The 50,617-nt window shown below is 64.3% G+C and carries 15 protein-coding genes, 2 tRNA genes and 1 pseudogene (1 of these 18 running past the window's edge); 6 read left to right on the forward strand and 12 right to left on the reverse strand.

Annotated elements, in window-relative coordinates:
• A pseudogene (locus APH28_RS07655) lies at nt 1-1,185 on the reverse strand (RHS repeat-associated core domain-containing protein); its annotated part reaches 2,651 nt to the left of the window's first position; the annotation flags it as partial.
• 390 nt (nt 1,186-1,575) lie between these two features.
• The gene (locus APH28_RS07660) at nt 1,576-3,207 is read right to left on the reverse strand and encodes a twin-arginine translocation signal domain-containing protein (RefSeq protein ID WP_060508351.1); all 1,632 of its coding nucleotides are present in this window, start codon (nt 3,205-3,207) and stop codon (nt 1,576-1,578) included.
• A 178-nt stretch (nt 3,208-3,385) separates the two neighbouring features.
• On the opposite strand from APH28_RS07660, the gene pvdM reads away from it, so the two are divergent.
• The 5 genes from pvdM (at nt 3,386) to APH28_RS07685 (ending at nt 11,285) form a co-directional block, all read left to right on the forward strand.
• Nucleotides 3,386-4,744: a pyoverdine-tailoring dipeptidase-like protein PvdM gene (gene pvdM / locus APH28_RS07665; protein ID WP_060508375.1), complete on the forward strand. Its 1,359-nt coding sequence runs from the start codon at nt 3,386-3,388 to the stop codon at nt 4,742-4,744.
• The gene (gene pvdN, locus APH28_RS07670; RefSeq protein ID WP_060508352.1) at nt 4,744-6,033 is read left to right on the forward strand and encodes a pyoverdine-tailoring periplasmic protein PvdN; all 1,290 of its coding nucleotides are present in this window, start codon (nt 4,744-4,746) and stop codon (nt 6,031-6,033) included. Before pvdM ends, pvdN begins: the two co-directional genes overlap by 1 nt.
• Nucleotides 6,034-6,058: 25 nt before the next feature.
• Nucleotides 6,059-6,913 (forward strand): formylglycine-generating enzyme family protein, encoded by an 855-nt coding sequence (locus APH28_RS07675; RefSeq protein WP_060508353.1) that lies wholly within the window; start codon nt 6,059-6,061, stop codon nt 6,911-6,913.
• Between the two features lie 160 nt (nt 6,914-7,073).
• Complete coding sequence (locus APH28_RS07680) at nt 7,074-8,732, forward strand: cyclic peptide export ABC transporter (protein ID WP_060508354.1); 1,659 nt, start codon at nt 7,074-7,076, stop codon at nt 8,730-8,732.
• 183 nt (nt 8,733-8,915) lie between these two features.
• Nucleotides 8,916-11,285 carry a TonB-dependent receptor gene (locus tag APH28_RS07685; RefSeq protein WP_256248809.1) on the forward strand — a complete coding sequence of 790 codons (2,370 nt, stop codon included), beginning with the start codon at nt 8,916-8,918 and terminating at the stop codon, nt 11,283-11,285.
• Between the two features lie 1,067 nt (nt 11,286-12,352).
• Here the strand turns inward: APH28_RS07685 and APH28_RS28575 are convergent.
• The 8 genes from APH28_RS28575 to phnN all read right to left on the reverse strand — a co-directional run bounded on the left by APH28_RS28575 (nt 12,353) and on the right by phnN (nt 47,970).
• Entirely contained in the window at nt 12,353-28,681 is a 16,329-nt protein-coding gene (locus APH28_RS28575) for a toxin C-terminal domain-containing protein (protein WP_060508358.1), read from the reverse strand.
• A 30-nt stretch (nt 28,682-28,711) separates the two neighbouring features.
• The gene (locus APH28_RS07705; protein ID WP_060508359.1) at nt 28,712-30,415 is read right to left on the reverse strand and encodes a ShlB/FhaC/HecB family hemolysin secretion/activation protein; all 1,704 of its coding nucleotides are present in this window, start codon (nt 30,413-30,415) and stop codon (nt 28,712-28,714) included.
• A 129-nt stretch (nt 30,416-30,544) separates the two neighbouring features.
• The gene (locus APH28_RS07710; protein WP_060508360.1) at nt 30,545-34,672 is read right to left on the reverse strand and encodes a non-ribosomal peptide synthetase; all 4,128 of its coding nucleotides are present in this window, start codon (nt 34,670-34,672) and stop codon (nt 30,545-30,547) included.
• Complete coding sequence (locus APH28_RS07715) at nt 34,665-42,431, reverse strand: non-ribosomal peptide synthetase (protein WP_060508361.1); 7,767 nt, start codon at nt 42,429-42,431, stop codon at nt 34,665-34,667. Before APH28_RS07715 ends, APH28_RS07710 begins: the two co-directional genes overlap by 8 nt.
• Before the next feature lie 2 nt (nt 42,432-42,433).
• On the reverse strand, nt 42,434-45,829 hold the full coding sequence (locus tag APH28_RS07720; RefSeq protein ID WP_060508362.1) for a non-ribosomal peptide synthetase: 3,396 nt from the start codon (nt 45,827-45,829) through the stop codon (nt 42,434-42,436).
• Nucleotides 45,830-45,997: 168 nt separating this feature from the next.
• The gene (locus APH28_RS07725; protein ID WP_060508363.1) at nt 45,998-46,975 is read right to left on the reverse strand and encodes a TauD/TfdA family dioxygenase; all 978 of its coding nucleotides are present in this window, start codon (nt 46,973-46,975) and stop codon (nt 45,998-46,000) included.
• A 204-nt stretch (nt 46,976-47,179) separates the two neighbouring features.
• A tRNA-Arg gene (locus APH28_RS07730) sits at nt 47,180-47,254 on the reverse strand.
• Between the two features lie 128 nt (nt 47,255-47,382).
• Nucleotides 47,383-47,970, reverse strand: a complete 588-nt coding sequence (gene phnN / locus APH28_RS07735; protein ID WP_060508364.1) for a phosphonate metabolism protein/1,5-bisphosphokinase (PRPP-forming) PhnN — start codon at nt 47,968-47,970, stop codon at nt 47,383-47,385.
• Nucleotides 47,971-48,317: 347 nt separating this feature from the next.
• Between phnN and APH28_RS07740 the strand changes: the two genes are divergently transcribed.
• Entirely contained in the window at nt 48,318-48,644 is a 327-nt protein-coding gene (locus tag APH28_RS07740) for an Arc family DNA-binding protein (protein WP_003254499.1), read from the forward strand.
• 75 nt (nt 48,645-48,719) lie between these two features.
• Here APH28_RS07740 and mgtE read toward each other — a convergent pair whose 3' ends face one another.
• Both mgtE and APH28_RS07750 read right to left on the reverse strand, forming a co-directional pair.
• Nucleotides 48,720-50,162, reverse strand: coding sequence for a magnesium transporter (gene mgtE / locus APH28_RS07745; RefSeq protein WP_060508365.1), 1,443 nt, complete (start codon nt 50,160-50,162; stop codon nt 48,720-48,722).
• Between the two features lie 377 nt (nt 50,163-50,539).
• Nucleotides 50,540-50,616: transfer RNA gene (locus APH28_RS07750), tRNA-Arg, on the reverse strand.
• Nucleotide 50,617 lies beyond the last annotated feature (1 nt).

The raw sequence follows: 50,617 nt of genomic DNA on the forward strand, positions 1-50,617 counted from the left end.
TAGCGGGTTGTCGTAGTGCAGGTGTACCCGGGTACCGCCGGTGGCGCTGATGTCGGTCAGGATGCCATCGGGCGTACGGGTGAAATGCAGGAAGTGGCCGAGGACGTTTTCGATGCGCTGCAGCGGCACCTGGGTGTTGGTGTCGGGTACTTCGCCGAAATAGAAGAATAGGTTGTCGAGGGTCTGCAGCAGGTAGTGACCGCCCTCGGTGCACACCAGGTACACCTGTTCATGCGGGTTGTAGATGCGCTCGCCCGGTTGCAGGGTGACGAAAGGGATTTGACGGCCTTGGTTGTCGCTGAGGTAGATGAAGCTTCCGGCACGGCGCAGGCTCTGCTCCCATGGCAACACCCAGCCGCGGCCGAGCACGCTGTCGACGGTCAGGTCGCTGGCGTAGAAACGCGACCACTCGATCGGCATCAGGCCAGGCAGGCTGAAGTCGATTTCATCGGGGATCACCTTGCGGCCGGTGGTGAGATCCACCGGATTGCCCGCCAAGCCGCCCAACACCCTGCGGGCTACCGGTTCGACCAGATAGCGGGAAAGCACTTCGCCGGCGACGAAGCCGGCCGTGAACCTCATGGCGCAAGGGAGGGCGGCCTTCATGCCCGCCTGGGTACCCATCTTGAGCACATTGGCAACGCCAGCGGCTGCGCCGGCGATCGCCATCAGCACATCCACGGTGGTGCGCAGCCCTTGCGGGATCTCGTCGTCCACCGGCAGGTAACGGTAGGTGCCGCCGCCTATAAAGACATTGTTCGAACCACCGGAGAGGGTCGCGCCGCAAGTCAGCTTGTCGCCCTTGCGCGCAGCGGCCACGCCATTGATGAAGACGTTGGTCGAGCCTTCGGCGATCTTTACCGGCCCTGGGTGCTTGTCACAGGCGCCGATGCTTTTCTCGACCCGGGCAGCCTTGCGGTTATTGATGAAAACGTTGGGTGAGGCAGTAGTTATCGTCCCGGAGGGGGACTGGAACAGACTGCCTAGCGCCTCGCCGGCGGCGGTCAGCAGGCTGCCTCCGACACCGGCAGCGAGGCCGGCCAGCAAGCCCACGCCGAACCCGCAGGTGAAGGTGGCGATCGCCACTGTCGCCACCAGCGCGATGCCTAAGGCCGCGCCCAGCAGGAAGCCGCCCATTGCGCCTGTGTGTGATATTTCGTCGCCGAACCTGGCTGCTTCGAACATGAGGATTACTCCTGTTCGCCAGATACGGGATGGCCTGCGACCGGGTCGCGTCGATCCATTAACATCAGCATCTCCATGAAATGCACGGTGAACAATTCAATCCAATTGCCGTGTAATCATCCGTGAAAGGCGCTGAGTTAATAGGCTTGAGCGTTGTAGTGTCAACCGGGTGCAGGCCTTGTGCGGCGGGGGTTACAGGGGGATAAACATGAGATCAAAAAGCCACACGCCAGGGAAATCATTGCCTCCCGAGCAGGAGATTGACGCGTCAATTCAAAGAGGCTTTTTGTAACTTCAGAAATGTCTGTAGGAAAAATCGCGGCCGATCGGGGAGGCTGAACCTGCCAGGGCGGGCACCTGCAAGCCATTAAACAACCCTACCGCCCAAAATCACGCCCCCTCCGGCAACTTCATATGCCGCGCATACCAAGGCCTGCGCGGCGTACGCCGCAGCAACTCACCAACATCCCGCTCGCCACTGAAGGCAATGCGCAACGCCAGCTTCATTGCCTCCACCTCCATCTCCCCCGCCCCGCCCCCGGCATCGGAAATGCCACCGCAACCATGGGTGGTCGGCCCCAGCCAAGGGTCGCCAACCTGCACCCATCGCCCCGGCGCAAACCACGACACGCCATTGACCTCGCGCCGCTGCACCTCACCCGGGTGAGCGCGCTCATGGGCGCGGTACCAATCCTCGATGCGGTCATCGATCCAGCCATGGAAACGCCAGAACACCGGGTTGACGTGGGACGAGAACGGGTCGCCGAGAAAGTCGTTTTCCTCCCGGAACCAGCGCGCCGCATAGTCCGTCTGGTTGCGATCCCCCATCACCGGCGCACCATTGGAAGGGTCACGGGTGACGGTCGCCCAGCGCATGTGCAGCCAGTCGTGGATGTTCAGTTCCACTTCCGAGCCGAACTGCCCCAAGGTCAGGCGACTGAGGTAGTCCGGGTCCTGGTATTGCGACTCCCAGACCTGAAAGTTGCTGAAGAAGGTTTCCGCCGCCTTGATGTCATGCAACCACTGGCTCAGTTCTTCATCATTGGCCGCGACCCAGGCCGGCGGCACCGAGTTGCCATCATGGTTCTCCTGATAGCGGATAAAGCCCAGCCGGTCGTACTCCAGCTGCGGTGACGGCAGCGGCAATTGAGTCCAGTTCGGCAAGTCGGGCTGCAGGCCACGGGCGTGCCCCAGCATGTGCCGGTGCATGAAGAAAAAGTCCTCGCCAGAACCATTGAGGTGCTTGCGCCGCCCACGTGCGCCGCGTTCGGCATCAGGCGGGCCAGGTTGCCAGCCGGCTCCGCGCAGGGCATCGCGCTTGTTGTCGTCCAGCCGGTGCCACTTGTCCCGGGTGGCATGCCACACCTGGTGGAACAAGCGATGTTCGGGCGAATTCAGCCAGGCCATCAGCGCCGGCGCTAATGGCGTGACTTGGCGCGCTTCGGGGAAAGCGCGCTTGCTGGCGACGAAGTGGTTGTCCGGTTCAGTCATCAACAATGGCCGGTCGATGCGGCGAATGCGCCCGGTCAGGGTGCCGGCGCCAGCGTTGCCCCAGGACGCCCAGACTTCATCAAGGGTCGCCTCCAGTTCATGGCTCGGCGACGATTCCCCGGCCGGCACCAGACGCCAGCGGACCTTGCCGGCATTGGCGGCAACCAGTTCGCCGAGCACCCGGTAGCGTGGCTGATCATTGCCTCGCAGGCGTTCAGCCACGTCGATGAAACCGCGCAGCGAACGCCCGGTCGGGCCGACATCGAGCAGCATCTGCACGCCCTCAAGTGGCAAGCCGTCGAGGCCGGCATCGGTGCCTGTGAAGCGCAGGTCCCAGATGCCACGCAGCTTGTCGGCAGTGCGCACACCCGTACCAGCGGCGGCCTCGACCGTGGCTTCGCCAGGGGTCTCGACCTCATCTTTCCCGAGTTTTTCATCATGATCGCGCGGCTGGCGCGCATACCACGCGGCCGAACCCGCCGCCCCGGCCACCGCCAGCCCCACCATGAACCCACGCCTGGAAAACCTCATCACCACATCCGTATCCGTGTCAGCCACGCCTATCGAGCTAGAACGAGACGCCGCGCGGCAAATTTACTGGCAGCACGCCGCTAAATTTCCCGCTGCCGCTCTCGTCCCTCCGTGACAGGCAAGCCCCGTGATCGCGGCTGCCGCTACCGCATCGACCCTGGCAACCAACGGGATGGCAATGAACACGACCCGCATCCGCAAGGCCCCCTACCTCGTCGCCCTGGCGCTGACCCTCGCGCTCGCGGGCGCCGCAGCCTGGTACTTCTTCATCTACCTGCCCGCCGGCTACCCGCGCGAGGTGATGAAACATGCCGAGGAGCTGCAAGAGCGCATCATCTCCTTCGACAGCCACATCACCGTGCCGCTGAACTTCGGCACCGAAGGCAAGGAGGCCGACAGGGATGGCAGCGGCCAGTTCGACTTGGTCAAGGCCGGTCGCGGTCGCCTCTCCGGCGCTGCGCTGACGATCTTCGGCTGGCCGGAAATCTGGAACGGCGCCAACGCGCCCCATCGCCCGACCGCCGCCTTCGTCGACGAAGCGCGCCAGCAACAGGAAATGCGCTACAAGATCCTCACCGGCATGGTCCGCGACTATCCCAACCAGGTCGCCATCGCCTACACCCCTGCCGACTTCCGACGGCTGCACGGCGAAGGCAAGTTCGCGATCTTTCTCAGCATGCTCAATGCCTACCCGCTGGGCCACGACCTCGATGCCCTGAATACCTGGGCCGCACGCGGCATGCGCATGTTCGGCTTCAGCTACGTCGGCAACAACGCCTGGGCCGACTCCTCGCGCCCGCTGCCATTCCTCAACGACACCCCCGACGCCCTCGGTGGCCTGTCGCCGCTGGGTGAGCAGGCCGTGGGCCGGCTCAACGACCTGGGGGTGATCATCGACGTGTCGCAGATGTCCACCCTGGCCCTGGAAGACGTTGCCCGCCTGAGCCGTGCGCCGATGGTCGCCTCCCACTCCGCACCCCGTGCGCTGGTGGACATCCCGCGCAACCTCAGCGACCACGAACTGCAAGCGATCAAGCACAGCGGTGGCGTGGTGCAGGTGGTGGGCTTCCCGGCCTACCTCAAGCCCCTCAGCCAGGGCACCCTGGACAAGCTCAATGCGCTGCGCAAGCGCTTCGACCTGCAACCGCTGAACGGCCTGGCCAATGCCCTGATGCCAGGCGACGCGATCATCTCCATCTGGCCGGAGAAGAAGTTCGGCGAGTACGCCAGCGCGCTGTACGCCATCCTCGACGAAGAGCCCCGCGCCACGGTCAAGGACATGGTCGACGCCATCGACTACACCGTGCGCAAGATCGGCATCGACCATGTCGGCATCGCCTCCGACTTCAACGATGGCGGCGGCGTGACCGGCTGGATGAACGTCGGCGAGTCGCGCAATGTCACCGCCGAGCTGATCCAGCGCGGGTACTCCGACGCCGACATCGCCAAGCTGTGGGGCGGCAACTTCCTGCGGGTGTGGGAAGAGGTACAGCGCCTGGCCAAGCCAGGTGCCAACACCCAGGCGGAGCGCGGCTGATGAACGACCGTCGCAGCTTTCTCAAGCACGCAGGCCTGCTTGCCGCCGCCCTGCCCTTGACTGGCAGTTTTGCTCAGACCGCACTGGCCGCTACCCCGTTGGTAAAACCCGGCCTGAACAAATGGCAGGCCCTGCGTCAGCAGTTCGACCTGGACCCGGCCTACCTGCACTTCTGCAATTTCCTGCTCGCCTCACACCCCCGCGTGGTCAGCGAGGCCATCGCCCGCTTCCGCGCGCGGCTGGACCAGAACCCGGGCGAAATGGTCGACTGGGACCGCGAGGAACTCTGGGGTTATGAGAATGAAGTGCGCGCCTGGGCCGGTCGCTATTTCGGCGTACAACCGAGCCAGGTAGCCCTGACCGGCAGCACTACCGAAGGCTTGTCGATGATCTACGGCGGCCTGCAGGTGGCGCCGGGCAAGGAGATCCTGGTCAGCGCCCACGAGCACTATTCCACCAACACCCGCCTGGCCTACCGCGAACGGTTGATGGGCACCCAGGTGCGTCGCGTGGCGCTGTTCAAGGACCCGCAACTGGCCTCGGTGGACGAGATGCTCGGCAACATCCGCCAGGCCGTCCGCCCGGAAACCCGCGTGCTCGGCATGACCTGGGTGCAGTCTGGCAGCGGCGTAAAACTGCCGATCCGTGAAGTCGGCGAACTGGTGAAAACGCTCAACCAGCGCCGTGACGAGCAGGACCGGATCATTTACGTGGTCGACGGCGTTCACGGCTTCGGCATCGAGGACGTGAATTTCGCCGATTTCAACTGCGACTACTTCATCGCCGGCACCCACAAATGGCTGTTCGGCCCACGCGGTACCGGCGTGATCATCGCCCGCGAAGCCAAGCCCCAGCCGTACCTGGTGCCCAGCCTGCCGACCTTCACCAAGGGCGAGCACTTCGGCACCTTGATGACCCCCGGCGGCTACCACGCCTTCGACCATCGCCTGGCCCTGGGCAAGGCGTTCGAACTGCACCTGCAGTTGGGCAAGGCCGACGTGCAGGCCCGCGTGCACCAGCTCAACGACTACCTCAAGCAGCGCCTGGCCGAACACCCCAAGGTGCAATTGGTAACGCCACGCAGCAGCCAGCTGTCCGCCGGCTTCACCTTCTTCCGCGTCGAGGGCCGCGATTGCGACGCTGTCGCTCGCCACCTGATGGCCAACAAGGTGATCAGCGATGCGGTCGACCGCGACGTCGGCCCGGTGGTGCGCCTGGCCCCGAGCCTGCTCAACGACGAAGCCGAGATCGACCGGGTGATGGCCATTCTCACCCCTCAACTCGCCTGACCTTTTGCCTTTCAAGAGAACCGCCATGCATATGCTCAAGCCCCTGGCCCTGGTGGCCGCCCTGCTCGCCAGCGCCCCGGCCCTTGCCGCCGACACACACACACCCGGAAAAACCTTCAAGGACTGCAAGGATTGCCCGCAGATGGTCGTGCTGCCTGCCGGCAGCTTCACCATGGGCGTGCCTGACGACGAAGTCGGCCGCCAGCCAGACGAAGGCCCGATGCACACCGTGACCTTCGCCAAACCCTTCGCCATCAGCCAGTTCCAGGTGCAGGCCAAACAGTTGCAGGCCTGGCAGCGCGACGCCAAGGTCACCCTCCCCGACGGCGACGACCGCCCGGGGCGCCGCTGCACCAACGGCAAGCCCAGCTACCCGCAAGGCCCCGAGCAGCCGGCGGTGTGCATCAGCTACGACGAAGTGAAGGCCTACGTCGCCTGGCTGTCGAAAAAGACCGGCAAACACTACCGCATGCTCAGCGAAGCCGAGCGCGAATACGGCGCTCGCGCAGGCTCCAGCGGCCCGTTCCCGTTCCCCTTCGATGAAGGCAAGGAATACAGCATCGCCAAGCACGCCAACACCTACGGCGCCGCCGACGGCTACAACTACACCTCGCCCGCTGGCAGCTTCCCGGCCAACGCCTTCGGCCTCTACGACATGCACGGCAACGTCTACGAGTGGGTCGCCGACTGCCGGCACGACAGCTACGTCGGCGCGCCCGCCGATGGCAGCGCGTGGATGGAAGCGAGCTGCAAATACAACCACATCCGCGGCAACGACTACAGCGAAGCGCCGGTGTTCTCCCGCTCGGGCAACCGCAATTACCGCGAACCCTATGTGCGCGGCGACTGGCTGGGCTTCCGGGTAGCCCGCGAGCTCTGAGCGACACCCCGCTGCGCAGTACCTGCCTTGCCCGGGCGCACGGCCCGGGCAGGCTAAATCACAGCCCCCTCCACACGTCTTTTCACTGGGCAACCCGCCCACACGGCGCGCGCCGCACGCAGCGCCAAAACCGCACCCGCGTACCCACCAGGAATTCACCATGAACCGATCAACCCCTGGCGCACTCCGCGAACTCCTCGGCCTGCTCAAGCCTTACCGACTGATCGTCGCCCTGGCCGTCGTGCTGGGGATCGTCGGCGGCCTGTGCATCACCTTGCTGCTCGCCAACATCAACAATTTGCTGCACGCCCCCGGCGCCATCACCTGGGGCGTGGTACTGGCGTTCGCCGGTATCTGCCTGCTTGCCCTGTGCGCCTCCATCGCCTCGGACATCGGCACCAACTATGTCGGCCAGCATGTGATCGCCAGGCTGCGTCGCGACCTCGGCGAAAAAGTGCTCAGCGCCCCCATCGAGCAGATCGAACGCTACCGCAGCCACCGCCTGATCCCGGTGCTGACCCACGACGTCGACACCATCAGCGACTTCGCCTTCGCCTTCGCACCGCTGGCGATTTCCCTGTCGGTGACCCTGGGTTGCCTCGGCTACCTGGCACAGCTGTCGTGGCCGATGTTTCTGATCACCGCGTGCGCCATCCTGATCGGTACTGCCGTGCAATACATCGCCCGCGTGCGCGGCATCCGCGGCTTCCACGCCGCCCGCGAGGCCGAAGACGAGATGCAGCGGCACTACAGCGGTGTCGCCTCCGGGGCCAAGGAGCTGCGCATCAGCCGGCCGCGTCGCCAGCGCATGTTCGAGGAGCGCATCAGCCGCACCGCCAACTTCATCCGCGACACCCACATCCGCTCGATCAACATTTTCGTGGTCGCCAAGAGCCTGGGCTCGATGCTGTTCTTCGTGGTCATCGGGCTGGTGCTGGCCCTGCAACAGGCCGAACTGATCACCGACCCCAAGGTCACCAGTGGTTTCGTGCTGGTGCTGCTGTTCATGAAAGGGCCGCTGGAGCACCTGGTGTCGACCTTGCCCATCGTCAGCCGCGCGCAAATCGCCTTCCGCCGCATTGCGGAGCTGTCGACCCAGTTCTCGTCCCCCGAGCCGCATCTGTTGCTCAATGCCTCTGAAGTCCCCGACCGGCAGATCAGCAGCCTCGAACTGCGCAACGTGCGCTTTGCCTTCCCGCCAGTGGACGGTGCCGCGCCGTTCGCTCTGGGACCGATCAACCTGCGCGTCGAGCAGGGTGACATCCTGTTCATCGTCGGCGAGAACGGCTGCGGCAAGACCACGCTGATCAAGTTGCTGCTGGGCCTGTACGCCCCCCATGAAGGCGAGATCGTGCTCGACGGCGAACCGGTCACTGCCAGCAACCGCGACGACTACCGCCAGCTGTTCACCACGGTGTTCGCCGACTACTACCTGTTCGATGACCTGCTACAGGACGGCCAGGCCTTGCCCGAGGATGCCGGCAAGTACCTGCAACGCCTGGAGATCGCCCACAAGGTGCAGATCCGCGATGGCGCCTTCACCACCACCGACCTGTCCACCGGCCAGCGCAAGCGCCTGGCGCTGGTCAACGCCTGGCTGGAGAAACGCCCGGTGCTGGTGTTCGACGAATGGGCCGCCGACCAGGACCCGACCTTCCGGCGCATTTTCTACACCGAACTGCTGCCGGAACTGAAGCGCCTGGGCAAGACCATCATCGTCATCAGCCACGACGACCGCTACTTCGACGTGGCCGATCACCTGCTGCGCTTGCGCGACGGCAAGCGGGTGGAAGAACAAATCACAGCATTTTCACATTGATTTTTCCGGTTCTGGGGAGCCGGCACGTTACATAAATGCAAATAAAACTCATAAGTAATCTATCTGCCAACACTGAGTATCCGCATGACCATTACCACGCTTTCGCCGCTCGCCCGGGCGGTTCGCAGGAAAACACTGGCCATACTCCCGCCATCGCTGCTGGCCTGCGCGCTGGCGGCTTCCATGGCAGCGCAAGCCGCGCCGGTCGCGCTGGATATCCCTTCGCAAGGGCTGGTGGGGGCACTCAATACCTTGGCCAAGCAGGCCAACCTGCAGCTGCTGTATAGCCCGGACGCGGTGCACAACACCCCGGCGCCAGCGGTCAAGGGCAACATGGAGCCGGAACAGGCGCTGCGCCTGCTGCTGCGCGACAGCGGCCTGACTTACCAGCTCGATGGCCACACCATCACCCTGAGCGGGCCGGCTGACGCTTCCGCGCTGAACCTGGGGCCGGTGAACATTTCCGGGCGCCAGTTCGATGCCACCACCGAGGACTCGGGGAGCTACACGTCCAACGCGGTGACCATCGGCAAAGGCACCCACCGCCTCAAGGACATCCCGCAGTCGGTCAGTGTGGTCACCCGCAAGGCGATGGACGACCAGCGCCTCGACACCCTCGACCAAGTGCTGGAAAAGACCACCGGCATCACCACCTACCAGAGCCCGTCCGGCGGCAAGTACATCTACTCGCGCGGCTTCGAGGTCGAGACCATCCAGTACGACGGCGTGCCGCTGGATCGCCGCTATTACGGCATCGGCAGCAGCTTCACCTCCGACACCTTGCTGTACGACCGCGTCGAGATCCTGCGCGGTGCCAACGGCTTGCTGCAAGGCAGCGGCAACCCGGGAGCGGCCATCAACCTGGTGCGCAAACGTCCGAAGGCCGAGCCGACCCTCTCCATCACCGCCAGCGCCGGCTCCTGGGATACCTATCGCCAGACCATCGACGCCAGCGGCCCGCTGACCGCCGACGGCCGGCTGCGCGGGCGCCTGGTCGCCGGCCACGAGGACCGCGACTACTTCTACGACACGGCGGAAAGCCGCAAGAACGTGCTGTATGGGATTCTCGAATACGACCTCAACGACTCCACCACGGTCGCTGCAGGCGCCAGTGTCGAAGACCTGCACTCAACGCCCTATTTCGGTGGCCTGCCGCGCAACAAGGACGGCAGTGCGGTGAACGTCAGCCGTTCCACCTTCACCGGTGCCGACTGGAACAAGTGGAACAACAAGCAGACCACCTACTTCGCCGATATCACCCACGACTTCAACGAAGACTGGCGCCTGAAAGCCTCCGGTAGCTACATCCGCGAAACCAACGACATTTTCTACAGCTTCGGCCGTGGCGCCGTCGACCCGGCAACCGGTAACGGCATGCAGTCGCGTGCCTACCTGTACGACTTCGAGAACATCAACCAGGGCGCCGACATCAACCTGACCGGCAAGTGGCGCGCCTTTGGCCTGGAGCACGAGGTGGTGGTGGGTGCCAACGCCAGCGACCTACGCACCGACGACCTGCAAGGCGGCCTGCTCAACCTCGGCCCGATGAACATCTACGACCCGGTCTCGCCTCGCGAACCCACCCTGGATGAAATGCTCAGCACCACCTACGCCGGTGTGTCCAAGGCCAAGATTCGCCAGAATGGCGTGTACGGCGTGATGCGCTACAAGCTGATCGACCCGCTGACCCTGGTGCTCGGCGCACGGGTCAGCAACTACAAGTACGACTATGAACTGACGCGCTTCACCACGACATCGCCAGACCCTGCACACGCCAAGGAAACCGGTGAAGTCACTCCGTACGGCGGCCTGATCTACGCACTGAATGATCAATGGTCGGCCTACGTCAGCTATGCCGACATCTTCAAGCCGCAGACCGAACTGACCGAAGACCTCGCCCCGCTCAAACCGATCGAAGGCTCCAACTATGAGATCGGCCTGAAGGGCGAATTGCTGGATGGCCGGGTCAACACCAGCTTCGCGGTGTTCCGCGTCGACCAGAAAAACCGTGCCCAGTACGATTACTCGTCGGTGTGCGGGCAGGACGGTGAAACCAACTGCTACGTGGCTGGTGGCAAGGTGCGCGCCGAAGGCTTCGATGCAGAAATCAGCGGCGAAGTGCTGGCCGGCCTGCAACTGTTTGCGGGCTATACCTACACCTCGACCAAGTTTCTCAACGACCCGGGTGATGGGAGCACGGCGTCCGGCGCTACCTTCAACAGCTACACCCCACGCCACCTGCTGCGCTTCAGGGGTGACTACAACTTGCCTGGCGAGTTGAACCAGTGGACCGTCGGTGCCGGCGCCAGCATCCAGAGCAAGAACCACAACACCAACCAGGGTGGCACCAACGGCATCGACAAGATCGAGCAGGCTGGGTATGCAATCTGGAACGCCCGCGTGGCGTATCAGATCAATCAGAACTTCAGCGTCGCCCTCAACGGCAACAACCTGTTCGACAAGAAGTACTACTCCTCCATCGGCTGGCTGAACGCGAGCAACGTGTATGGCGAACCACGCAACTACACCGTGACGCTCAAAGCCGACTTCTGACGCTGACGGTATGAAAAAAGCCCCCTGGCGTGATGCGCCAGGGGGATTTTTTCACGCGGTTGTGACATACGAACCACCGCCACTATCATGGATAAACCAGCGAATTGACGTGCAACAAATGGCACTTACCATCTCGCCCCTGACTTAATCCGATCCGAGGTTCGGCAAAGACCAACCGCACCTCGGAATAATCTTCCAGCGTTTTGATCAGCGACCTTGATGCCTCCAATGAATCGAGCAGCGTCTTTTGAACCTATGAATTACCAACATAAACATTGTCATCAGGGAGATTCATAACCCAAGGCTCAGCGAAAGAAGAGCAGAACACATCAATCCGCCGGCCGTCAGAAAGTATAAATGAAGGATCTATCGGCTGATCCTTGATAACCCAAGAAACATCTACAACTGAAAGACCTTCCATCCCTTCTACGCATACATCTTCCAGACTATCCCAGCATGCAAACAATAGCTCTTTATCTTTTGACACCCGCCAAGCGCTAGTAGTGACAAAACTCCAATTGTCGCCCGACAAAACCAATGAATCGCAGCAGCGGCCATAACATCCAGCCACTGTGAGTTCATTATCAACAACTGCCGCTTCTTCTCAGGCTGCATTTCGGCATAGCTGTGCAAGTGTATCACTGCCGCCTCATTGAGCCCGGCTGTAACTGCACCGGTTTTGAAATCGCCTCCAGCCGCCTCCGCGGCCAGCCCGCCCATTACCGGAGCCTAATGATCAAGGCAATGGCGCCCACGTATTTTTAAATAGACACCATCGCCATTGAACTTAAATGAAATAAAGTGAGCCTGCCGGAAAACTTCATAAATCAGTATTACAGCACCCTACTTACGACAAACCATCACCCCTATCATCAATCACCCGACGAATCTATATACAACAAAAGACATTTACCATCCCGTTTAACAACGAGACTAATGGGCTTCGCTGTTTGCCCCTCATCAAAAGACATTTCCACCTTAAGGTGCTGATCGCCAAACGTCTTAAGCTCAGCGATAAGCTCCGCCACTGTCTTGCCTCGACTCTCCCAGTCTACTCTCTTGCTCATTCAATCACCGATACGATTCAAATTCTTGTCAAAAGTCCCGTCACGTGTTGTCCTACTTTCCAAGGCTTTGACTGAACTGGCCATTTTCCATGCACCTCCATTGTGCCCATCCAGGTCTCGGGTGATGTAAGATTTGCCCTTGCGGAATACGGCTTGGCCGCCATGAACTGTTTCGCTTATTTTCTGATAGCCTAACTCCTCTGCCGCTACTTTTGCCTCCTTGGTCGTCCTGTACACCGGTTGTTTAGTGACAACCGAGCGACCGCCCATGGTCGCACTCAGCAACGTCGAGCCTAACACGGAAAGGAACCGACTCCCATCCCCTCCTTTGAGTGCGCTCAGTTCACTTGCGATGATGTTCTGCGCGTCTTGATTACTACTGCTAATCACATAGCCGATAACAACGGATGCGCCATATTCACCTCGAGCAGCTGCTTCTTTAGCTAACGCTCTGAGTTTCGGCTCGTCGGCACTGAGCTTCGCGGAAATATCTTCGCACTGCCCAGGATTTTTACGGCACACGTCAGCCAACTCTTTATTGCGAGTCTCATCCAACTGTGCATATTTCTCTCTCGTATCCTGAACGCACCCATCATCCGGGCAGGCTTTTTCTTCCGCGTCCTTATTTTTAACTTCTTCGTGTGTAAGGTAATTATATTGCGTCGAGTAGCTTGCCACCCAAGCGCCCATCTGCGAACTGTCGCCATCACCGTTGACCGCAGCAGCAGCCAAAACACCCAAAAATTGTGAGTTCATTATCAGCAACTGCTGCTTCTTCTCAGGCTGCATTTCTGCATAATGCTGCGCAAGCGTATCCACTAGCGCCTCATTGAGCCCGGCTGCAACTGCGCCGGTTTTGAAATCGCCTCCAGCCGCCTCCGCGGCCAGTCCGCCCATCACCGCATGCAGTGCAACTTTAGCGGCGCCTCCCGGCTGAAGATCGAAGCGATTACCCAAATCGCCAACCAGGTTGAACCCAGCAGCTGCGAATGTACTGGCGAGGCTGCTACGCAGCGCATCACTCAACGCGCTGTCACCACCGAGGGCACGGTCCAGCACGGTCGAAGTACCGTTCTGAAGCAGCTGGTTGCCTGCAAAGCGACCAATGCCATCCCAGGTGGAAAGCCCTCCCGCTGGCAATACGGCGCCACTATTAGGCAGCGCGCTTGAAGTGCCCGTTTCGGTCGCTGTCCAGTCATCGAACATGCCGGTGGTCAAACCTGCGGTGAGCCCGGTAACCACATAGCCACGAAGCGCATCAGGGGACATGACATCCTTAAGCACCAGGCTCAAGTTGCCACGATTGTTGATCGCGCTGATGGTCGCGCCGCTTGCCGCACTGGCGGCGATCGAGGAAAGCGCCACATTCGCCCATCCTGCCGCAACGGTCGAGCCCGCTGCCGCGCCGCCGGCCACGGCACTGGCCGTCGCCGTACCACTGGCCGCCATGGCGGTCCCGGAACCTGCGGTCGCACCTGCTGCGGACCCCAAGGCAGCACTGGCAGCACCTGCCGTGAGGTAGGTGACGATGATCGCGATGATCAATTGCGCCGCAACACCCAGCCCCGAGCTGCTGTATTTGAAAGAGTCGTGTACTTCCTTCACTTGCCGCCAATCAACATCACCTCGAGCCTCGGCCTCCTTGAGCCAAGCCAGCTGAGGATCTTGCTGGACCATCAGATCAATGGTCTCGCTGACGCTCTTCTGATCGACCTGCGTGATATCGACCTTCAAGCCATCGGCCGCCTTGATCAGCACGTCACCACTGGCCAGCAGCTGGCTCTGGCGCAGTGTCTCATCGGTGTTGCCTCGGCCTTTGGCGCTGTTCCAGGCAAGACTGCTCTTGCTCTTGACGTGGCTCTCCTGATGCAGGTCCTTGACCGCCTCGAAGGCCACTGCGCCGCCACTGTTGATGATCAGGTCTGCGCCACTGTCGAGCTTGGCCGCCTGGTACAACTGGTCGCCCCCGCTGACCAGCATCAGGTCGCCACCTGCGCTGATCGCACTGCCGACGTTGGTAACCTGGGTGACTTCATCGCGCTTGGTGTACTTGCTGCCGAAGCTGCCCTTCTTTTTCTTGTCGTACAGCGAGTAGTCCAAATCCTCCGCCGCCAGCAAGGCAAGTTGGCCGCCTGCCACCAGGTAGGCTTCATCGCCGGCACTGATGCGGCTGGCGCTCAGGGCCAGGTCCTTACCGGCGCTGATGGCGACATCGCCACCGGCTGTCAGCACGGTGGACACCTGGCTGACATGGTCTTGCTGGGTCTTGAGCTTCTTCGAGGTGTACGCCGAATGGCTCTCGTCCGCCGCCGACATCAAGGTCACGTCACCGCTGGCGCTGATATCGATGGCGCGCTGCGCCTCGATCTGGCTGGCCACTGCGCTGAGGTCGCGCCCCGCCACGGCGGTGAAGTCGCGCCCGGCACTGACGCTGGAGCCGCTCTGCGTCACCGTCTGGCTGGTGGTGCGCCCATAGGCGGCGCTGTCGACGGCCTCGGCGGAACCCAGCAGGATGTCGCGACCGGCCTCGATCGAGGTGTCGCGACCGCTCTGCAGTGCCCCGCCGGCGCTGACGAAATCTCGCCCGGCGTTGATGCTCAGGTCGTTGGCGGCCTCGATGCGCGCGGCGCTGTCGACGTAGTCGGTACGCATGTGCAGGCGGGAAGCGTCGGTGACCTGGCTGGTCACCGAACGCTCGTTGATCACATCGCCCTTCAGGGTGGTCATGCTGATGTCGCGACCGGAAATGATGCCGCCGGCCTTGTTGACGATGTCGTTGCCAGCCAGCAGGTCGACCCGGTTGCCCGCCTGGATCAGGCCACTGTTGACGATGTCGTTGCCAGCTGCGGCCGACAGGTTGTTGCTGGCGCGCAGGGTACCGACGTTGAGCAGGTCCTGCCCGGCCACCAGGTTGAGGTCATTACCCGCCACCAGCGCGCCATTGGGCGCGAGACGGTTGTTGGCATTGGCCATGTACAGCACCGGCACCAGCACCTTCTCGCCATTGACCGTGACCTCCTCCAGCCAGACGATATCGTGGGTCAGCGCCGCCACCTGCTCCGAGGTCAGGCCCACGCCCACCGCCAGGTTCAGCTGCTGCTTGCTGGCGATGGCGTTGTCCATCAGGTACTTGAACATCTGCTCGTCGCTGGTCTGGCCAGCCAGGAAGCGCTGCCCGGTGGCGGCCACCACGGCCTGCTGGAGCAGGCGCTGCTCGTAGAAACCGTCGCCGAGGCGCTTGGCGCTTTCGTCGGGGTTGTAGCCCAGGCCGGCCAGCAGGTAGTCCGAGCTCATGAACTGCTTGAGGTCGGTGAGAAGCGGGTTGGTTTCGACCAGGTACTTGTGCGGCTGGGAGACGACGTTGCGGTCCGGCAGGCCGGTGACCCGGTCGATGCTCTGCCCGGCCGCGGCCGTCAGTTGCGCGCTGCCTGGTGAGGTGACGGTCGAGCGGCCGTCGGCACTCGGAATGCCTGGCCGAGCGGCCGCGGAAACTACCGCTTGGCTAGCCGGCGACAAGGGGTCGACAGTGATCACCGGTGCAGGTTGCACAGCGGCCACACCCGTCAGCCCGTCGCGGGCCTGCGGCGCCAGGTCGGTGCGGCCAGCGGATTGGCCGGCCACGGTGGTGTCGCGGCTGCCGGAAGCCAGCCCCGGCACGTTCGCCGGGCCTGTCGAACTTCCCGGTGTGCTAACGCCGACCAGGGTGTCGCGGTTCGTCTCGATGCCGGCGAGGTCGACAGCCTGCCCGGTAGCGCTGAGCGAGCCGGCGGCACCGCCGGATGGCGCCTGGCTGCCGATGCCTTCGTTGCGGGTGACTTCTCCGGCCTGGCTGCGACCCGATTGCCAGGCGCTATTGTTGACGCTGCCAACCGCAGACACATCGACTGCACTCGCGGTGGCGCCCAACGTGCCGGCTTCGCGCGCAGCGACCGAGAGTTGCTGCGTGCTGGCCCAGAGCTGGGCGTTGTCGTCGACCTGCAAGGTGCGCCCGGTCGTGCCGGGCAGCGCCTGCTCGCGTTGTGCCAGGTCAATGCTGGCAGCACCCAGAGTCCAGCTGCCGGCGCCGCTGCCTGCCTGACTCGCCTGGCCTGCGCTGGCCGCCTGGTCACTCAGGCGGAACAGGCCGTTGGGGTTGGTCGGCAGGCTGAAGCCCGGCAGGCTCAACGGGTTGATCTGTTGCTGGGCAAGGTTGGCCGGCAACTGCCGATTCAAGACGATCACCGGCGCCATGCCGGTGCCCGTGGCACCGGTATTCAGGCCCCTTGCAGCCCCAGTGACCGCTTGGCTGTAGGCCCGCTCGACGCCGTTGGAAATGTTGCTGGACGCGGTGATGGCAAGCGCGCCACCGGCCTGAACAACCGAAGGCAGGTAGTTGGAGCCGGCGTTTTCTACGCGCTGTGTCAGGAATGGTGTCGCAGACTGAATGGCGGCCGGCGCGCTGCTGGGTTGTCCATTGCCATAGTTCGAGGGGAATACATACTCTGCATATCGGTACCTGTGCGAACCTTTGAGCATAGTGGTATCAACCCTCATGGTGCCGAAATCGACCCAATAAATGGTGTCCCCCTTGCCAATGGGCCGACTGTCGCTGGTAATCGGCGCCATGGTTTGCTGACCTGCCGCGTTCCAGAAGCGCAGCCCGCCCGTATAGCCGGGATCATTGTCGGCGTTGTAATGGGCGATGAGTTTCCACAGCTCCGAACCGGGTATGCCGATGTCGATGTATTTCAGCTCTGAATAGCCGTTGAGCGATGTGCCGGTATTGCTAAACGAGCCAGTATTGATACTCATGTTACCGACGGCGCTGACCGTGGAGTTGGAGTTGGCGAACACGTCGCTCGCTACGCTCAGGTTCTGCCCGGAGATTAGGCTGGCCTGCTTCTCGACCTGGTCTACAGCTTCATAGCTGTAGGTCTGACCCCAAACCAAATGGGAGCGACTAGCAAGGGTCGTACTACCATCCTTGTAACTGGAGCAGCTGTGACAGCGCACGCCGATGTACCCGGACTGCACCGTCGGCGTGAGGCTGAAGTCGACGCGCTTGTTGCTGACGGTGCTGGCCGCGATGGTGAAGTCGCCAACGCTTTCCATCGTCCCGGAAATATTTTCCAGCAGAGCCGAACGATTGCCCTGGGCATCCCGGGCTACCCGGATCGCGCCCAGGCTGTAGATATCGCCCTGGCGGTTGGTCAGGCTCTGGGCGTACAGCGCCATGTCCGTGCCGCTGTAGATGAAACCGCCCTGGTTCGACAGGTTGCCGGTGCTCAGGGTCAGGGCCTGGCCGCTGCCCAGCGAACCGTAGTTGTCGATGCCTCCCGCCTGGACCGCGAGGCTGGATGCCGATGTCAGGCGCCCGGCGTTGCTCAGCAGGCCGCCGATATTGAGTGTGCTGGCAGCGCCGGAAGCGAGGCTGCCGCTACCACTCAGGCTCAGTTGGCCGAGGCCGGCGTTCATGGCGCCAAGGCTGCTGACACGCCCGCTGACGTTCAGGCTACCGGCAAGGCTGAGGTCGAGCCCGCCATCACTGGCGATCAACCCTGCCGTGCTCCAGTTGTTGCCGCTGCCGCTGAAACGCTCCGAGGCCAGCAGTTGCCCATCTGCCGTCTGGTTCAGTTCGTCGACGTTGACCGTCAGGCGCCCGGCCTGGATCACACTGCTGTTGGTCCAGCTGGCCGCTGTCAGGGTCAGCCCGCCACGGGTGACCAAGGTGCCGCCGCTATTGGTGATATTGGCCGTGGAAATGTCGAACGTGCCGCTGCCGCCATGCAGCACGGAGCCACCAAGGTTGCTCAGGCCGCTGGTGTTGAGGGTCAGGTCGGTGTTGGCCACCTCGACCCTGCCGTTGCGGTTGTCAAAGCCACCGCCAATCTGGAACTCGCTCTTGCCAGCCGTGCCCAGGGCCCGCAGCTGGCCACCCTGGTTGTCCACGGACGCCGCTGACACCAGCAATTGCGTGTCGCTTTCGATTACCCCCGAACGGTTGGCCAGGGTGTTGCCGAGCGCCAGTTCCACGCGGTTACCCGCCAACTGCCCGGCACTGTTGTCCAGGCTGCTGCCATCGACCCGCACCAGGCCTTTGGCATACAGACCACCGCCAGCATTGACCAGGCTCGCGCTGCGGATACGGGCATCGCTCGACTGGGCGGCAACCCGGCCGCCACTGTTGTCGACGCTGCCGGCCACCAGCAGCAGTTGTTGGCCCTGCACCACACCGCCGTTGCCGGCGAGGTCGCGCCGGTTGTCGAGCAGGCCACTGACGTTCACATCCAGCAGCCCGGCGACGCTGGCCAGGATACCGCCCTGGTTACCCAGGCTCCCGGCCCGCTGCACCACCAGGTTGCCGCCCTGGGCTAGCAGCTTGCCGCCGCGGTTCTCCAGTGCCCCGGCAATGTCCAGCAGCACGCCGCTGCGCCCCTGCACTTCGCCCTGCTGGTTGAGCAGTTCGCCCGCCTGCAACGCGACATCGGCATTTTCGCTGTAGATCAGCCCCTGGCTGTCGTTGCGCAGGGTCGATGCGACATTGACCTTGACCTGCTCCTTGGCCGCCAAGGTACCCAGTTGGCCGTTGTCGAGGCTGCCGGCATTGAGCGCCAGCCCGCTGCGGCTGACGATCTTGCCGCCATGGTTGAGCACCTGTCGGGCCTGCACCAGCTGCAGCGCCTCGGCGCTGACCAGGGTGCCGCCGCTGTTGTCGAGGTTGCCACGCAGGTCGAGCAGCAGGCTGCCATTACCGGCGATGCGGCCACCACGGTTGTTCAGGTCGCTGCCGGTGACACTCAGCAACTGCTGGGCATCGATGCTGCCGCCCAGGTTGGCCAGGGTGGCCGCGTTCAAATGCAAGGCTGCGCCACTGGACAACACACCGCCGCTGTTATCGAGGCTTGCCGCCTCGACGTCCATGCGCCCCTGGCTTACCAAGGCACCGTCCCCACCATTGAGCAAGGCACCGGTGAGCTGCACATCCAAGGCACCCTGGCGGCTGGAGAGTGTGCCGAGGTTGCGGTTGTCGAGGCTGCCGCCTTTGAGGCTCAGCCCCTGCCACCCAGACAGCAGGCCGCCTTGGTTGCCGATGCTGGCGGCGGAAAGCACCAACTGCCGTGCGCCAATCAATTTGCCGCTGCTGTTGATCAGGCTACTGGCGGTCAGCGCCAGGTCCTGTGTGGCAGAGATCTCGCCCCCGCTGTTATCGACACTGTCGGCGTTGATGCTCACATCGGTCTGGCCGTTGATCAGGCCAGCCGCGCTGTTGTTCACAACGCGTGTCGTCAGCGACAGGCCTTGGCCCGCCAGTAGCGCCCCGCCCTGATTACTCAGCCTGTCGCTGCTCAGGGTCAGCTGGCCTGCCGCGCTGATCAGCCCCTGCTGACCGTTGACGAGCAGGCCCCTGCTGCCCAGCAGCAAGTCGTTGCGGCTGTTGACGGTGCCCCCACGGTTATCCACTGCGCCTGCACTGATGCCCAGGCTGGCGGCGCCGATCAGGCCCTTGAGGTTGCTCAGGGTCTGATCGATGACCAGGTTCAGGCCCTGGCTGGCGAGCACGCGGCCACCGTCGTTGTCCAGGCTGCGGGCAGCGAGGGTGTAGGCCTCGGCGCTGGAAATTTCGCCCGCGCGGTTGCTGACATCCGCCAGGTTACTCAGCCGCAACGGGCCGGCGCTGTTGATCAGGCCACCCTGGTTGTCCAGCTTGCCACCCTGCAGGTCGAGGCTGAGGCTGGTATTGCCCGACAGTTTGCCACCCTGCTGATCGAGCCCAGTGACCGTGACGGTCAGCGCGCCGAGGCTGCCGATGTTGCCGCCGTTGATCACCTGCCCGGCGTTGAGGTCAAGGGTCTGCGCGCTGTTGAGCTTGCCGCCCCGGTTGCTCACCGTACCGGTCCCCAGACTGACCGCGCCCTTGGCACTGATGCTGCCTTGGTCATTGACCAGGCTGGCACTACGCAGGTGCAGGCGAGCGTCGCTAAGCAGTTCACCGTCGCTGTTGTCGAGCGCTCCGGCCACGGTCAGAGTCAGGTCGTCGGCACTGCCCAGGTTGCCGCCCTGGTTGTCGAGGCTGTTTGCGCTGACCACCAGCGTTGACTCACTGCTCAGCGTGCCATGCCGGTTGCTCAGAGCGCCGCTGAAATTCAGCACCAGTGGCCGCTGCGAGAAGATCGCCCCGCCGCTGTTGTCCAGGCTGGCACCGCTCACGTCCACGGCCTGCCCGTGCAGTTGGCCACGGCTACGGTTGAGCACCTGCTGCACCGCCAGCGTCAGCTTGCCGCCCGCAAACAGAACACCGCCGTCACTGTTGTCCAGCGACTGCCCGGTAAGGGTGAGGTCACTGTTGCTGGTCAGTTCGCCTGCGCGGTTGTCCAGATTGTCGATTGCCAGGTCCAGCGCCTGGGTCGCGCCCAGCAAACCAGTGCGGTTGTCCACACGGGTGGCGGCGACGCTGACGCGATCGGTGCCTATCAGCTGGCCGCCCTGGTTATCAAAGGTCCCGGCCTTCAGTTCGACCAGTGCCTTGCCGGCGATCTGGCCTTGGCTGTTGTCGAGGTTGTCGCTGTCAAGGGTGAGCAGATCGTCGGCAACCAGAGTGCCGCGGCGGTTGAGCAACGACTCGCCAGCATGGACAGCCAGCGCACCACGGGTGCTGATCAGGCCGTCACTGTTGTCCAGGCGCTGGCTATCCAGCGCCAGTTGCGCACCGCTGATGCGGCCGTTGCGATTGCCCAGCGCCTGGTCGACGCGCAAGGCCAGGAACTGATTGCTGACCAGCTTGCCATCACTGTTGTCGAAGCTGCGGGCGGCAAGGTCGAGCGCGCCCTGGCTGGAGATCTCGCCACCCTGGTTGGTCACCGTAGCCAGGTTCTTGAGGGTCAGGCTCGGGGCGTTGATCAGGCCGCCATTGATCAGCGCGCCCTGGTTCAGGTCCAAGGTCAGTTGGCGGTTGCTGAACAGCTCGCCCTGGTCCTGGACCAGGCCGGTGACGCGGGCGTCGAGCACGCCGTTGCTGGCAATGCGTCCGCCATTGCTGACCTGGCTGGCGCTCAGGGTCAGGTCTGCGCTGCTGATGAGCCGGCCGCCCTGGTTGTTATCCAGGCGCCCGGTTACCACGGTGGTATTGCCCTGGCTTTTGATCAGGCCCTGATCACTGTTGTCCAGGCTGGCACTGGTGAGACTGAGCCCCTGCCCACTCTCCAACACCCCGCCCTGGTTGAGCAACCCGGCCGCACCGTTGAGCACCAGTTGGCCGGCGCTGGAGATACTGCCCGCGCGGTTGTCCAACAGCTGCCCGTCGAGACGCAGGGTGCCCTCGCTGCCGAGGTGACCCTGGCGGTTGTCGAGGCCTGCGTCAAGTGCCCCAGCCCCTTGTGCGGCAAGGCGAACCTGCAACGATTGCTGCGCAGCGAGGGTACCCTGGGCGTTGTCCAGGCGGGCAGCGGCCAGGTTGATGTCGCGGGCGAACACCAGGCCACGGGCCTGGTTGACCAGCCGAGCCACGGTCATTTCCAGCGAAGTGCCCGCCAGCAGCTTGCCCGCGCTGTTGTCCAGCTGTGTGACGCCGAGCGTGACCTGCTGCTGGCTGGAGATTTCCCCGCCCTGGTTTTTCACGGACTGCACCTGCAGGCGCAGTGCCTTGCGGCTGCCGACCAGGCCACCCGCGTTGTCCAGCTGGTCGCCGGTCAGGCTCAGCTCGCCCTCGGCCACCAGCTCGCCGCCCTCCTGCACAAGCAAGCCAATATTCGCCAACAGGTCGCCCTGGCTGGCGATACGCCCCTTGCCATTACCGACCGAATCGGCCTTGAGCCCCAGCCCACCGCTGGCGCTGAGCAGGCCGCCCTGGTTGAGCAGCTCACCGATATCGAGGTCCAGCCCCTGCACGCCGCTGAGCAGGCCTTCGCGGTTGTCCAGCTGCGCCAGGTGCAACTGCATGTCCCGGTTGGCGCGCACGACCCCGCTACGGTTATCCAGCGACGTGCCCCTGAGGGTCAGGGCGTTCTGCCCGGCCAGCCGGCCGCCACGGTTGTCCAGGCGCTCGACTTGCAGCGCCATGGCGCCCTTGGCGAGCACGCTGCCACCGTTCTGGTTATCCAGGAGGTCTGCGACGCTCAGCCCCAGGCTGCCGTCGCTGACCAGGCTGCCATTGCCACTGTTGTCCAGGCTGCCGGCAGTGACCTGCAGCTCGCGCCCGGCGCCCAAGGTACCGCCCTGGTTGGACAGTGCGCCGGCTACCTGCAGGTCGAGGGCAACATCGCCCATGACCTGGCCACGGTCGTTGCTCAGGGACTGGGCTGCGACCTTGTTCACGCCGGCGGCGGAGACTTCGCCGGCCGCGTTGAGCAAGGCCCCGGTGAGCGCCAGATCGAGGTTGGCGCCACTGCTGAACAGGCCGTTGCTGTTGTCCAGGCTGGCGGCCTTGGCCGTCAGGCCGTTGGCGGTGACCTGGCCACCGGCGTTGAGCAGTGCCTGACGGATGTCCAGATCGATGGCCTGGTCGCTGAGCAGGCCGCCGTCACGGTTGTCGAGGCTGTCAGCCAGCAGGCCGAAGCCCTGTTCGCTGGAGATCTCGCCGCCTCGGTTGATGACGGTGGAAAGGTTGCGCAGCAGCAATGGCCCCGGCGCGTTGATCAGGCCCCCACTGTTGTTCAGCAGGCCTTGGTTCAAGTCCAGGGTCAGGGCGCTGTTGCTGTACAGCTCGCCGCCACCGCGTTGGTCCAGGCCGTGCAACGAGGCCGTGAGCGACTTGACGCTGGCAATCGTGCCGCCCAGGTTGTCAACCTGCCCGGCTTTCAGATCAAGCTGGTCAAGGCTGATAAGGCGCCCGCCCTGGTTGTTGAAAGCGCCAGTACCCAACGTCATAGAGCCATTGGCGGCGATACGCCCGGCGGTGTTGTCGAGGCTGAGGCTGGAAAGCGTGAGGGCACCAACGGCAAGCAACTCGCCCCCCTGGTTGCCGATGCCCTGGGCCGTGGAGAGGCGCAGGTCGGCATCGCTGCGAATCGCGCCCTGGCGGTTGTCCAGTTGCCCACTCCAACCACCTCCCTGCAGCAGCAGTGAAACGCCGCTCTTGCCATACAGACTGCCTTGGGCGCTGTTGTCCATCTGCCCGGCAACGATGGTGACCGCCCGTTGGCCAGAGATGATGCCCTTGGCCTGGTTGTCCAGACGCGACAGGGTCAGTTGCAGGGTGCCGTTGGCGACGACCTGACCAGCGCCACTGTTGTCCAGGGACTCGCCGTTCATGTCCAGGTCGGCAACACTGGCGATCTGGCCCGCACGGTTGTCGAGCCGCTCGACCCTGAGTGTCATGCCGTTGCCGGCATTGAGCAGACCGGCCTGACGGTTGTCCAGCGCGTGGCTTTGCACATGCAATTGCCCGGTCGCGACCAGGTTGCCACCGCGGTTATCGAACTGGCGGGTTTCGACGTCGATGTCATGCTTGCCGGTGATTCGCCCGGCAGTGTTGTTGAACAGGCTGTCGGCGTGCAATTGCAGGGCCCCGACGGCACCCAGCACGCCCCCATGGTTCAGCAACTGACCGCTGATGGCCAGCGCCATCGTGCTATCGCTGGCAACACGCCCCTGACCGTTATCGAGGCTGGCGGCCTCCAGGCTCAGCGCTTCGCCGGCCAGCAACTGGCCTGTTCGGTTGCTGACCACACCGGTGTGGCGCAGGTTCAGGCGCGTGTCGGCCTGGACCAGTCCGGCGCTGTTGTTCAGCTCGACGCTGGTCAGCCCAACGCTGCCACCCAGAACGCGCCCTTTCTGGTTGTTCAGCAGGCTACCAACGGCCAGTTCAAGCCCCTCGCGGGCCTCCAGGCTGCCTTCGCGGTTCACCAGGCTGCCCGCGCGAACATCCAGCGAGGCGGCCTTGATCTGCCCCAGGGTGTTGTCCAGGGCTTGGGCGATGCGCAGGGTCAGGCCCTGCTCGCTGAGGACCTTGCCGCCGTTGAGCAGCTCGGCAGCGGCCAGCTCGAAAGCCTGGCCACTGGAAATTTCACCGCCCTGGTTGCTGACGCTGGCGAGCTGCTTCAGCAGCAACTGGCCTGGCGCGTTGATCAGCCCACCCTGGTTGTTCAAGTAGCCATTGTTCAGATCGAGGGTGACACCCGCCTGGCCGTAGAACCGGCCACCGTCACGCTGGTCCAGGCGGGTGACCGAGGCCTCCAGTTGCCCGCTGCTGTGAATACTCCCACCTAAGCTGTTGTCGGTGGCCCCCGCATTGAGAAGAAGGTCGCCCGCGCTGTCGATCAGGCCGGCCTGGTTGAGCAGTTGGGCGCTGATGCGTGCGGCCAGGCCGCTGTCACTGCTGAGTTTGCCTGCTCGGTTGTCCAGGCTGGCGGCGTTGAGTTCGGCCGCCTGCCTGGCGTACAACACCCCCTGGCGGTTGTCCACGGCGCCAAGGCTGTCGAGGGTGAGCTGACGGTCGCTCTGGACCAGGCCTTGCCGGTTGTCCAGCGCACCGACGTTGATCACCGCCTCACTGGCCAGCAGCTGGCCGCCCTGGTTGTCGACGGTACCTTCGGCTTGCAGCGCAAGCGCGCCGCTGCTGCTGAGGCTACCGACCTGGTTCACCAGATTACCCGTGCGGATATCCAGCTGGGCCGCCGAAACCAGGCCCTTGGTGTTTTCCAGCATACGGGCGATACGCAAGGTCAGCCCCTGCTCACTGAGCAGCTTGCCACTGCCGTTGTCCAGTGCACCGGTGGCCAACAGGAAACCGAGGTTGCTGGAAATTTCGCCACCGCGGTTATCGACCGACGCGACATTGTTCAGCAGCAGGCGACCGGTTGCATTCAACCGCCCACCCTGGTTGTCGAGGCGCCCCTGGTTCAGGTCGAGGGTGAGTGCGCCCTGACTGAGCAATTGCCCGTCACCGTGCTGGTCAAGAGCGCCCAGCCTGGCATCGAGCTGTTCGCCACTGCTGACCCGGCCGCCGCTACTGTTGTCCAATACCCCGGCTTGCAGGTCGAGGCTGCGCTCGCCGCGCAGCGTGCCGTTGGCGTTGCTCAGCGTGCCGTCGAGCATTAGCCCGAGATGGTTGCCTGCGAACACCGCACCCTGCTGGTTATCCAGTTGTGCGCCACGCAAGGAAAGCTGGTCCCCGGCACTGAGATGACCTGTCCCGTTGTGCACCTCTCCTGCGCTGGTGAGTTTCAAATTTCGGTCTGCCTGGATTCGACCATTGCGGTTGTCCAGCGTGGCAGCGGTAATCAGGCCTTCTGCGGCCTGCAGTTCGCCGTCGGCGTTGCTCAGCGTACCCTCAACGGCCAGTGTCAGGTCATCGCGTATGTTCAGCTTGCCTTGGCTGTTGCCGAGGCTACCCAGCTGTGCGTCCAGCCGCGCCGCAGAAACCAGCCCGGCCGCGTTGTCCATGGCCTTGGCGATACGCAGGGTCAGCAGTTGCTCGCCGAGCAATTTACCGCCCCGGTTGTCCAGGCTGCTGGCCTCCACGGTGAAGGTTTGGCGGCTGGAGATCTCGCCGCCCTGGTTATCGACACTGTCCAGATTGCGCAGCAGCAACTGCCCCGGGGCGTTGAGCAGGCCGCCTTGATTGTTCAAGTGACCGTGATTCAAGTCCAGGACCAGGTCGTTCTGGCTGTAGAGCTGCCCGCCACCGGCCTGCGCCAGCTCGCTGACGCTGGCTTGCACATTCTGGCCGTGCACACGCCCGGCGTTGCGGTTGTCCAGTTGCGCGGCACGCAGTTGCAACGTAGCCCCGGCGGCCAGTTCGCCCTGCTGGTTGACCAGGTTGGCGCTACTCAGTTGCAGGTTGGCACCGGCGCTGAACAGGCCGCTCTGGTTGAGCAAGTCACCTTCCAAGGTGGCCGTCAGGTCGCCGCCGCTGGTGAGCTTGCCGGAGCGGTTATCAAGCTCAGCGGTGCTCAGCACCACGTGCGCGCCGCTGGCCAGGATGCCGTTACGGTTATCGACACGGGCTGCGTTCAGCTGCAAGCGGTCGGAGGCCTGTATCCGGCCGCCTTGGTTGTCCAGCGTCCCCACATCGAGGCCGAGGTTTGCGCCCACCAACTCACCGCCACGGTTATCCAGCCCGCCTGGGGCTACCAGCCCCAGGTCACCCTCGCTTTTGAGCTTGCCAGCGCGGTTGTCCAGTTGGTCGGCACGCAGTTCGAAACTGCGCACGCTGGAAATTTCGCCACCCTGGTTGTTCACCGAGGCGAGGTTGAGCAGTTGCAGCGAGCCCGGTGCGGTGACCAGGCCGCCCTGGTTGTTCCAGCTGCCATGATTGAGGTCCAGGCTGACACCGGCCTGGCCGTGCAGGCGGCCGACACTGTTGTCCAGGCTGCCGACCACGAGCCGCATGTCACTCTGCGCGGTCAGGTTGCCGTCGTGGTTGTTCAGGGCGCCACTGACACGGGCATCCAGGCCTGCCTGGCTGCTGATCATGCCTTGCTGGTCGTTGAGCAGGCTGGCGGCGTCGAGCCACAGGCCACTGGCGGCGATCAGCCCCGCGCTGTTGCTGAGGGTACGGGCAATGCTCAGGGTCAGGCCCTGGTCACTCAACAGTTTGCCTGCACCGTTGTCGAGGCTGCTTGCGCTGACGTTGAAGGCGCGCTGGCTGGCGATTTCACCCTGACGGTTATCGACGCCATCGAGGTTGCTCAGGGTCAGCTGCCCGCTGGCGTTGATCGCACCACTGCGGTTGTCCAACAGTCCGCGACGCAGGTCGAGGCTCAGGTCACCCTCGCTGACCAGGCGCCCGCCGCCCTGCTGATCAAGGCCACCGACGCTGGCCGTCAGGCGCTGTTTGCTGGTGAGCTGGCCACCGCTGCGGTTATCGAGCAGGCCCGCGGCATACAGGTCGAGTGCTTGCCCCGCCGCCACCAGGCCGGCGACGTTGTCCAGCGTTGCCACGTGAAGGGTGACTTGCCCCAGGCCCGCCAATTCGCCATTGCGGTTGATCAGGCTGGTGCTGCTGACACTCAATGCACCGCTGCTGCCCAACAGCCCGCCCTGCCCGTTGAGCAAGCTCTGGCTGTTGACGCCAAGGTTGGCGCCAGCGAGCACACGCCCGTGGTTCTGGTTGTCCACCCGGGCGACCTCAAGCTGGGCATTGCGCCCGGCGCTCAGGGTGCCCCCCTGGTTGGCCAGGTCGCTGGCCGTGACCGCAACGTCCCGGCTGGCGGCCAGGGTGTGGCCAGTGTTGTCCAGCGACTGCGCACTGATGCGCACATCACCTTGGTTGTTGCGGCTGTTGTCGGCGTTGACGCCGGCTTCGATGACGCCCTGGTTCAACACCCGCCCCGTGCTGTCGAGGCGCACGCTGTCACGCGCGGCCAGATTGCGCTGGTTGCGCAACTCGCCCTGGGCGCTGATGGCCAGGTCCTTGCCCGCATACACAGTCCCCTGGGCATCGACAGCCTGTGCCTTGGCAGCGAGCGAGCCGCCGGCGGACACCTGGCCTAGGTTCAACTGGCCATTGGCATCGATCTGGATATCACCCCCGGCAATCATGTCGCCGGCCAGTCTCACCCCTACGCCGGCCTCGGTGCCTACCAGGCGAATGGTATCGACGTACATGCCGCCAAGGGCCGATGAGTCGATCGCCAGCTGCGGCACCGTGCTGCCATCGGCCGCACGCGCTGTGGCCGTCAGCGTTTGAGCATCGACATCGTTGCGCCCAGCGATGATAGCCAGCTTCTTCGCCTGGATCTGCGCATTGACCTGCGCCGCCCGGGTGATGATCTCGAACTGGTCGACATTGCTCGCGTTCAGTCCCGCGCCCTGAATGGCGATGGCCCCCTGATCGACTTGGTAACGGCTCAGCTGACCGTTCTCGATCACCGGCTTGCCAGTACTCAGCGTCACCTTCGGGGTATTGATGAAGCCGCAGCCATCGCAGCTGATGCCATGGGGGTTGGCAACGATGACGTGCGCGGCCTTGCCCGCCACTTCGGTATAACCGCGCAGCTGGCTAGGATTGGCGCCGTTGACCTCATTGAGGATGATATCGGCGGCGCGACCGGAGAAATTCGGGTTGCCGACGATGATGCCGCCCAGCTGGGTGTTCTGCGTGCGATCCGTCGCGTTGTTGAGAATCAGGCCCTGGGTGCCGACGTTGTAGTCCTTGAACTGGTTGTGCGAGAGGCCGTTGCCATTAGGCGTGGCGATATTGACGATCGGTACGCCATTGCCTGCCTGCGCCAACCCGGTACCTGGCGCGCTGACCGCAATGCCTTCGGCCTGGGCCCACAGTGGCTGCCAGAACATGACGTTGGCCAGCAGCAAGGCCAGTGCACGCTTGGGCATGCCACAGAATGTGTCGCGCGATCGCACGGCGGCAGACGGCAGGCGAACCAGGAAGGCGAATTGGCGAACGTCCATGTAACGACCTCAAGTCAGCAGCGGCGGTGCTTACAGCAGCAGGTCCAGCCGGAAGTAGATAGGAGACTCGTCCTCGGTGATGGCATCCGGGCGCTCGAGTGAATGGGCGAAAGTGACGCTGGCGGCGAGGTGCTGGCCGCGGGCGAACAACTCCAGGGAATGGCTGGAGACTCGGCCATGCTGGTCGCCACTGAAACGGTCGTGGCGAATCACGCCTTGGTCGTAGCCGACGCTGGCGCCATACTCGGCGAGCAGCGGGCGCAACCACTCAGGGTGTATCGGGCGGCTCCAGCGCAGGTCGTTGCGCCAGTAGCCCCCGCTGTCGCCAGTGAGAAATTGATCCTTGTAGCCACGCACCGAAGACAACCCGCCCAGGCTCATGCGCTGCGGGCTGAACAGCGGATCCTCGCTGCGCTGCCCGGTTAACAAGCTGCTGAAGCTCAGGCGTTCGCCCCCCATCGAAAACGGCTGCAGGTAGCTGAGGGTGAGGGTGTATTTGCGGTAGCGTGCGTCCGGGTCGCCGGGGGCGTCTGTCTGCCGGGGCTGGGCGCCGAAGGCACCGATGCCTTGCTGCATCCCCAGGTCGAGGTTGACGAACGCAGTGCCTATGCGCCGGCCATGGTTGATGCCGAACTGCGCTTCGCTGAGCCGGTTACTGCTGTTCTTCAGGCGGCTGTCTTCGATGAAGTTGTTCGAGCGCAGGTAGGCCAGGCCGCTATTCAATGCGGTCTTGGAAACGCTGTCTCGGTAAATCACCCGCTCGGCGCGAAACTGATGGTTCTGGGTATCACCGGTCTGTTTGAAGGCAAAGTTGTTGGCCATGGCCTGGGAGCGGTAGGCGCTCTGGCTGTAGGCATAGTTGAAGTTCCACCAACCCCAGGGCAGGTTGTAATTGAGCATCTCACTGTGAGAGGTGTGCTGATGGTCGCTGACAGCGTCATGGCCGCCACGGACCAGCAACTGGTCGGCCAGACCCAGCGGGCTGTCCCACTCCAGGCCATAAGCCCATTGCTGTTCGCCGGTGGCACGCTGCCCTTCGTTGTTACGTGACAGATTGGCCCGCCAAGGCTTGGCCGGGGTGTTACGCACATCGACGGTGCTGGCGCCTACGGTATTGCCAGGCATCAACTCCATCTTCGCCTGGTTGGACGGTAGGCGGTTGAGCTGATCGACCATCTGCTCGATGTCCCGCAGGTTGAGCCGCTCACCGACCGTGCCAGGGAAGGTCATGGCCAGTTCACGTGCCGAGAGGCCGCTGTCATCGCCACTCTTGAGGCCTTCCAAGCGCCCTTCCACCACCTGTATTTCAAGGCGGCGGGTAGTCAGGTCCTGTTGCGGCAGGTAGGCGCGGCTGGTGACCTGGCCGATTGACAGGTAATGATCGGTGATGGCCTTGAGCAAGGCGTTGAGCTGCACAACGCCCAGACACTGGCCGACCCAAGGCTGTACCAGGCGCTCGCGCTCGGCCTGGGACAGGCTGTCGGCGCCCTTGACCTGAATGGTATCGACGGGGAAACAGCGTGAATCAGCGGCCGCCGGTGCAGAAGGCTGCGACATTTGCTGGCCTGGCAGGTCGCGCAGTTCATCGAGGCGACGCTGCTGCTCTTGCAGCAGACGGTCCTGACGATCGCGAATCAGATCCTGTTCGCCCGGCGTAGCCGCAAAAGTGCTTTCAGCTGCGCACAGCCCCAGGGCCATCAAGCACAACCTCATCGCGAGGTAGTGAAACCGCATGTAACTTCCTTGTATGTGTCATTTTGCCATCATTGGTAGCGGATCTTAGGGAGATGGAAAAATGGCGTCAAGAAAATTGCGCGCAACGGTCGTGCCTGGGATAGCAGTGCGCAGTACCACGTAACTAAGTCAAACCTCGAATAGTGCCTCCTGGCGTACGGCGCCGTTATCCTGCAGCTGCCCGGCCACCGCCTCGATCAGTTGCCCATCTTGCAGCAGGTCGAAATGGCCACGGTCGCTGCTCAGGTGCCGCAGTGCCGTGCCGTAGTGACCATCAAGGCGCGCCTGCGCCGCCGCTTCGCGCCCTGCTGCCCACCAGCAGATCGGCTTCACCCGAGTGCTTGGCAAAACCTTCATGGCCATTGCTACCCGATCAAGCTGCAGCGTGGTACGCACGAAGGCCACACGCTCGCCAATAGCGAGATCGGCCAACACGGTTGCCGACACGTTGCCTAGCACGGCCGCCATTGGCTCACTTGACAGCAGCCGCTCATCCTTTTCAGGCCCCTGCCATCCGCTGCACAGCGCCCGGCTGGCGCCCTCATCAGCGCCCAGTGTCAGCAGCAGGCCCAGCAAGCGTTCATCCCATTGCTGCTGTTGATCGCCCTGCGGCAGGTAGCTGTCCAGCAGCCCGACAAAGGCCACAGCCTGCCCCTGCCCCTCCAGCTCTCGCGCCACCTGCAGCGCCAGGGCGCCACCCAGCGACCAGCCGAGCAGGAAGTACGGCCCCTGCGGCTGCACGGCGCGAATGTAATCGCAGTAATCGACGGCCATGGATTCAACGTTCGAATCGACCCAGGCCGCATTGAACAGCATCCGGCACTGGATACCGTGCACCGCCCACTGCGGCTGCAGCCGCCTGGCCAACGGCAGATAGTCGAACACCGAGCCATGCACCCCGTGCAGGCAGAACAGCGGTGTGGCGCCTTGCTCCGGGGTGTTCAGCAGTAGCACCGGGGTCTGGCTGGCAGTGCGGTGCAGGCGCCCGACCAACTCGCCGACACGCGGTGTGGTCATCAGATCGCGAAGGGTCATGGTGAACCCGTCCAGCGCTGCCACCCGCACCCGGCGCACCAGCTCCATGGCCAGCAGCGAGTTGCCGCCCAGCTCGAAGAAGCTGTCATCGAGCCCGACCTCTTCCACCTCCAGCAGCTCGCCCCAGAGCTTCGCCAGGCCAACCTCCAGCGGCGTGACGGGTGCGCGGTAGTGCTCTGAACGGTCCAGCACCGGGGCTGGCAAGGCATGGCGGTCGAGCTTGCCGTTGGGGTTCAGTGGCATGGCCGGCAGTACCAGCAAATGCGCAGGCACCATGTACTCGGGCAAGGCCTGGCGCAGCCGCGTGAGCACCTGGCCACGCAACCCGGCATCCCACTGCAACCCCGGCGCCAGCACCAGGTAGGCCACAAGGCGCGAACCACGCCCTTCGCCTGCCACGGCAACCACCGCTTCGCGCACTTGCTCCATGCCCATCAGGCACGATTCCACCTCGCCCAGCTCGATGCGGAAACCGCGCACCTTGACCTGGTGATCGACCCGGCCAAGGTACTCAACCACGCCATCATGGCGCAGGCGCACCAGGTCGCCGGTTCGATAAAGACGACCACCTGGCGGGCCGAACGGGTCGGCGACGAAACGCTCGGCAGTCAGGCCCGAACGCTGGTGATACCCGCGCGCCAGCCCTTCACCACCAATGTAGAGTTCGCCGGGCACGCCTGCGGGCAACGGCTGCAGGTCGCTGCCCAGCACATAGGCCGAACGTGCACCGACGGGCGTGCCCACCGGCATGTACTGCGCCTCGAAACCGCTGCCCAGATGGACCGCCCACAGCAACGGCGTGATCACGGTCTCGGTCGGGCCATAGCCATTGATCAGGCGCGGCGTGCGCAGCACCTGCTGGATCTGCTCGAAGGTGGCGCGGCTGGTGCCTTCGCCACCCACGGTGTAGGAGCGGATTGGCAAATCGGCCCCCGCCTCGCCCAGGTGCTCGGCCAGCTGCTGCAGGTAGCTCGGGGTAAAGCAGGTGATGGTGATGCCATGCTCGGCAATCTCGCGCGCGCTGCGCTCGACATCCCAGGCATCATTGTCGCGCAGCATCAGCATCGAACCGGACACCAGCGGCACCAGCCAGCGCTCGTGGGCGCCGTCGAAGTTGATCGACGCGAATTGCAGTTCACGGTCCTCGGGGGTCATGCCATAGCGCTCGGCAATGGCCAGGCAGTGCATGGCCAGCGGGCCATGGGTGACCGCCACGCCCTTCGGCCGGCCAGTAGAGCCAGAGGTGTAAATCAGATAGGCCAGGTTGTCCGCCGCCACCGGGTAATGCGCATCGTGCGCCGGGTAACCTTGCAGCTCGGTGCCCTCGGCGCTGACCGGCAACAACTCGACGCTGGCCGGTAGCGGCAGTTCGGCCAGCAGATGCGGCTGGGCCAGTACCAGGGCAACGCCGCTGTCCTCGATCATGTAGCGTAACCGCTCGCGCGGGTGGGTCGGGTCCAGTGGCACGTAGGCGCCGCCGGCTTTGAGCACGGCCAGCAAGGCAACCAGCATTTCCACCGAGCGCTCCAGCGCGATACCGACGCGTACTTCAGGCCCGACACCGGCTTCATGCAGGCGAGCGGCCAAGCGGTTGGCCCACTGGTTGAGTTGCTGGTAATCGAGCTGCCTGCCTGCCACGACCAGCGCCGGGGCGCTGGGGCGCAGCTGTGCCTGCTGCTGGATCAGGCCGTGCACGGTGCGCGTTTCGGCCGGCTGGCCGAGGCCAGGGTTCAGCGCCAGCAGCTGCCAGTTGCGCTCGTCTTCGCTGAGCATGCACAACTCGGCAATCGGTTTGCCAGGCTCGGCACTCATGCGCCGCAACAGGTTCTGCCAATGGGCGAACATTTTTTCGGCGGTAGCACCCTCGAACAGGTCGGTGGCGTAGCTGAGGCTGGCACTGAGCTGGCCGCCATGTTCCTGGGTGTCCAGCGCCAGGTCGAACTTGGCGTGCGAGGTCGGCGCGGGCAGCAGGGTCAGCGACAGGCCAGCAAGCGCCGAGGCACCCAGACCATCGCCCATCACCTGGTGGTTGAACATGACCTGGAACAGCGGGTTGTGGCTGAGGTCGCGATGCGCCACCAGGCTATCGACCAACGCTTCGAACGGCAGGTCCTGGTTGGCCTGGGCGGCGAGCAGCGTGGTGCGCGTGTGCTGCAGCAGCTGCGAGGTGCTCAGGCCATCTTCAAGCCGGCCGCGCAACACCAGGGTGTTGACGAAGAACCCGGTCAGCGGCTCCACCTCCGGCCGGTTGCGCCCCGCCGACGGCATGCCCACGCACACATCGCTCTGGCCGCTGTAGCGGCGCAGCAGCAGCTGGAACGACGCCAGCAGCACCATCGACAAGGTGCAGCCGTGCGCCTGTGCCAAGTCGACCAGGCGCTGGCGCAGCGGCGCGTCCAGGGTGCCGCTCACTGCCTGGCCACGATGGCTGGGCACGGCCGGGCGTGGCCGATCGGTGGGCAGTTCCAGCACTGCGGGGGCATTGCTCAGCTGTTCGGTCCAATAGGCCAGCTGCCGCGGCCCCTCGCCTGCCTCGAGCAGCTGGCGCTGCCAGGCGGCAAAGTCGGCGTACTGGATGGCCAGCGTCGGGAGTTTGGCCTCGCGGCCTTCGCAGGCGGCCTGATAGAGCTGGATCAGTTCGGCGATCATGACCTGCATCGACCAGCCATCGGAGACGATGTGGTGCTGGGTCATGACCAGCACCCGGTCCGCCGCACCGATTTCCAGCAGCAGCACCCGCAGCAACGGGCCACGCTGCAGGTCGAAGGGGCGCATCACTTCGCGGCTCACTGCCTCGGCAATGGTTGAGTCGTCGGCGCCCGGCAAGGCCACGCGTTCGATCGCCACCGCGCCTGCTGCGTGGATACACTGCAGTGGCTCACCGTCGCTTGCCTCGAAGGTGGTGCGCAGCGGTGGGTGCCGCGCCACCAGCGCATCGAAGCTGCTCTGCAGGGCGGCAAGGTCCAGCGTGCCTTCAAGGCGCAACGCTGCGGGCATGTTGTAGGCGGCACTGTGCGGGTCCAGCTGCCAGAGGAACCACTGGCGCTGCTGGGCATGGGAAAGGCGCGGCACGTCACCCTCAGCCAGCGCCACGATGGGCAACCGGCCCGGGTCGATGCCTTTCTCCAGCAGGCGCTTGAACAAGGCCACGCGCTTGTCGTGCGCCAGCCCGCTGATTCGCTGGACCAGCTCATTGCCCTGTTGGGTCCCTTGCTTAAACATCCAGTGCCTCCAGTTCGTCGAGGGCGTCGAAGATCGCGTCGTAGTCGTCTTGCGCCGGGCTGATGCTGCCTGCAACCAGGGTGGCCAGGGCGCCTAGGCTATTGGCCAGGTAGGCGTCCTGCATCGCCAGCTCAATGGCCAACTCGGTCTTGATGCGCGAGACCAGGCGCACCAGCAGCAGTGAATGCCCGCCCAGTTCGAAGAAGTTGTCGTTGAGGCCGACCCGTTCGACCTGCAGCACCTCCTGCCAGATGGCCGCCAGGTGTTGTTCCAGTTCGCTTTGCGGCGCCACGTATTCGCGCCGCGACTGGCCCAGCTCAGGCTTGGGCAAGGCTTTGCGGTCGAGCTTGCCGTTGGGCGACAGCGGCATACGGTCGAGCAGTACCCACTGACTCGGCACCATGTAGTCCGGCAGCACGGCAGCGAGGTGCGCCTTGATCGCAGCCAGGTGGTCAGCCTGCTCGGTTACCAGGTACGCCAACAGTTGCCCCTCGGCAGCCACTACCACCGCCTCACGGACGCTGTCCTGTTCCTGCAGGCGTGCTTCGATCTCGCCCAGTTCGATACGCAAGCCGCGGATCTTCACCTGGTGGTCGATACGCCCGGCGTACTCGATCACGCCGTCCTCGCGCTGGCGCGCCAGGTCGCCGGTACGGTACAGCCGCTCACCCTCGCGGAAGGGGCTGGTGACGAAGCGCTCGGCGGTCAGCGATGGGCGACGGTGGTAACCGCGCGCCAGGCCGATGCCGCCCAGATACAGCTCACCGGTCACGCCAGGGCTGACCGGGTTCAGTTCGCCGTCCAGCACGTAGGTCTGCAGGTTGGCGATCGGCTGGCCGATTGGCACTGCGTCCTTGCCTTCTTCTACGCAGGTCCAGTGAGTGACGTCGATGGCCGCTTCGGTCGGGCCGTACAGGTTGTACAGGCCGCTCTGCGGCAGCAGCGCCAGGGTCTGGCGTTGCAGCTCTACCGGCAGTGCTTCGCCGGAGCAGATGATCCGCTGCAGCGAGGTGCAGCGGGCGGCGTTTTCGTCACCGACGAAGGCCTGCAGCATCGACGGCACGAAGTGCAACGTGCTGATCCGCTCCCGGGTGATGAGCTCGGCCAGCCGTGCCGGGTCGCGGTGGTCACCGGGCAGCGCCATGACCAGGCGCGCACCTTCCATCAGCGGCCAGAAGAACTCCCACACCGAGACGTCGAAGCTGAACGGCGTCTTCTGCAGCACGCTGTCATCGGCGGTGAGCGGATACGCCTCCTGCATCCAGGCCAGACGGTTGTGCAGCGCCACGTGGCGGTTGCCAGCGCCCTTGGGCTTGCCGGTGGAGCCGGAGGTGTAGATGACGTAGGCGAGGTTTTCCGGGTGCAGCAGCACATCAGGGTTGTGCGCGTCGAGAGCGCTCCAGGCTTCGGGGCTATCCAGATCGAGCACCGCCAGCCCGGCCGGGATTGGCAGGCCACCGCGCAGGTGCGACTGGGTCAACAGCAAGGCGATGCCGCTGTCTTTGAACATGTAGGCCAGGCGATCCTGCGGATATTCCGGGTCAAGCGGCACGTAGGCGCCACCGGCCTTGAGAATGGCCAGCAGGCCGACGACCATCTCTACCGAGCGGTCGGTGGCGATGCCGACCAGCACGTCCGGACCTACGCCCAGACCGCGCAGATACAGCGACAGGCGATTGGCCTCGGCATTCAGCTCGGCATAACTGAGGGTGCGGTCGACAAAGGTCAGGGCCGGCGCTTGCGGCTGACGGGTGACTTGCTGTTCGAACAGCTGATGCACAAACGGCGTCCCCAGGTAGTCCCGTGCCGTGGCATTCCAGTCCTTGACGATTCGCGAATGAGCCGCCGCATCGACCAGTCCGAAGCTGCCCAGCAAGGCGTGCGGCGCGCTGGCGAAGCCTTGCAGCAAATGGCGGAGCTCGGCTGCAATCTGCTGCACCAGCTCGTGACCGAAGACCTGGCGCTGGTAGGCGAACGTCAGTTGCACCTGTGCACGCGCCTCGGCAATCAGTGTCAGCGGGTAGCCGCTGTATTCCTGATAGTCCAGGCCGGACAAGCGCAGCCCGGCGCTGCTGTCCGACAGGCTCTGGGCCAGCGGATAGTTTTCGAACACCAGCAGGCTGTCGAACAGCGCCTCGCCGTTACGCCCAGCAGCGCCCTGGATGGCATACAGCGGCAGGTATTCGTACTCGCGCAGGCGCAGGTTGAGCGCTTGCACCTCACGCACCCAGTCGGCGACTGCCATTTGCCCCTGTGGCTCGGCGGCCACCGGCAGGGTATTGATGAACAGGCCCAGTTGCTGCTCGATGCCCGGCAACTCTGCCGGGCGCCCGGACACGGTGGCACCGAAGCAGGGCCGACGCTGACCGGTGCGACGCTGCAACAGCAGCGCCCAGGCGGCTTGCAACACACTGTTGAGGGTGACTTGCTGGTTTTGCGCAAAGTGCTTCAGGGCCTGGCTCAGCGTCTCGCCCAGCTCCAGCACCACCGCACCCTGCCCGGCTTCGTTGACCTCGCGTGTACCGCCAAGCAGCGTCGGGCCGTCCAGGTCCAGCAGTTGGGCTTGCCAGAACGCATCGGCACCCGCGCGATCCTGTTGCTGCAACCAGCCGAGGTAGTCGCTGCGGGTAGCCTGCGACTGCGCGGCAGGCTGCCCCGAGTAGGCCCGCATCACGGCGGCGAACAGCAACGAATTGCTCCAGCCGTCCATGAGGATGTGGTGGCTGGTGTAGATCAGATGATGGCGCTGCGGCCCAGTGCGCACCAGCACCAGGCGCAGCAGCGGCGCCTGGCCAAGGTCGAAGGCGCGTGCCTGCTCGGCCTGCGCCAGTGCTTCGAGGCGGGCGTCGATATCGGCTTCGCCTGCCCAGTCGTAGCGTTCGACCGGCAACGGGACATGGCGCAATACGACCTGACGTGGTGCTTCCAGGCCCTGCTCCCAGGCAAACCCGGCACGCAGCGATTCATGCTGGTCCAGCGCCTGCTGCCAGGCCTGGATGAAGCGCTCAGGGTCGAGGTCATCGAGGTCCAGGCGCAGGCGGTTGACGTAGCTGCTGGCCTGGCCGTCGTACAGACTGTGGAACAGCATGCCTTCCTGCATTGGCGCCAGCGGATAGATGTTCTCGACCTGGCGCAGGTCGACCGGCAGCGCATCCAGCTGCGCCTGGGTCAGGCCGGCCAGCGGGAAGTCGGCCGGGGTGGCGCCGCCGGCTTGGCTGTCGAGGCAATGGGCGATCAGCGCGGTCAGTTCACCGGCATAGTCGTCGGCCAGGCGGGCGATTGCCGGCTCATCGAACATCGCTTCGCTGAAGGTAAAGCCCAGTTCGAGTTCGCCACCCAACACCTGGCCGTTGACGCTCAACCAGTTGCCCAATGGCGCATCGGCCGTCTGCGTAGCGCCAACGCTTTCCATGGCAGGTGCGAACAACCGGTCTTCGCCGAAGCCCTGGTCGAACTGGCCGAGGTAGTTGAAGGTCACCCGCGCTTGCGGCAAGGCTTGCAACACCGCCTGCTGCGCCGGGCTGCCGAGGTAACGCAGCACGCCATGGCCAATGCCACGCCCGGGCACGCCACGCAACTGCTCCTTGATGGCCTTGAGCGCACCTGCCAGGTCATCGGCCGGGGTCAGCGCCACCGGGAACAGGCTGGTAAACCAGCCCACCGTGCGGCTCAGGTCCACGCCGTCGAACAGGTCTTCACGGCCATGGCCTTCAAGCTGGACCAGCGCACTGCCCTGCCCCGTCCAACGGCACAGCACCCGCGCCAGGGCAGTCAGCAAAAGGTCGTTGACCTGCGTGCGGTAGGCTGCTGGCGCCTGCTGCAGCAGGCTCTGCGTGGTCTCGGCATCCAGCCGGCAGCGCACGGTGCGGGCGTGGCGGACCTGCAGACCGGCGTCGCAGCGTGCAGCCGGCAAGTCGCCGGCCTGCCCCGCGAGGGCCGCTTGCCAGTAGGCCAGCTCTGCACCGCGGGCGGGCGCCTGCGCCCAGCTCACCAGGCGCTCGGCCCAGGCCTTGAATACCGTACCCTTCTCGGCCAGCGCTGGCGCGCGCCCGGCCAGCAGGGCGCCGCAGGCTTGCTCCAGGTCTTCCAGCAGCACACGCCACGACACACCGTCGACCACCAGGTGATGAATTACCAGCAGCAGGCGCTGCCCGCCGTCGGCAAGGTCGCACAGCACGGCGCGCAGCAGCGGCCCCTGAGCGAGATCAAGACTGCCCTGCGCCTCTTCGGCGATAGCCTGCAGTTGCGCGGCATCGGCCGCCTGGCGATGCCAGAACAGCCCGCCTTGCACGCCGGCACGGTGCTCGGCACGCCAGTTGCCGTCCACGTTCCTGAAAGCCAGGCGCAATGCGTCGTGCTGGTTGACCAGCAGCGCCAGGGCCTGCTCGACGATGTTCGCCGTCAACGCCTGGCGTGGCTGCAGCATGACCGCCTGGTTGTAATGCCCCGGCTGGTTCAGCGCCAATTCGAAGAAGCGCGCCTGCACGGGCAACAGCGGCATGGCACCACTGACCTGCGCCACAGAGGTGGGCTTGGCCACTGCAGTGATCACCTTGGCAACCTGCGCCAGCTGGGCAATGGTCTGCTTCTCGAACAATTGCCGCGGGCTCAGCTTGATGCCTTGGCGTTTGGCCCGGGCGATGATCTGCAGGCTGAGGATGGAGTCGCCACCGAGCTCGAAGAAGTTGTCTTCGATGCCGATGTCGTCACGCTTGAGCACCGCTTGCCAGATGGCCAGCAGCTGCTCCTCCACCGGTGAGCTGGCGGCGACATGGCGCTTGAGCTGCACCTGCGGCTGCGGCAGGGCGCGGCGGTCCAGCTTGCCGTTGGCGGTAAGCGGCAGGCGCTCCAGTAGCATGAGGTGGGCCGGTACCAGGTAGTCCGGCACCCGTGCCTGCAGCTGCTCGCGCAGGGCCTCGGCGCTGAGTTCGGGGTTGCCCGGCACGCACCAGCCGACCAGTTGCAGCTGCGCCGGATCATCGCCTTGCGGCACTGCCAGGACCACGGCATCACGCACCCCTGCCAGGCCACGCAGCACGCGGCTGACTTCCCCCGGTTCGACCCGATAACCGCGGATCTTCACCTGGTCGTCGGCACGCCCGAGGAAGTGCAGCAAGCCTGCGCTGTCGCGCTGCACACGGTCGCCGCTGCGGTACAGGCGCGTGCCCGGCGCGCCGAACGGGTCGGGCACGAAACGTTCGGCGGTCAGCGCCGCCTGGCCGAGGTAACCTTGCGCCAGGCTGTCGCCACCAATGTACAGCTCGCCTGCGACACGCGCCGGCAACACGTTGAGCACATCGTCCAGCACCCGCACGCGGGCACCCGGCAGCGCCGTACCCAACGGCATCGCATGCGCCGCTTCACCCTGCAGTTCGTGGGTCAGCACGCTGACCGTGGTTTCGCTGGGGCCGTAGTGGTTGATGAAGCGGCAGCCGGGCTTGAGCTCGCGCACTTTCTGGTACAGCGCGGGCGAACACGCCTCGCCACCGACGATCAAGGCGTGCTCGGGCAGTACATCTGCCGCGTTGGCCGCCTGCAGCAGGCCATTGAGGTGGCTGGGGACGATCTTCAGCACGCCGATGCGCTGCTCGGCCATGTAGGCGGCGAAGGCATCGGGATCGAAGCCCAGCGCCTCCGGCAGCACATGCAAGGTGCGCCCGGAGCACAAGGCGCCAAACAGCACCGTATGGCCAAGGTCGGCGGCGATGGTGGAGACCAGCGCCATGCTCGCATCCGCAGCCAGGTCCAGACGCTGCAGCAGGCCATCGACATAACTGGCCAGCGCGCCATGGCTGACCACCACACCCTTCGGTTGGCCGGTGGAGCCAGAGGTGTGGATCACGTAGGCCGGTGCTCCAGCCAGAATCCCGATTGGCGATGGATTATCCGGCAACGAGGCCCAACGCGCCGGCGCGTAGGGCTGTACCTTGCAATCAGACGAGGCCAACCCCTGCTGGCGCGGCTGCGCCGCATCGCACAGCACGACCTGCGCGCCGCTGCGCTGCAGCATGCCTTGCAGGCGCTCGGCCGGTGCCTTGATGTCCAGCGGCATGTATACGCCACCGGCCTTGAGAATGCCCAGCAGGCACACCAGCCAGTCCAGCGAGCGCTCCATCAGCACCGCAACGGGTACGCCAGCGGTGACGCCCAGGCTGCGCAGGTGATGGGCCAGGCGGTTGGCCTGGCTGTCCAGTTCTGCATGGCTGAGCTGCTGCCCTGCACAGGCCGCCGCGATGCCGCCTGGCTGGCGACGCACTTGCTCGTCCCAACGCTGCAGGACCAGGGCCGGTTGCGCACGGTGGCTGGCAACCTCTGCGGCAGGCGCCTTGACCAGCGTATGCAGTGGCGCATCCGGTGCGGCCAGCAGCGTCTCGAACAGCTCACGCAATGCAGCGATGAAGCCTTCGAGGGTGGAGCGCTGGTAGAGGTCGCTGGCGTAGGTCATCTCGCCATGCACCAGGTTGCCGTCGTCGGTGATGTCCAGGGCGAGGTCGAAGTGGGTGCCTTCCTTGCGCAGCGGATACTCGCTGACGGCCAGCCCCGGCAATTGCAGTGCGGTCTGTTTCTGCACGCCGACGTTCTGGTTGAACTTGGCCTGGAACAGCGGGTTGTGGCCAAGGCTGCGCGCTGGCGCGAGCACTTCCACCAGTTGCTCGAACGGCAGCTCCTGGTTGGCCTGGGCAGCGAAGGTCGCCTCGCGTACCCGCACCAGCAGTTCACCGAGCGACAGGCGCTCGTCGACCACGCAACGCAGCACCTGAGTGTTGACGAAGAAACCGATCAGGCCTGCCACCTCTTCGCGCCCACGGTTGGCGTTGGGCACGCCGATGCGGATATCACGCTGGCCGGAATGGCGTGAGAGGAACAGCGCATAGCCAGTCAGCATCAGCATGAACAGGGTCACGCCCTGGGCCCGGGCGGTATCGCGCAGGCGCTGCGACAGCGGAGCGCCGAAGTCGAACTTCAGGGTCTCGCCTTGCAGGCTCTGCACCGGCGGACGCGGGAAGTCGGGCGCCACGTCGAGCAGCGGGTGTTCTTCACCCAGCTGTTCGCGCCAGTGCTGCAACTGCCGCTCACCCTCGCCGGCTTCCAGCCAACGGCGCTGCCACACGGCATAGTCGGCATATTGCAGCGGCAGCGCTGGCAGGCTCTGGGCGCCGGCCTGGTAGCACTGCACGAACTCGCGGACCATCACGTCCATCGACCAGCCATCAGAGACGATGTGGTGCATGCACACCACCAACACGTGTTCCTCCTGGCCCAGGCGGTACAGGCTGGCACGCAGCAGCGGGCCATTGAGCAGGTCGAACGGGCGAGCGACGTCGTCTTCTACCAGACGCGCCAGCTCGGCCTCGTCCACCGTACCGAAGTCGACATGCCGCAGGGCCAGGGGCGCCGCCGCCAGCACCCGTTGCAGCGGCTGCTCGCCCTCGACCTGGAACACGGTGCGCAGCGCTTCGTGGCGCTCGATCAGCGCATCGAAGGCGCCCTGCAAGCGGCTTTGGTCCAGGTCGCCGCACAGGCGCAGGCCGGCGGCCATGTTGTAGGCGGCGCTCTGCGGGTCGAGCTGCCAAAGAAACAGCAGGCGCTGCTGGGCGTAGGACAGCGGGATGGCCTCAAGGCCATGGCGGCTGACCGGGATCGGCAGCAGGCCGAAGTCCTTGCCATCCTGGCGCAGCTTGGCGAGGAACTGGCGGCGTTGTTCGAGCGGCAACCCGATGAACTTCTCGGCGATACGCAGGGTAGTGTTGCGGGTCATGCTCAAACCTCCTCCAGTGAATTCATGAACGCTTCCATGTCGGCCCAGTCCTCGTCGGCGGTGCCGCCCAAGGCCTCAAGCTCTTCGGCCAGGGCGGCCAGGTGCGGGCGCTCGAACAGGCTGCGCATGGGCAGCGCGACGCCCAGCTCGGACTTGATCCGGGCAATGACCTGGGCCGCCAGCAGCGAATGCCCGCCCAAGTCGAAGAAGCTGTCGTCGAGGCCGACGCGGGGCACCTGCAGGACCTCCATCCAGATCGCTGCCAGGCGTTGCTCCTGCTCACTGACCGGCGCGCGGAAGCTGGCCTGCAACTGGCTCGGATCGGGCGCGGGCAAGGCCTTGCGGTCAAGCTTGCCGCTGGGGGTCAGCGGCAGGTTGTGCAGCAGCACCAAGTGCCCAGGGACCATGTAGTCCGGCAACGTCGCACGCAGGCCCTCGCGGATCGCCTGGCGCTGCGCGTCGGCATTGGCGCCGTCGGCTTCGGTGACCACATAGGCCACCAGTTGTCGCCCGCCGGCCATGTCCAGGGCCAACACTGCCGCCTCGCGCACGCCAGGGCATTGCTGCAGGCGCATCTCGATTTCGCCAAGCTCGATACGGAAGCCGCGCACCTTCACCTGGTGGTCGACCCGACCGATGTACTCGATGGCGCCATTGGCGTCGAAGCGGGCGCGGTCACCGGTGCGGTACAGGCGCTCGCCGGGGACTTCAGGGTCAGGCAGGAAGCGTTCGGCGCTGAGCGCGGGCTGGCCGTGATAGCCGCGTGCCAGGCCAGGCCCACCGATGTACAGCTCGCCAATGGCGCCGGCTGGCAGTGGCTGCATCTCGCCGTCGAGAATGCACAGCCGCCGGCCGGCGAGGCCCTGGCCGATGGGGATGCCCCGCCAGGACACATCCTGCGATGCCAGCGCCGTGCAGTCGTGGATGCTGGAGACCACCGTGGCCTCGGTCGGGCCATAGGTGTTGAGCAGCCGCACACCGGCCAGCCCGGCGCGGCGCCACAGGTCGAGGCCATCGACCGCCATGGCTTCGCCGCCGACATGCACCTGGCGCAGTGCGGCAAACGACTGTGGCGTGGCGCGGGCGTAGTCCTGCACCAGCATGTGCCAGTAGGCGGCCGGCAAGTCGGCGACGGTAATGCCGTGCTGCTCCAGCGCCTGCAGGAAGCTGGCGCTGTCCCACAGGCGGCTGTCGCGCAGCACCACGCGGGCACCCGCGCACAGCGGTGGGTAGAACTGCTCGACGAACCCGTCGAAGCTGCAGGTGGCGAACTGCAGCACACGATCCTCCGCCGTCAGGCGCGAATAGTCGGTGGCCAGTTCGCAGAACTCGGCCAGGGCGCCATGGCTGATGGCGACCCCTTTGGGGCGGCCGGTGGAACCCGAGGTGTAGATCACGTAGGCCAGGTTGCCGGGTTGCAGTGAAACCTGCGGGGCAAGCTCAGGTTGCTCACCCTGCACCTGGTCCAGGCACAGGACTTCGACACCCTCAGCCTCCGGCAGCTGGCTCAGCAAGTTCGATTGGGTCAGCAGCAGGCGCAAGCCACTGTCGGCGAACACCTGGGCGATGCGTTCGCTGGGCGCTTGCGGGTCCAGCGGCACATAGGCGCCTCCGGCCTTGAGCACTGCCAGCAAGGCAACCCCCATGTCCAGCGAGCGCTCCAGCGCCACGCCCACCAGCACCTCAGGGCCGACACCCGACTGCACCAGGCGCTGGGCCAGGCGGTTGCTGCGGCGATTCAGCTCGGCGTAGCTCAGGCTGGCGCCCTGCCCTTCGCCGGCCAGCACCAGCGCCACCGCCTCGGGCGTGCGCGCTGCCTGAGCCTGGAAGCGCTGGTGGGCCAGTGCCGCTGCCTGCGGTGCGGGGGCACGCAATGCCCAGTTGTGCAATTGACGAGACTCCGCAGCCTCGAGCAACTGCAGCTCGCCAATTCGACGTTGCGGGTCGGCGAGCACACTGCGCAGCAGGTTGCGCCAATGGCCAGCCATGCGCTCGACGGTGGCGGCATCGAACAGGTCGGTGGCATAGGTGAACGCGGCCAGCAAGCGTTCGCCTTCCTCCCGGGTCTCCAGCATCAGGTCGCTGGCGGCGGCATGGCTGCGGGCGCCGGCCACGCTCTGCTCGGCATCCAGATGCGCCAGCTGCAGGCCGCATTGCAGGCGCATGCCCTGGATGTCGGTGACCAGCGGCTGATGGTTGTACATGACCTGGAACAGCGCGTTGTGGCTCTGGCTGCGGCTGGGCTGCAGCGCCTCCAGCAGCGCATCGAACGGCAGCTCCTGATGGGCTTGCGCGCCCAGGGCGGCCTGGCGCAACGCTTGCAACAGCTGCGCGAAGGTCTGGCGGCCATCCAGCTGGCTGCGCAGCACCTGGGTATTGACGAAGAAACCGATCAGGCCCTCGACCTCGCCGCGGTTGCGGTTGGCAATCAGGCCGCCGACACGAATGTCGCCCTGCCCGCTGTAGCGGTACAACAGGGTCTTGAAGGCCGCCAGCAGCACCACGAACAAGGTCACGCCCTGGCGCTGGGCCAGCGCCTTCAGGCCATTGCGCAGCTCGGCGTCGATGGCGAATTCCAGACGCGCACCGGCGTGGCTCGGTTGCGCTGGCCGTGGGCGGTCGGTGGGCAATTCCAGTGGTTCATGGTCCTCGCCCAGCTGGGCCCGCCAGTAGTCAAGCTGGCACGCCTGCTCGCCGGCTTCCATCCAGCTGCGCTGCCACAGGGCGTAGTCGCGGTAGTGCACGGCCAGTGCCGGTAACTGGGCCTGGTTGCCGGCGCTGCGGGCGTCCAGGCAGCGCATGAACTCTTCGATGAGGATGTTCATCGACCAGCCGTCGGCGATGATGTGATGCAGGGTCAGCAGCAGCACATGCTCATCCGCCGCCAGTTGCAGCAGTGCCACCCGCAGCAGCGGACCCTGCTGCAGGTCAAACGGCTGGCCGGCTTCACGGGCAACTTCCTCACGGGTACGCTGCAGGCGTTGACCCGCATCCAGGCCGGACAGGTCAAGATGGCGAACCTGTACTTGCGCACCGTCCCCGACACGCTGCAGCGCCTGGCCGTCGACTTCCTCGAAAGTGGTACGCAGGCACTCGTGGCGCTGCACCAGATCGGCAAGGGCCAGTTCCAGAGCCTGGTGATTCAGGTTACCGATCAGGCGCACGGCCCCTGGCAGATTGTAGGCGGCGCTCTGCGGCTCCAGTTGCCAGAGGAACCACATGCGCTGCTGGGCATAAGAGAGCTGGTCGCGGCCAGCGACTGCGCTGCAGTCGGGGATGGGGTAGCTGCTGAAGTCGACCTGTTCGTCGCGCAGGGCGGCGAAGAAGACACGGCGTTTTTCAAGCGGCAGTTCAATGAAGCGGCGCGCCAGCTTCAGGGATTGATCGAGGGTGCTCATAGGTCGTCCGAACCGGTGATGGGAGCCGCCCTGGGCTCCGCGATACCTGTTGAACGAATGATTCCGGCTTGCATTTAGGCGCTGTTTGCAAAACCCATCGCGCCCGTTTCACAGCAGCGCGCCGGCGCGCCCGAGGACGTGCTGGCGGTCGCTGCGGTGCTTCGCGGCTCAGCCCGCGCCGTGCCCCTCGGCCATGGCCACGATGACCTTGCGCTTGCCGGTGAAGGTGCTGCGGGCGTGGGCGGCGAGCATGTTGTCGAGCATCAGCACATCGCCCTCCTGCCACGGGAAGGCGATGGTGCATTCATCCAGCACGCCGCGCACTTCGTCGAGTATCGAGTCCTCGATGGGCGAACCATCACCGTAGTAGACGTTACGCGGCAGGTCTTCCTCGTCGACGATTTCCAGCAGGCTCTCACGCACCTCAGGGGGCAGGTTGGAAACATGGAACAGGTGGGCCTGGTTGAACCACACGTTCTCGCCGGTACGCGGGTGGCGGGCCACGGCCTGGCAGATCTGGCGGGTACGCAGCTCGCCGTCGTCCTTCCACTGGCAGGCGATCGCGTGGCGTTGGCAGTAGGCTTCCACCACGGCTGGGTCGTCACTGTTGAATACCTGCTCCCAGGGCACATCCAGGCCATTGCCAAAGTTGCGCACGTACATCAGGCCATGGCGGTTGAAGCGTTCGTGAATGCGTGAGTCGATGCGGCGGAACACCTCACGGCTGTCGGCTATCGGCGTTTCCCCTCCGCTCTCGGCGGCGATCATGCTGTAGAACCAGATCTTCATCGGCCATTCACGGGTGTAGGCCTGCTCGTTATGCAGCGGGATCTTCTGGTGCGGCGGGTACTCGGTTGAGGTGTACACGCCTTGGGTGACGTTGCTGCGTGGGGTCGAGCCGAACTCGTAATTGAGCAGCGGGTGGCCGAAGCCGCCGGCAAAGCTGCGGAAGGCCTCGGCGCCGCCCACATCGAAACCGCGGAAAAGAATGCCGCCGGCGTCGAGCAAATGGCGGTCGACCAATTCACGGATCGGCGCCAGCGCTTCGTTGAGGTCCAGGCCGGCGTGGGGTGCCTCGACCAGCAGGGGCAGGCTGCGCTGGCCGGGCAGCAGGGGCCGGACAAGCAGTTCCAGTAGGGCGCTCATGGCTCACCCCTTGCGGCGGCTGGCCGCAGCGGGCTGAACAGCAATTGAATGGCATCAGGCAGCGCCTGGCTGGCCTTGAAGCAGGTGGCGGCATGCATCCTTCGACCCTCGATGAAATGACAGCAAGCTCCGGTCCGGGCGCGCGCAGCGCACGTCGGCCTTGTGCAAAGGAGACGAGGGGCAGAGGGTGGGATTTAGCGTGGATGGCGTCCCCGGCAGGAATCGAACCTGCACCAGAGTCTTAGGAGGACCCCGTTCTATCCATTAAACTACAGGGACTGAAACCGGCCCGCGACGTTGCTGAGCTTATTGCAGCAATCGCAGGACGGCGAGCATGTTAACCAGCGCGCCACCGTTTGTCATGCCTGAATCGGGCTTTTTGCACGCAGGTTTTTTCCGACGGTCGTTCAGGCGATCAATTTTTCCTGGCGCAGCAGATCGAGCAGGGCCGCAACCGCCGTTGCCAACTCCCCTGAATTGTCGAGGTGGTGGACTGACCAGCCAGCCTCCAGCTGAAGCCGGGCATTGCGCGCCAAGCGCTGATCGACCTGCTCCGGGGTTTCCCGCCCGCGGGCGAGCAAGCGTTCACGCAGCACCTGGGGTTGCACTTCGAGGCACACGGCCAACAGGTCCGGATAACGCTCCCGTGCGACGGGCAGATAAGCCCGCGAGCCATTGACCAGCACTGAGCGCCCTTGCGCCAGCCACTGATCCACCTGGGCCGGAATCCCATACTCGAGGCCATTGGCCCGCCAGTGCATGGCGAATGCACCCTGCTCGCGCAACTGCGCGAAGCGCTCCACGCTCACACTTTGTGCCGCTTCCCCCTTGGCCTCGGCGGAGCGAGTGATGACCCTACGGGCAATTTCCACCCCTGCGGCAGACAATTGCGCACGAGAAGCATTGATCAGGGAATCTTTTCCCGAACCCGATGGTCCTACCAGGAATATCAGGCGGCCTGAGGCCTCCGCTCGGGCGCTTGCGTCATGTTGCATAGCCACTATGCTCTATGGAAGGAAACCCGCGCATTCTAGGTGTTTTCTGCGCCCTTTGCTGCGTTTTACAGGTTTTTGACGGCAAAAGGCTGACGGTGCGGCGAGCTGGATAATGCAAAACTTTTCAAACCAGTGCTCATTTCTGATAATTGGTACTGGCAAAAAGCCTTTATCCGGCTCACTATTTGTCACAGAATTGACGCCAAGGAAACGGCGACCATGAGGCAAGATGAGCTTCCAAATTTTCATGACGGTTGAACATTTTGTCGTCGCCACGGTCGTACTACCACCCCGTGCGGCCAATTTGAGAACCGCTTCCCCTGAACCTGTAAACCCGGTCAATTTATATGCGCCCAATGAAACAGGCTATTTATTCGAGCCGCACCGCTGACAAGTTCGTCGTCCGCCTGCCAGACGGGATGCGTGAGCGCATTGCCGAGGTAGCGCGCAACCATCACCGCAGCATGAACTCCGAAATCATCGCCCGCCTGGAGCAGAGCCTTATCCAGGAAGGTGCGCTGGGCGACGAGCTGAGCATGCGCCTGGACAGCCCGGAGCTGTCGCTGCACGAGCGCGAGCTCCTGCAACGTTTCCGCCAGCTGTCACACCGCCAGCAGAATGCACTGGTGGCCCTCATCGCTCACGATGTGGAAATGGCCGCCGACGCCTCCTGAGGCCGGCAGCAAGCAGACACGAAAAAGCCAGCGTAAGCTGGCTTTTTTCGTTGTGCTGATTTTTCATGAGCGGCGTCAGAGCAGAAACAGCGTGGCCAGGCCCAGGAAGATAAAGAAGCCACCGCTGTCGGTCGCCGCCGTGATCATCACACTCGCCCCCATCGCCGGGTCGCGCCCCAGGCGGGCCAGGGTCATCGGGATCAGTACACCCATCAACGCCGCCAGCAACAGGTTCAAGGTCATCGCTGCGGTCATCACTACGCCCAGCGACCAACTGCCATATAGCCAGAACGCCACCGCACCAATCACCCCGCCCCACACCAGGCCGTTGATCAGTGATACCGCCAGCTCTTTGCGCATCAGGCGGCTGGTATTGCCCGGCGACACCTGGTCCAGCGCCATGGCTCGGACAATCATGGTGATCGTCTGATTACCTGAGTTACCCCCAATACCGGCAACGATCGGCATCAGCGCAGCCAACGCCACCAGCTTTTCAATCGAGCCCTCGAACAGGCCGATCACGCGCGAAGCAAGGAAGGCGGTAATAAGGTTGATTGCCAGCCATGCCCAACGGTTACGGAACGAGCGCCAGACCGAGGCAAAGATGTCTTCCTCCTCACGCAGACCCGCCATGTTGAGGACTTCGCTTTCGCTTTCCTCACGGATCAGGTCGACCATCTCGTCGATGGTCAGACGGCCGATCAAGCGATCGCTCTTGTCCACCACCGGTGCCGAAACCAGGTCATAACGCTCGAAGGCCTGCGCGGCGTCGTAGGCATCTTCCTCAGGGTGGAAAGACACGGGGTCGGTTGCCATGACCTCCGCGACTTTCCTCTCCGGGTCGTTGACCAGCAGGCGCTTGATTGGCAGCACGCCTTTGAGAATGCCGTCATAGTCGACCACGAACAGTTTGTCGGTATGGTTGGGCAACTCTTTCAGACGGCGCAGGTAACGCAGTACCACTTCCAGGCTGACGTCTTCGCGGATGGTGACCATCTCGAAGTCCATCAACGCACCGACCTGCTCCTCGTCGTAACTCAGTGCCGAACGCACGCGCTCGCGCTGCTGAGCATCGAGGGTCTCCATCAGCTCATGGACAACGTCGCGCGGCAGCTCAGGGGCCAGGTCAGCGAGTTCGTCGGCATCCATTTCCTTGGCAGCGGCCAGGATCTCGTGATCGTCCATGTCGGCGATCAGCGATTGGCGAACAGAGTCGGAAACTTCGAGGAGGATGTCGCCATCGCGATCCGAGCGCACCAGCTGCCAGACCGTCAGGCGGTCCTGCAGGGGCAAGGCTTCGAGGATGTAGGCGATGTCGGCAGGGTGAAGGTCGTCGAGCTTGCGCTGCAATTCGACGAGGTTCTGGCGGTGGACGAGGTTTTCCACCAGGTCATTGTGCTGACCTTCCTGACGGTGGGTCAGGTCTTCAACCACTCGCTGGCGCTGCAGCAGCTCGACCACCTGGGCCAGGCGATCCTGCAGGCTCTCTTGAGCTTTCTTTACTTCTACTTCAGTCATAGGCGAACTCCACTCCCAGCAGCAGAGCACGCCGGGAGAATCAATCAGTCAGATCTAGCTGTATGAATCTTGTTAAGGAGTAACTACTGGGTAAGTCCATGGTGGTTTTCCACAAGCCCCGGCGGGGCTGACGGGCGCAATCATACACTGCCTAAGCTGTCAGATCGCTTAAAATTTTGGCCAGAACAATCGTTTGCGAGATAAAGCTGGGACAACGCTCGAAGCCATCTGTGCGACGGCAGGCGCGCATCAAAAAACACATCCGCCGCGCAAAAGTCTGTCGGGCCGGTTGATGAGCAGTCTAGTCAGGCATCACTGACAAAGCAGTGAAATTGAAAACAAAAAGCCCGCTCAATTGAGCGGGCTTCTTGATGATATGGTGGACTCAGCAGGATTCGAACCTGCGACCGCTCGGTTCGTAGCCGAGTACTCTATCCAGCTGAGCTATGAGTCCG

It is taken from the genome of Pseudomonas sp. NBRC 111124 (assembly GCF_001320245.1).
Taxonomy (GTDB): Bacteria; Pseudomonadota; Gammaproteobacteria; order Pseudomonadales; family Pseudomonadaceae; genus Aquipseudomonas.

Excerpts from the sequence above, each read along its gene's own strand:
- APH28_RS07660 (WP_060508351.1), bottom strand. The coding sequence starts at position 3,207 with ATGAGGTTTTCCAGGCGTGGGTTCATGGTGGGGCTGGCGGTGGCCGGG.
- pvdM (WP_060508375.1), top strand. The coding sequence starts at position 3,386 with ATGAACACGACCCGCATCCGCAAGGCCCCCTACCTCGTCGCCCTGGCG.
- pvdN (WP_060508352.1), top strand. The coding sequence starts at position 4,744 with ATGAACGACCGTCGCAGCTTTCTCAAGCACGCAGGCCTGCTTGCCGCC.
- APH28_RS07675 (WP_060508353.1), top strand. The coding sequence starts at position 6,059 with ATGCATATGCTCAAGCCCCTGGCCCTGGTGGCCGCCCTGCTCGCCAGC.
- APH28_RS07680 (WP_060508354.1), top strand. The coding sequence starts at position 7,074 with ATGAACCGATCAACCCCTGGCGCACTCCGCGAACTCCTCGGCCTGCTC.
- APH28_RS07685 (WP_256248809.1), top strand. The coding sequence starts at position 8,916 with ATGGCAGCGCAAGCCGCGCCGGTCGCGCTGGATATCCCTTCGCAAGGG.
- APH28_RS28575 (WP_060508358.1), bottom strand. The coding sequence starts at position 28,681 with ATGGACGTTCGCCAATTCGCCTTCCTGGTTCGCCTGCCGTCTGCCGCC.
- APH28_RS07705 (WP_060508359.1), bottom strand. The coding sequence starts at position 30,415 with ATGCGGTTTCACTACCTCGCGATGAGGTTGTGCTTGATGGCCCTGGGG.
- APH28_RS07710 (WP_060508360.1), bottom strand. The coding sequence starts at position 34,672 with ATGTTTAAGCAAGGGACCCAACAGGGCAATGAGCTGGTCCAGCGAATC.
- APH28_RS07715 (WP_060508361.1), bottom strand. The coding sequence starts at position 42,431 with ATGACCCGCAACACTACCCTGCGTATCGCCGAGAAGTTCATCGGGTTG.
- APH28_RS07720 (WP_060508362.1), bottom strand. The coding sequence starts at position 45,829 with ATGAGCACCCTCGATCAATCCCTGAAGCTGGCGCGCCGCTTCATTGAA.
- APH28_RS07725 (WP_060508363.1), bottom strand. The coding sequence starts at position 46,975 with ATGAGCGCCCTACTGGAACTGCTTGTCCGGCCCCTGCTGCCCGGCCAG.
- phnN (WP_060508364.1), bottom strand. The coding sequence starts at position 47,970 with ATGCAACATGACGCAAGCGCCCGAGCGGAGGCCTCAGGCCGCCTGATA.
- APH28_RS07740 (WP_003254499.1), top strand. The coding sequence starts at position 48,318 with ATGCGCCCAATGAAACAGGCTATTTATTCGAGCCGCACCGCTGACAAG.
- mgtE (WP_060508365.1), bottom strand. The coding sequence starts at position 50,162 with ATGACTGAAGTAGAAGTAAAGAAAGCTCAAGAGAGCCTGCAGGATCGC.